This is a genomic window from Polaromonas sp. P4_F9, from assembly GCF_056401235.1.
Genome location: NZ_JBFUJT010000045.1, coordinates 1 through 41480, shown reverse-complemented (window position 1 = coordinate 41480; position 41480 = coordinate 1). Strand labels below are relative to the sequence as shown.

Sequence of the window (41480 nt, the reverse complement as noted above, 5' to 3'; positions counted from 1 at the left end):
GGGTGAAAACAGCGCCAATCAAGGCGCGCGACGACGCCCAGACCGGGCGTCTGGGCTAGGAGCGCAACGCAGAGTGGCGCTGTTTTCACCCCATTCCCTTCGGGTTGCGATCAAAAAGGCCCTGCGCGGCGTTGCAAAGCCTTGGCGGGGTCTACCCCGCCTGCGTTTTGCGCCTTGCTCATGGCCTTTTTGACTCGCAACGCATCTTGCATAAATAGCGTTCACAGGCCCTAGTCCGGCGAGTCCCCTCCCGCCAGCGGCAGCGGCAGCGGGACGGTGGCGGTCATGGGGCGGCGGACGCTCAGTGCTGCTCGGACGCCTCAAAACCGGCCGCGGCCAGCGCCGCCAGCACCTGCGCGATGTGCTCGCGCCCGCGTGTCTGGATCACCAGTTCAATCTCCACGTTCTGGACCGACAGCGTGGTGAAGGCGCGCTGGTGGTGTACCTCGTCGATGTTGGCGCCCGCGTCGGCCACGGTCGCGGTGATCCTGGCCAGCGAGCCCGGCACATCCCGCACACTGGCCTTGATGCGGGCCAGCCGTCCGGCACGCACCATGCCGCGCTCGATGATGGCCGCCAGCAGCAGCGGGTCGATATTGCCGCCGCACAGCACCAGCCCGACCTTCTTGCCGGCAAAACGCGCCGGGTATTTGAGCAGCGCCGCCAGCCCGGCTGCGCCCGCACCCTCGACCAGGGTTTTTTCAATTTCCAGCAGCATCACCATGGCCTGCTCGATATCCCCTTCATCGACCAGCACCAGGTCGTCCACCAGCTTTGCAATGATGGCCTGCGGGATCACCCCGGGCGTGCCCACGGCGATGCCCTCGGCAATGGTGCTGGTGCCCTGCGGGTGTCGCGTGCCCTTGACGGCGTTGACCATGGCCGGGAAGCGCGAGGTCTGCACCCCCACGATTTCAATCTCGGGCTTCAGGGCCTTGGCGGCGGTGGCCATGCCCGCGATCAGCCCGCCGCCGCCCACGGCGACGACCAGCGTGTCCAGGCTGGGGACGGCGTGCAGCATTTCCAGCCCGACGGTACCCTGACCCGCCACGATGGCTTCGTCGTCATAGGGGTGCACAAAGACCAGGCCCTCGCGCTCGGCCAGCATCAGCGCATGGGCGCGCGACTCCTCGAGCGTGTCGCCATGCAGCACCACCTCCGCGCCAAAGCCGCGGGTGCGCTCGGTCTTCACGCCCGGGGTAAAGCGCGGCATCACGATGACGGCGCGCAGGCCCAGGCGCTGGGCATGATAAGCCACACCCTGAGCATGGTTGCCGGCGCTCATGGCGATCACGCCGCGGCGCCGTTCGTCGCCTGAGAGTTGCGCAAGTTTGTTGCACGCGCCACGCTCCTTGAAAGAGGCCGTGTACTGCAGGTTTTCAAACTTCAGGTAGATCTGCGCGCCGGTCAGCTGCGACAGCGTCTTCGACTCGACGCAGGGGGTGTCCAGCAAATGGCCCTGCAGGCGCTGGGCGGCTTGTTCAATATCGATCAGACTGAGCATGAAAGTTCTCCTGGGCAGATTGTGTGCCCTGAACGTGTTATTTTCTGCTGCATGTGTGGCACATTTCACATGACGGTCTTCAAGTAGCGTCTTCCATGATGCTTCAAGCTGCGTTATGGTGTGTATTTAGGGCAGGGTTTGCGTCAAAGGTTTTTGCAAACTGGAGGTTTGTCCATGAGCAAGCGTTCCGCGAGTGAGCAGCAGTGGCTGTTGTCTCCCGGCCTGAAAGAAGCGCCGGTGCTCGATCTCATGTGCTCGCACTTTGTGCTGACCCTGGCCGCCCGCCAGGGCGCCAAGTTCAATGTACGGCGCGACCTCAACAGCCTGCTGTCCTTGTCGGGGCGCCACCTGGTCTGGCCGCTGCCGGCGATGCAGCGCCTGCGTGAATTTCTGGGGCGCCGCTGCAAGGACAACGAACTGTGGCGCGGCCACGAAACCCTGAGCGACGCCGAGTTCATGGCGCGCCACGGCGCCTGGCGCGGTCCGTATGAAGAGGGCACGCTGTTCTTCTACCTGGATGAACACGCCAAGGACCAGCCCAAGGATTTGCTGTCCGTGCTGGCCGCCACCGGCGAGTGGCTGACGCACGCGCTGAAAAAGCAGTCCACGCTGGTCGAGAAAAACATCGATGCGCTGGCCAACCTGCTGCAGCTCAACCGGGCCGAGCGCGCGCTGCTGCTGTATGGCACGCTGGCACGCTACCAGCGCGACCTGCGCTCGCTGCTGGTCGAGTTCAAGGTCAGCAACGCGCCCGAGGCCTATGCCGCCATCGCCGACGTGGCCGGCGTCAAGGCACCCGAGGTGGCCGAGGCGCTACGCGCCGGCTCGCGGCTGGAGCGCATCGGCATGGTCGAAAACCTGATTTCCGAACACAACATCACGGACCTGGCCGACTTGATGAAGGTCAGCGAAAAGCTGCCGCCCGTGCTGATGCGCGAATACCGCGATCAGAACGAGTTGATGGCGGTCTTCACCCGGCCCGCTGCACGCAGCAGCCTCGGTCTCGCGGACTTTGCCTTTGTGCAGGACGACGCCCAGGTGCTGGTGTCCCTGCTGCGCAATGCGGTCGCCGCCCGGGAGCAGGGCGTCAATGTGCTGCTCTACGGACCGCCCGGCACCGGCAAGACCGAACTGGCCAAGGTGGTGGCGCATGCTGCCGGGCTGGACCTGTTTGAAGTCGAATATGCCGACCGCGACGGCAACTCGCTGAGCGGGCGCGACCGCTACCGGTCGCTGCAAATCGCCCAGGTGTTCCTGAAGGGCAGCACGCATTCCGCCCTGCTGTTCGACGAGGTGGAGGACGTGTTCCCGCCGATTTCCAGCGAAGCCGCGCAGTTCATGGCGCGCTCCGAACAGTTGGCGCCCGCCAGTGCCGCCAACGGCTCGGTCAGCGGCAAGGCCTGGGTCAACCAGATCCTGGAGTCCAACACCGTGCCCACGCTCTGGGTGACCAACCGCATCGAGCAGATCGACCCGGCCTTCCGCCGCCGCTTTGCCTACCACCTCGAGCTTCGCTCGCCGCCGCCCGGTGCGCGCGAGGGTGTGGTGCGCAAGACGCTGGAAGGCGTGCAGGTCAGCGAGGCGTTTGTGCAGAAACTCACCGCGCGCAAGGGCCTGACGCCGGCGCAGATACGCACGGCAGTGCGGTTTGCCCAGCTGGCCAGCGCGCCACCGGACAAGATGGATGCCCAGGCCGATGCCGAGGGGCTGAAAGCCCTTCTGGCGGGCGGCCGGCCCGCCCTGATGGAGTCGCTGATCGAGCGGCAACTCAAGAACGCCGATGTCGCACTGGGCAATCCGGCGGAAGCGGCGGGCCGTCGCAGCGTGACGACTTACGACCTGGCGATGCTGCATGTCGAGTCCCGTTTTGAGGTGCCGCGCATCGTCGAGGCGCTGAAAAGCCGGGGCCACGGCTGCCTGTGCTTTTACGGCGCGCCCGGAACCGGCAAAACCGCGCTGGCCGAACACATCGCCAAAACGCTGGACCAGCCGCTCATCATCAAGCAGGCCAGCGATTTGATGAGCAAGTACGTGGGCGAGACCGAGCAGAACATGGCGGCCATGTTTCGCGAGGCCGAGGCCGAGAAGGCCGTGCTGCTGCTCGATGAGGCCGACAGCTTTCTGCAGGACAGGCGCGGCGCCCAGCGCACCTACGAGGTGACCGAGGTCAATGAAATGCTGCAGGGCATGGAGCGCTATGCCGGCATCTTCATCTGCACCACCAACCTGATGGACAGCCTGGACCAGGCCGCCTTGCGGCGCTTTACCTTCAAGATCAAGTTCATGCCGCTGACGCGCGAGCAGCGCGAAAAGATGTTCGTGGTCGAAGCGCTGGCCGGCGATGCCGCGTTGCTCACCGCCGCCTTGCAGGAGAGGCTGGGCAAGCTGTCACAGCTGTGCCCTGGTGACTTTGCGGCCGTCAAACGCCAGATTGACATCCTGGGCGCCGTGTTCGGCCCTGACGAATTCATGAGCCAGCTCGAAGCCGAGCACCGTATCAAGCCCGAAGTGCGGGAGTCGCGCAACATGGGCTTTTTGCACTGATCAGCATTTCAGAATTTGACGAGCCGGATGGTTTTGCGTGAGCCATGGTCCATGCCCGTGACGGCCTGCACCATGTGCGCCAGGCAGCTGTCCGCTTCCGGCTGTGCCGCGCTGGCCCGGCCGCCCAGATGCCCGACGGCAATGTGAAACTGCAGGGGTTCCGCATCGGGCAGCTGGTTCGAATGCCGCAGGCCGCTGGCGAGGATTTTGGTGGCCATGCCATTGGCGGCTTCCGCGCTGGTGGGCCCCTCCATCAGCAGGGCAAACTGGGCGTCCCCGATGCGCGCCACCGTGTCGCTCGAGCGGGCTGCCGCACCGATGCGCGCCGCCGCCATTACGACGGCACGATCCGCTGTCTCCTGGCCGTGGGTTTTCTGGAGACTGGCCAGGTTGGACAGGTTGACCAGCAGCATCCCGAAGGGCAGCTGGTGACGCTCGGCGGTGCTCAAGGCGTGTCGCAGCTTGGCCAGAAACACCCGTGCCGAGTGAAGGCCCGTGAGCGCGTCGTGGCTGTCGAGCCCTGAGGCGCGGGCCGTGAGGTTGCGGCGTTGCGAAACCCGGCGGTGCAGTCCATAAAACAGGATGGGCACTTCAATGGCAGAGCCCAGCAGCAGGGCGTAATCGCTCAGGAAGCTGGAGGGGATCACGCTCAGGTTGCGCAGCAGCGGGAAGGCGGCGGACAGCAGCACGGGCAGGAAGCCGGCGGCCACCCAGCGCGTGTGATAGTCGCCGGCGACCAGCGCCACCCCGACGACAGTGAAGAGCACAGCCATGCTCAGGCCGATCAGGCTGTTCATCACCAGGTAGCTCGTTGGTGTGGGTGCTACCGCGTCAACCAGGCCCCCCAGCGGGAGCAGGATCATCAGCGCCAGCATGGCCAGGTCCAGGGTGCGGGTAAAACGCCGGGGCAGGGTCACCGTTCGCACAAACCACATGGCACTGGCGGCCGCAGAGGGCAACAGCAGCACGGTGGCCATGCTGGAGTTGGACCATTCCGGCCACCAGTACAGCCCGGCCACGCCGGTGAAGGAGGCCTGCGATGCCGCAAACGTTGCGATGTACAGGGCGTAGGTGCCAAAACCCGCATCCCGGTAAGTCAGCGCATTGGCCAGCGCCAGCGTGATCACCAGCGCGGCCAGGCCAAAATAAATGCCCAGCACCAGGTGTTCCGCCTGGCTGGCGTTGATGAGCTGCACGTCGCTCACAATGCGCGGCAGCGCCGAATAGGGCACGCGGGGATGGCGTATCTGCACGTAGTAACGCACGGGCTTGCCGGCCTCGGGGCTCAGGCTGAAGATGGGATAACGCCCCGGCTGCGCCCACTGGCTCATCGCCCGGGTGTCACCGGCCTGTTGCGTGACCCATTGGCCTGCCGCATCACGGTAGTAGAGGCTGACGTCGTCCACGCCGGGCAGTGGCACGGTGAGCCGCCAATGCGCATCCGGCTTCTGGCTGGCGGCATCAAAACGCAACCACAGCGAGCCGTTTTCGATCAGGTGGCGTTGACCGTGCACCACCGGCGCAAACGGCAGGCCAGGCTGGTTGTCGAGTTGTTCGACCGTGAACCGGCCGTTGGTGTCGAGCAGGAACTCCAGCGATGGATCGAGGTTGACGGGACGGGTGTCAGCGTGCAGCACCAGAACAGGCGCTGGCGTCGGCGCTGCCTGGGCATGCGCCGCCTGCATGGCCGTGGCGACCAGCAAGGCAAGCAGCAAGGCAGGCAGTAAGGCAGGCAGATAGAGCCAGGCGAGCATTCCGCGCGTTGCTGTGCGACTGGATCTGTGGCGCATGCGGCCTGTTTTCATTGGACTCATTTTTTGTTGGAGGGCTAAAGGCTATCGGCCGGCCGGCCGGCTTGCCTGTCTGCAGCGGCATGCCGGATGCCGGAGCGCCTTGCTCACGGCGACGTGCAGACCCGCAGTACCTCGGCGCCATAAGCCTCCAGCTTCTTCGCGCCGATGCCGCTGATTCCTTCCAGGTCGCGCAGGCTCTGCGGTGCCCGCTCGGCAATGGCGCGCAGTGTGGCGTCGTGAAAAATCACAAACGCCGGCAAGTTGTGTTCGCGCGCCACCTCGGCGCGCCAGGCCTTGAGGCTGGCCAGCCGCTCCAGCGCGCCGGCATTGAGCGCGGCTTCGGCCAGACCCTTGACGGAGGTCTTGGTCACGCGCTTGCGGCGGTCGGTTTTGCCGCCCAGGGCCTGCTCGCGCAGCACCACGCTGACTTCGCCCTTGAGCACCTGCCGCGCATCGGGCAGCAGTTGCAGGGTGCTGAAGGCTTCCGTGTCCACGCGGACCATGTTTTTCGCGATCAGCTGGCGCAGCACGCTGCGCCACTGCGCCTCGGCCAGATCGGTGCCAATGCCGAAGGTGCTGAGCTTGTCGTGGCCGTATTGGGCCACCTTCTCGGTGGCCTTGCCGCGCAGGATGTCCATGATGTGGCCGGCGCCAAAACTGATGCCGCTGGCCTGCTGCACGCGGTAGATGCAGCTGAGCATCTTGCGGGCGGCCTCGGTGGCGTCCCATACGGCCGGCGGGCTGAGACAGTTGTCGCAGTTGCCGCAAGGCCGGCTTTCCTCGTCAAAGTAATGCAGCAGGCTGACGCGGCGGCAGCGCGTGTCTTCGGCCAGGCTCAACAGTGCATCGAGCTTGCCGCGCATCACCTGCTTGAACTCTTCGCTGGCGGCCTCGCTGGTGTCTATCATGCGGCGCTGGTTCACCACATCCTGCAGGCCGTAGACCATCCAGGCGTTGGCGGGCAGTCCATCACGGCCGGCCCGGCCCGTTTCCTGGTAGTAGCCCTCGATGTTTTTCGGCATGTCCAGGTGCGCGACAAAGCGCACGTCGGGCTTGTCAATGCCCATGCCGAAGGCAATCGTCGCCACCATGACGATGCCGTCCTCACGCAGGAAGCGGTCTTGCCGCTGCTGGCGCAGCGAGGCGTCCAGCCCGGCGTGGTAGGCCAGCGCCTTCAGGCCGGCATCCTGCAGGGTTTCGGCGATTTCCTCCACGCGCTTGCGGGACTGGCAATACACAATGCCGGCCTCGCCCTCATGCTCGGACTCGATGAAGCGCAGCAGCTGGCGCGTCGGGTCGGCTTTTTCAACGATGGTGTAGCGGATGTTGGGCCGGTCAAAGCTGCTGACAAACTCGCGCGCATCTTCGAGTTTGAGCCGCTCTATCATGTCCTGCCGCGTCAGGGCGTCGGCGGTGGCCGTGAGCGCGATGCGCGGCACATCGGGAAAGGTCTCGTGCAGCAGGCTCAGGGAGCGGTATTCGGGCCGGAAATCATGGCCCCACTGGCTCACGCAATGCGCCTCGTCAATCGCAAACAGGCTGAGCAGGCCGCGCTCGTGCAGCGAGGCCAGCAGGCCCTTCATGCGCGGCGTGTTGATACGTTCGGGCGCCGCATACAGCAGCGTCAGTTCGTTGCGCAGCAGCTGTTTTTCAAGCTGGCTGCTTTCTTCAAAGCTTTGCGTTGAATTCAAAAACGCGGCGGACACGCCGGCTTCGTGCAGCGCGCCGACCTGGTCGTGCATCAGCGCAATCAGCGGCGAAATCACCACCGTCACGCCATGGCCGGCGTTTTGCCGCACGATGGCCGGGATCTGGTAACACAGCGACTTGCCGCCGCCGGTCGGCATCAGCACCAGCGCGTCGCCGCCTTGCACCACGTGGTCCACGATGGCTTCCTGCGGGCCGCGGAAATCGGAGTAGCCAAAGACCTGACCCAGAACGTCCAACGGGGTCGGCCGCGATGAAGACCGGGATGAAGAAACAGGCAATGAAGACAAGAGGATGTTCAGGAGGCTGGGTTGCTATAAAAGTGATAGCCAATGGTTCAGATGAAGCCAAGGCTGGCGGCTGATTTGATGCCAAATGCAGCTACATCTGCTCCCAGGGCAGGCCGTCAAAGCGCCAGCCCGAGAGTGTTGATCGGCGAAACTGCTCGTCAAGCTCCCCTTCAAAGCCATGCACCACATGCTGCACGTCGGAAAATCCGGCGGCCTCCAGCGCCTTGCCGGCATCCAGCGTGCGCTTGCCGGAGCGGCAGATCAGCAACACCGGCTGGTTTTTGCCGGAGGCCTCGCGAACCACAGCTTCGGCAAATCTCTGCGGATCAGGCTGCAGGTCGGGGTATTCATACCACGGCACATGGACCACACCGGGCGGGCGGCCGACATACAGCGACTCGATTTCCATGCGCACGTCCACGAACAGGGTGTCGGGGTGCGCCTGCAGCCAGGTCCAGGCTTCTTTGGGTTGGAGGTTTTTCATGTGCGGTGAGCCAATGCCCGCTATTGTCGTCTAAGGCCCCCACGCTTTTCACTTCGTGTAATGCGCGAGGCCTTGCAGGCCGCGGCTCGCGGGACGCTTCGCCTCTGTCGCCTGTCCAATCCTGCTCAAGCAGGATTGGAGCCGCAGGCTCCAGCCCCTCGGGGGGCGCTGCGCCTGCGGCCCGGCGAAGCCGGTTCCGCGGCCCCTGCTGGTGGAATAGAGCCCCCACGCTCCCCACTGCATGTGGTTCGCTGCCCCCCGAGGGGGCGCTGCGCCTGCGGTCTGGCGAAGCCAGTCCCGCGGCCCCGGCTGGTGCAGAGCTCTTGCGAAGGGTAGGGCGGCTCTGGCGGAAAACAGGGACGCTATTCAGGAGCCTGCTGAAAAAACCGCCGCACCTTAAAATCGGGGCATGAAGCCAATCATCTACACCCGCGGACAGCAACTGCCAGCCATCCTGGAACAACGCATAGCCATCCTCGACGGCGCGATGGGCACCATGATCCAGCGCTTCAAGTTGAACGAAGCCCAGTACCGCGGCGAGCGCTTCAAGGATTTTCACAAAGACGTCAAGGGCAACAACGAACTGCTCAGCCTGACCCGTCCCGACGTGATCCGCGACATCCATGAAGGCTACCTCGCCGCCGGCGCCGACATGATAGAGACCAACACCTTTGGCGCCACCACGGTAGCCCAGGCCGACTACGACATGGCGGACCTGGCCGTGGAGATGAACTACGAGTCGGCCCGCATCGCGCGTGCCGCCTGCGACAAGTTTTCCACGCCCGACAAACCGCGGTTCGTGGTGGGCGCCCTGGGCCCGACACCCAAAACCGCCAGCATCAGCCCCGATGTGAACGATCCGGGTGCGCGCAACACCAGCTTTGAAGAACTGCGCAAGGCTTATTACGAGCAGACCGAAGCGCTGGTCAAGGGCGGCAGCGATGTGCTGCTGGTCGAAACCATATTTGACACACTCAACGCCAAGGCGGCGCTGTTTGCGATAGACGAGTATTTCGACAATTCCGGCGAGTGCCTGCCCCTCATCATCAGCGGCACCGTCACGGACGCGTCGGGCCGCATCCTGAGCGGCCAGACCGTGACCGCCTTCTGGCACAGCGTGCGCCATGCCCGGCCGCTGGCGATTGGTCTGAATTGCGCGCTGGGCGCCACGCTGATGCGCCCCTATATCCAGGAGCTGGCACGCGTGGCCGGCGACACCTTCATCAGCTGTTACCCCAATGCCGGCTTGCCCAACCCCATGAGCGACACCGGCTTCGACGAAACGCCCGATGTGACCTCGCGCCTGCTGCGCGAGTTTGCCGACGAGGGGCTGGTCAACATCGTGGGCGGCTGCTGCGGTACCACGCCCGAGCATATCCAGGCCATTGCGAATGCGGTGGCGCCCCTGCCTTCACGGGCAGTCGCTTCCCGCTTCTTCTACCCCGAGGCGGCTTAGGCGGGCTTGGATCGCGGGCTGGCGGGCTCCGCGCTTTTTGCTTTTGTTCGCGTGAGGCGTCAGTCCGGGTGTCAGTCGTCCGGCAGCAGGTGATCGATTTCCTGCTGCATGGCCTGCGTGAGCTGGCTGTATTTCTTGAGTTTTTCGGTGGCGTCGCGCAGCCGCTCGGCAATCCGCAGCGACACCGCAAACATCAGCTTGGCCGCTGTGCGGGGCTCATCAATACTGAGTGTTTCGAGGGCGGCGCGTGACAAAATCGCACACCGCACGTCGGTGCTGGCCGTGCAGGACGCCAGCCGGGCCCGGCCATCGACCAGCCCCATCTCGCCAACCAGGCTGCCCGGCCCCAGCACCGACACGGTGACGGGCGTGCGGCGGCTGACCATGATGCTCTCCACGGTGACCTCGCCCTCGAGCACCAGCAGCATGTAGTCGGTTTCGCTTTTGTCCCCTTCGGCGATGAAGGTGGTGCCTGCGGCAATTTTTTGCGGAGCCATGTAGCTCACCACGGTGAGCGCCTCTTCGGGCGTGAGCTGCATCAGTGCCGTTGGCGCAATCAGCAGGCTGGCCGCCAGTTCGGCCGTGCTGGAGCCTTCAACCGCACGCATGCGTTCTTCTGGCCGCATCAGCTCGGGTGGACCGGTCGCCGCCTTTTTCTTGTCGCCAAACAGGGTTTCAAACATGGATTTTGCGGATTTATTGTGAGGCATGGCGCCGGCTGCTGCCTGCCCTTAAAATAATGGTAACCCAAGGAGCGTTGCAGCGAAGCATTCATTCGTCAGGCTTGGGTTACCGGCGCCTCCCCCGAGGCGCCGCAGCAACGACGCTCACCTTGAGCCCAAAAGGTGAGTGCATGTCCGAAATTCAAGATCCCATCGCTGTTCCTCCCATGAAACTGTCCGGCCTGGAGCCTGTGGCTATCGGGGAGGGCACGCTCTTTGTCAACATCGGCGAGCGTACCAATGTCACCGGCTCCAAGGCCTTTGCCCGCATGATTTTGAATGGCGAGTACGAGCAGGCCCTGGTCGTGGCGCGCCAGCAAGTGGAAAACGGTGCGCAAATCATCGACATCAACATGGACGAGGCCATGCTGGACAGCCAGGCCGCCATGGTGCGCTTTTTGAACCTGATCGCCAGCGAACCCGACATTGCCCGCGTGCCCATCATGATCGACAGCTCCAAGTGGAGCGTGATCGAGGCCGGCCTGCGCTGCATCCAGGGCAAGGGCATCGTCAACTCGATTTCCATGAAGGAGGGGCTGGAGCCCTTCAAGCACCAGGCCAAGCTGCTCAAGCGCTACGGCGCGGCGGCCGTGGTGATGGCATTTGACGAGCAGGGCCAGGCTGACACCTACCAGCGCAAGATCGAGATCTGCGAGCGTGCCTACCGCGTGCTGGTCGATGAGGTCGGTTTTCCGCCCGAAGACATCATCTTTGACCCCAATATCTTTGCCATTGCCACCGGCATTGAAGAGCACAACAACTACGCGGTCGATTTCATCAATGCCACACGCTGGATCAAGGCCAACCTGCCGGGCGCCAAGGTGTCGGGTGGCGTGTCCAACGTGAGTTTCAGCTTCCGCGGCAACGACCCGGTGCGTGAAGCCATTCACACGGTGTTTTTGTACCACGCGATCCAGGCCGGCATGGACATGGGCATCGTCAACGCCGGCATGGTGGGCGTCTATGACGACCTGGAGCCGACGCTGCGCGAGCGCGTCGAGGACGTGGTCCTCAACCGCCAGCCGGTTTACAAGCCGGGTGAGCCTGAACTCACACCCAGTGAGCGCCTCATCGAAGTCGCGGAAAGCGCCAAAAGCGGCGCCAGGGACGACAGCAAGAAAAACGAGTGGCGCGCGCTGCCGGTGCGCGAGCGCCTGTCGCACGCGCTGGTGCTGGGCATGAACGAGTTCATCACCGAAGACACCGAGGAAATGTGGCAGGCCATCAAGGCCGAAGGCGGCCGGCCGCTGCATGTGATCGAAGGCCCGCTGATGGACGGCATGAACGTGGTGGGTGACCTGTTCGGCCAGGGCAAGATGTTCCTGCCGCAGGTGGTCAAAAGCGCCCGGGTGATGAAGCAGGCGGTGGCGCATCTGCTGCCTTACATCGAAGCCGAAAAATTGCTGCTGGAAGCCGCCGGTGGCGACGTGAAGACCAAGGGCAAGATCATCATCGCCACCGTCAAGGGCGACGTGCACGACATCGGCAAGAACATCGTGACCGTGGTCCTTCAGTGCAATAACTTCGAAGTGGTCAACATGGGCGTGATGGTGCCCTGCCACGAGATCCTGGCGCGCGCCAAGGTCGAGGGTGCCGACATCGTGGGCCTGTCCGGCCTGATCACGCCCAGCCTGGAAGAGATGCAGTACGTAGCAAGCGAGATGCAGAAGGACGACCATTTCCGCATCAAGAAAATCCCGCTGCTGATAGGCGGCGCCACCACCAGCCGGGTGCACACGGCGGTGAAGATTTCCCCCCATTACGAAGGCCCGGTGGTCTATGTGCCCGATGCCTCGCGCAGCGTGAGCGTGGCGCAAAGCCTGCTGTCCGACCAGGCCACCAAATACATTGATGAGTTGAGGGCGGACTACGACAAGGTGCGCACCCAGCACGCCAACAAGAAGCAGACACCGATGTGGCCGCTGGCCAAGGCCCGCGCCAACAAAACGCCCATCGACTGGGCGAACTGCACGCCGCCCGTGCCCAAGTTCATCGGCCGGCGCGTCTTCAAAAACTTCGACCTGGCCGAGCTTGCGCAGTTCATCGACTGGGGCCCGTTTTTCCAGACGTGGGACCTGGCGGGCCCGTTCCCAGCCATCCTGAAGGACGAGGTGGTCGGTACCGAGGCGGTGCGGGTGTATGCCGACGCGCAACGCATGCTCAAGCGCCTGATCGAGGGCCGCTGGCTCACCGCCAGCGGGGTGATTGGCCTGTATCCTGCCAACAGCGTGGGCGACGACATCGAGATTTACACCGATGAGTCGCGCAGCGAGGTGGCCATGACCTGGTACGGCCTGCGCCAGCAGGCGGAGAAAACCGCGGTGGACGGCGTGATGCGGCCCAGCCGCTGCCTGGCCGACTTTGTCGCACCCAAGGTGCTCGCGCCTGATGTGATGGCCGCTCGCGCAGCTGCTGTCCCGGATTCGGGCCGGAAAGACGCTCGAATTGCCGACTACATCGGGCTCTTTGCCGTCACCGCCGGCCTGGGCGCCGAGAAGAAGGAGAAATACTTTCTTGACGACCATGATGACTATTCGTCCATCATGCTCAAGGCGCTGGCTGACCGGCTGGCAGAAGCATTTGCCGAGGCCATGCACCAGCGCGTGCGCAAGGATTTGTGGGGCTATGTGCCGGCCGAGTCGCTGGGCGCAGAAGCGCTGATCGCCGAAAAATACCAGGGCATCCGCCCGGCACCCGGCTACCCGGCCTGCCCGGACCACAGCGTCAAAGGCGATATGTTTGCGTTGCTCAAGGCGGGCGAGGTGGGCATGGCCCTCACCGAGAGCCTGGCCATGACGCCGGCGGCCAGCGTCAGCGGCTTTTACCTGAGCCATCCCGAAAGCACGTATTTCAACGTGGGCAAGATCGGTGACGACCAGCTGCAGGATCTGGCCCGGCGGCGCGGTGCAAAAGCGGAAGAATTGCAACGCTTGCTGGCGCCCAATTTGTGAGGCGGCAGGGCCGGCCAGGACGACACGAGGGCGGCCGGCTCCCGGCTGCGCTCCTACCGTCCTGTTTACCGTGTGTTTACCGCCGCATTGCCTGTATTTACAAAAAAACACGTGTCGTTGGCGCGGTCTGTGTACCTTTAGGCTGTCTCGGACGTTCATGAGTGAACGGCGAAGGGCACCAGCTTGCGTTCATGCAGCTTGCTGCCGTCCCGGGATCTGTTTAACAAAAGAAGGGATACCCCATGAACACCTCCGTCGATAACCTCCAGCCCGGCCAGCAACCGGCCTCGTCTGGCAGCAAGCCCTTGTGGGCCGCGATCGGCATACTCGGTGTGGCGGTGCTCGGCATGGGGGCCACCATGCTGTACAACCAGCGTGCCCAGCCCCCTGCTGCCAGTGTGGCGGCCGTGACGACACCCCAGGCCCCCGCCGCGCCGCAACTGGCCGGGCCTGCTGCTTCCGCCAATGCAGCCGACGACCTGATTGAAAAGCCGGCGGCTGCACCCGCCAAGCCTGCCGCTGCGCCCGCACCGGCCAAAAAAGTGGTCAAACCCCAACCCAAACCGGCTCCGGCACCGAGCTACTCGGGCGTTTCTCCCGCGCCGTCTGCCGCGCCGGCCCCCGTCATGGCGGCGGCACCAGCGGTGTGCGCGGTGTGTGGTTCCGTTGAATCGGTCACGCCGGTGGTACGTTCCGCCAAGCCGGCCGGCCCCGGCGTGGGCGCCGTGGCTGGTGGGGTGCTGGGTGCCGTGCTGGGCAACCAGGTGGGCCATGGCGGCGGACGGACTGCCGCCACCATCCTGGGCGCGGTCGGCGGCGGCTTTGCCGGCAATGCGATAGAAGGCCAGGTACGCAAGGAAACTGTCTACCAGGTCGGCGTGCACATGGAAGACGGGTCGCGCCGCACCGTGGAAGTGGCGCACGCGCCCGCAGTTGGCAGCCGTGTGACCGTGGAAGGCGCAACCCTGCGCACCAGCGATGGCGCAACCTACGGCCCTAAGCCGCCACCGGCGCCGGTGGCCGCGCAGCCTGCACCTGCACCGGAATACCAGGGGCGTTGATCAAGCCCGACAGGCTCCTGAACAGCATGACGGCGAGATCGGTGGCAATCCTGGCCATCTGACAGACCTGCAAGCCATCCCCCGCGTCAGGCGAAAGCTGCCATCAGCTTTCGCCTGGCGCTTTTTTTTGTCCCTGGACGGCGTCAGACATCGGGCACATCAGTCCGGCCAGGCTGTTGACAAGGCTAATTTTTAGCAGTATTACCCTCAAAAATAGCTTGAGTTTTTGGCGGGTTGCGCCTGGATTGAGCCAGGCGCAACCTGAGTCCGATTGGAGAGCGCTTTTTTCCGGCTGCCCGATCTCTTCTCTTGTATGTTCGGTATCGAACATATAAAGTCGAATAGGCGGCTTGTATGTGCGCTATCGAACATACAACATGGGGTCTGGCTGCATATAGTCCAAGGCGCTACCAAAAACCTCTGCCAGAGGTAGTTTTCGAAGTCAGACCCCGCCCCGGAGTTTTGTGATGGCCATTTCCCCCGACCCCAAAAAAAACCAGCTGCTCGCCGCCCTGCCAGACGCCGAGTGGAAGCGCTGGCTGCCGCAACTGGAAGTTGTCGAAATGCCGCTGGGCCAGGTGCTGTACGAGTCGGGTGGCACATTGAGCCACGTGTATTTTCCAACGACAGCCATCGTCTCTTTGCTGTATGTGATGGAAAACGGCGCCTCGGCCGAGATTGCCGTCGTGGGCAACGAGGGCGTCGTTGGCATTTCGCTGTTCATGGGCGGCGAGTCCACGCCCAGTCGTGCGGTGGTGCAAAGCGCTGGCCAGGGTTTTCGGCTGAAGGCGCAGTTGATGAAAGACGAGTTTAAAAAAACGCCGGTGCTGCACCTGATGCTGCGCTATACCCAGGCGCTGATCACGCAGATGGCGCAAACCGCGGTGTGCAACCGCCACCATTCGCTGGACCAGCAGCTGTGCCGCTGGCTGCTGCTGAGCCTGGACCGCCTGCAGGGCAACGAGTTGGTGATGACACAGGAGTTGATCGCCAACATGCTCGGCGTGCGCCGCGAAGGTGTGACGGAGGGCGCGCTCAAGCTGCAAAAGGCCGGGCTGATCAGCTATGCGCGCGGCCGCATCTCGGTGCTGGACCGCCAGGGGCTGGAAAATCGCACCTGCGAGTGCTATGCGGTGGTCAAGAAGGAATACGACCGGTTGCTGCCACGGCAGTTTGCGAGCTAAGGCAAGCCCTGAGCCGGGAGCAGCAGGGCCCTGCTCAACAGCCGCCTCAGGTCGGGCCACACACTGGCATCATCGCGCCGTGTGTGCGCTGGCATACAGTGGCGCGGCGGTGCGTGGCGCATACTCGGTACATCGACCTACACTGCATCTCGCAGCAGCGCGCCATGCTCGCCCCCGACACCTGAGAGGGCCGGCAGCACACCGGAGAGCCATTTTGGCCACCGTCCAGAACCATCTGATAGAGCGGCTTCCCCGCAAGGACCGCCTGCGGCTGCTGGCCATTTGCGAGCCCGTCCAGCTGGCGTTGTCCGAAGTGCTGTGCGAGCCCGGCACGCCAACGCGCCATGTCTACTTTCCCACCGAGGGCTTTATTTCGCTGGTGGCGCTGCTTGACGGCAGCCCCGGCGTGGAAGTGGGCATGGTGGGCCGCGAGGGCATGCTGGGCGCGCAGGTGGCCCTGGGCGTGGTCACCTCGCCCTTGCATGCGCTGGTGCAAGGCCCGGGTGCGGCCTGGCGCATAGGAACCGGCGCCTTCCGCACAGAGCTTGCAGGCAGTGCGGCACTGCAGCGCGGCCTCAATCACTACCTCTATGTGCTCATGGCCCAGCAGGCCGCATCGGCTGCGTGCCTGCGCTTTCACCTGATCGGCCCGCGCCTGGCGCGCTGGCTGCTGATGACCCAGGACCGTGCCCACTCCGACAGCTTTCATGTCACGCAAGCATTTCTCGCCTACATGCTCGGTGTGCGCCGCGTCGGCGTCACGGCGGCTGCCGGTGCTTTGCAGCGCAGCGGCCTCATCGAATACCACCGCGGCGACTTCAGGGTGCTGGACCGCAGCGGGCTCGAAGCCGCGGCATGTGGCTGTTATGCCGCTGGCCGGCAGTCCTATGCCGAACTGCTGGACGGCCCATCCCCGTCGCGCCGTAGGCCTTCAGGCCTTCAGGCCTGGTCCGGGGACGCTCGGCGGATCTCTGAAAGGGCGGTCGCTATTGCGGGAGGGGGCGAGCACCCGGGTTTGCCTGTTCCCGGTTTTGTTCGTTAGCGCACCGACGCACGGCTCGCGACTTGCTATAAGAAACCAGTGCGATATTGCCAGCCGTGTACCTGGTCGAGGCACCTGACCGCTGTTGCAGCGTGATGAATCAACCTAACTTAGTCCGAGGTGTGCCATGATCCACGCAAAACCTGATTGGGCGCCCGGGGCCGCGAACCTGGCGTACCTGGCGTCGACCATGCCGATTTCCGGGGGGGCCGGGCCAGACCCAAGGAGTCACCACGCCGGAGCTGCCGCCGCGATCAACATCCCTTTCGCCTGTGCCAGGGGCCATGACACTGACACAGTCGACGGTGTTGCCTTGCTTGCGGCAAGCGCATTGCTGCCCGGGCAGTCGCGCGAGATTGCGAACGATGACTGGGACGCCATGTTCCGCGCCGTCGAATCAAGGCTGAGGCAAACGGTAGGCGAGCGGCTTGCCGTCATGCCCGAGTTGCAGCCGCATCACGCAGCGGGTCGGGTTCAGGCCATAGTGCTGGAATGTGTGGAGGCGCTGGAGCAATTACACACGGCGCTGATGCGGGAACGCGATCGCTGCGGCCAGCTGGAACGGGAGCTGGCCCTCCTGAATGGCTCAGCGGCCCGGCCGCTTCCCTGAGCCGCAGCCTGTTCCGGGCGATCCGGTCACGCACTGAAATCACGGGAATCGCTGAGCCATGGGTACATCGATTGAGCAGGTGACGCAGGCGCCGGATGAAAAAAACGCCGGTCTCGCTGGCGATCGCGATTTCGCAGCGGTGCGTGCAGGGTGTCAGGCCTCAGGTGGGGCGGTGCGCGAGAGCGATCTCGCCGGCTGGCTGGAGAAGCGCCAGCTTGGAAATGCTGTGAGCCTGGCAAAGCTGATCATCTCGGGCAATATTTTTGGTTTTGAATGGCAGGGCAACTTCTGGATTCCGATGTTCCAGTTTGACTTTCGCGACCTGTCGATCAGGCAGGCGCCCCGGAAGGTGCGCGCCGAACTGGGGGGCGCGTTTGACTGCTTGGCGCTTGCCGTCTGGTTTGTCCAGCCTTGCGTCTGGTTGAACGGCCAAAGCCCCCTCGCCCTGCTGGAAGCGGACCTGCCGGCCGTCCTGGAAGCAGCGCGCAGCGAGCGCCTTGTTGCAACGGGTTGGAAGGGAAAGCCCGGTGCTTCGTTTGCCACGGCACTCCGGGGGCGGAGCCATCACGCACCTGCAGCCTCAGCGGAGGCTGCGGGTCCTGGCACTGGTGAATGACGCCCCGGCGCCACCCGGCCAGTAGTCTGCTGGCGTCGCGCGGCGCAGACCCGATCGCCCCCCCTCGCGCCAGGTTCAATGAGCGGCCTTGAGCGCGCGGCGGTACTGCACCGCCTCGGCTACATGCGTGACCTGCACCGTGGCCGCACCCGCCAGGTCCGCAATCGTTCTTGCCACCTTCAGGCACCGATGAATGCTGCGACCTGACCAGCCCAGCCGCGTGGCGGCGGTGTTCAGGAATTTCGCCGCCGCGTCATCGAGCTGGCATTGCGCATCAATTGCCTGGCCTTCCAGGGCCTGGTTGGTGCTGCCCTGCCGGGTGATGGCCCGCTCGCGGGCCTGGACCACCCGGCCCCGGATTGAGACGGTGCCCTCGCCGGGCGGCGTGTTCACCAGTTCATCGGCGGCCAGTGCACCGACTTCCACATGCAGGTCGATCCGGTCCAGCAGGGGGCCGCTGAGCTTGCCCTGGTAACGGGACACCTGGTCGGGCGAGCAGCGGCAGGCGCGCAGGCTGGAGCCGAGGTAGCCGCAGGGGCAGGGGTTCATGGCGGCGACCAGCTGAAAGCGCGCCGGAAACTCGGCGCGCTGTGCCGCCCGGGAAATCGTGATGGTGCCGGACTCCAGCGGTTCACGCAGCGCTTCCAGTGCGGCGCGCGGGAATTCAGGCATTACCTTCAACATACTGTACCGTACCTTTATTTACGCTCCAGCTCTCGTAACGTGGAGCCTTTTACAGCACCCGAAATTGATGTCCCACTTTAAGTTAGTTGAATTTACGCCTTCAGAGCGTTTCCGCACTAAGGAATTGCTCGAGCAACAAGCAGCTCAGCTTTTGCATTCCACGGGATTTGCCAAGGAAGTGAGTGACAGTTCAAATCTGAAGCTCTATTTTGAATCGCGGCTATTTTTTATCTTGAGTGATGGCTGCCCTGTGAAAGAAGCGTGCCTATTCCTAGCAAAGGTATCCCTACATAGTCGAAGTATCTGGGGTGATACAGGACAAACCTATGCCAAAAGCCTACTTCCTTGGCTCAAGTATTTGGCTGAACAGGGCTTGGAGGGCTTGGACCCCAAAGGAGCGACTGAAGAGGACTTCGCCGCCTATCGGCTTGAAATTGTCCGAGCTAAGAAATGGGCCTCAAGCACCGTCCATCTTCGGATACAGGTAGTTGGTTACTTCCATGCTTGGGGGCAGTCCACCGGCCGACTTAGAAGCTCGCTAGGTGCGTATTTCCTTGATCGTCTCGCGGGAAAAACTCCTGACCACCGCCGACCTTTGTCCCCAATTGTGAATCACGAGGAACCGAGGTACATCGGCATTGACGACTGGTTGAAAATTCGCACGCGGGCCAATCAGCCTTGGCGATTATTGTTTTCTTGGGCTATTTGCACCGGATTGCGACGAGCGGAGATTTGCAATCTTCGCCTTAAGGATCTGTCGTTTCTTCTTGAAAACATCAAAGCCAACGACGTGACGGCAAGAGTGAGAGTTACAAGAAAAGGGGGCAAATCCAAATGGGTTCACGTTCCGATACCTCTAATTCGCGAGTCCGCTTGGTGGGTTAAATGGGACCGTCCGGGGGGAAGTAACGGAGAGGAAAACGACTTCCTATTTTTGAATACCAATGGTGCCCCTATTGCACGAAATTACTTATCCCGCGCGTTTCGGGCGGTGGCAAACAGCGTTGGGTCACAAGCGACTCTTCATCATTTAAGGCACGCCTTCGCAATGATGGTACTGGACTGGTTACCTGAACTTGTTGATGATGGCGCCCCGTTGAACCCGATGAAGGTGTTGCAAGACCTGCTGGGCCATGCAGAACAGTCGACTAGCGAGATTTACATTCGCGCAAAGCGTGGCTTTTCAGCTGCAGCAGTACAGCATTTGGGGGAAACACTAATACCAGAGGAGTGGACCCCATGAGTGGCGGATTGAAAGTCGACCGCGTTTTCACGGTGTTGGATGCTCATGGCGACGTTCAATTGGAGCTAAGATTTCATGAGCTTCCAGTGGGAAAGCTGCTCCAAGAATCTTTCTACAGCGCATTCAAAGCACAATTTGGCCATCTCGAACCTTCAACGCTCAAGACGAACTTCTCCAGAGTAAAAGTCTTCTGCACATACCTGAAGGAGGCGCACCCGGAAGGTCTCGTAAATAAGCTCTCACCGGACGAGTTGCATGCTTTTGTCACTTGGCTTGCTAAAAGCGAACGGAAAAACACGACAAGCCAGCCCACACTCAATCTTGTCCGTATGTTGCTCGCATACGCAGCGCGAAACAATACTGGGGGCGTTCCAAGCGGTATCGATCTAACCGTGGTCGGATTCCGTTACGAGAAACAAGCGGCAGGCAAGGCCGTATCGTCTGAGACCAAAGTCAAGATCCTTGAGGCTTGCCGTCTAGATATTGAAGCGGCAGAGGGCAGGCTCAGGAAGGGGCGCGAGGCCATATCGGAAGCATTTAAAGGCAACCCGAGTGATTTGGGTGAAATACTTCGAGCACTCATTGACATTGGGCATGGTCGTTATGTCAATAAGGAAGAAATCCGCAAAGCTGCGCCAAAAATGTTCAATAAGGTGAAGCTTCTTGGAGCTCGTAACCTCTATTCGCATCTCTTTTTATCTCAAGAGCACATATTTCCGTTTTACTTGGCAATTCTTGCCGAAACGGGAGGCAATCGGGACGCAATACATCAGGTTAAGCGTGATTGCTTCATTCCTCATCCGACGAAACCAGACTTTGTTTTGTTCGTGTGGCAGAAAACGCGAGGGCATTCCGAGCAGTTCGCAGGATACTCGCTCAAGCGGGAGTGGTCTGCGGCAGGTCTCGTTAAAAAGCTGAAAGACCTCAATGAAAACCTCATTGCTCAGGCAAAGTTAAAAGATCAAGACAGTTTATTTATTGGGATGTCGACTCACGGGGTAGCGCGTCCATGCGCACAACATCTGCATCATATGCTCGATGCCTTTATTGAACGACACGGTCTGCCCAGGTTCACCTTTCGTGAACTCCGTCCAACTATTGCAGAAGAAGAATATTTGAAAAATGGAGATATTGAAGATGCGAGGCAGCGCTTAGGTCACAAACGCAGTAAAACGACGCAGGGTTATTTGAGTTCCTCCCTGATCAAGCGCCATCATGAAAGCAAGATTGTTAAATTTTCTGGAATGCTCGTTGCGAACGCCCGAGCGTTGACCCGAGAAAGTGACCTTGCACCAGTCTCTAAAGCTCAGCATGCGCCGACATTGTTCGGGTTCAACTGCAGAGATCCGTATTCGGGTTTAGCTCCAGGCAGTCAAAAGGGGCGAGCATGCGACAAATTCTATGGCTGCAGCACGTGCCCCGGATCGATAGTCGTACTCGATGACCCCAAACTCGTAGCAAAGCTTATTTGCACAGCTGCACACCTCCGCTGTGAGCAAAAGAGAGCAGTCGCAGATGGTTGGGGCATACGCTTCGAGAACCTGTACGCGCCAACTTTAAGAATTCTTGAAGTAGACATTCTGCCCCTCCTTACGACGGAGATGATCKCTGCTGCTCAAGGATTAATAGTTCCGCCCTTGCCTCGTTTGGAATAAAGCATGCTCGACAAGCTGTATACGCATCGTACGCCTTTGCACTGGACGTTCGTCGGGCATCCCCAGGGAAGAAATGTTAAACCATTGTCCTGGGACGACTTCATCAAAGAAGATATCGGTTCCCGAAGCCAACGAAATAGCCTAAGGTCGCAGGCGCAGGACTTTTGCGATGCATGGGCATTAGATTGCATGAAGAAATCGGGCAAGACGCCAAGTTCTCTTTCGGTCTGGCAATTTTTCTATCGAGTCAGAAGACTCGCCCGCTGGATGTCTGGTGAGGGGTTGTGGTCCTTTTCCAAGCTTGAGCCCAAAAGCATTGAAGAATTCATGACTCATCTAGTGAGTAAGGACGGGGCGAGGATAGCTGGCGAGTCGAGTCTGAAGGGCTACGTCGCCCTTTTGCGTGAACTGTGGACATGCCGACGAGGTGTGCCTAAATCCATCCGCTTTGACCCTGCTGACCTAGTTGCCTCTGTCGCAAAGAGGATGGTATTGAAAGAATCAACGGGCTGGCTTCCAATAGAGGAAAAAGAAGCTCTGGAGTTATTGCAGGACTCGATTGAATGGATTGAAAATGTAAGCCCTGATGTCGCCGTCTTGATTGACTTGCTGTACAGCCGAAGAGGTGAGGTGCTCGCAAAAAACAAAAAAGACCGAACCCATATTCTTCGAGGAATATATGAAGATTTGGCCGCCACAGAAAATTTCAAACGAGTGCAAAACGTCTTGGGCGATCAATGCTCCAACAACGCAGAACTGGTCGCGACCGCTTATAGACTCACACTAGGCGCCGGTCTTCATATGATATTTGGCTTGGTCGGCATGAGAAGTGGTGAAGTGGAATGTCTCACGCGCCAATGTGGCCAAGAAGAAGGGTCGAGCCATGAAAAGCAATATCGTATTTCCTCCATTGAATCAAAACGACATCGCAATCGAAGTTGGGTGACAACGGAATTTGCTAAACCTGGGATCGAAGCTTTGCAGGCAATGTTTCCTTGGGTCACAGGCCCGGAGGAGCGACTTTTACACGTGTGTTCCGGCAATTTCCCAGTTCCCTTACTTAACCGGAAGACGCGTCCTATTAGCCATAGCGCGATAAGCGCGCGGCTAAAACAATTTGCTTCGAGCCCACACCGAGGAAGAGTAGTGAGTGCTCCAGTTCATGCCCATAGATGGCGCCATAGTTTTGCTCGATTTGTCATGAACAGAGATAAGTCTGCGTTAGGCGCACTTGCCGAGCATTTCGGTCACGTATGGCTTTGGGTCACCGACGGTGTTTACAGTTCAGGCCGGGACAAGGGAATGCTCGCGATGCTGCGGCAAAGCCAACTAGAGCAGATGCGCGCGGGGTTCGCAAAGCTCCTGTCCGCCCCCATCATTGCCGGAAAGGGCTCCGCTCAGTTTGAGAACATGCGTCGGGAAGTTCAACAGCGCAGTTTTCAAGGGAAGCTAACCATGGAGGCCATGATTGAGGTGCACATCAAGCGAGGAAGTTTGAAACTCGCGCCTTGCAGTTGGGGCTACTGTGTCTATGAGCAGGCGCTATCTGCTTGCAAGGGAACGGATGCTCGTCCGAACGAGGTGACGCGAAATCCTTCCCTGTGTGCTGACTGCTCAAATTTTGTAGTTACACCGGAACACCGAACGTTTTGGGAAGACCGTTGCCGCAAGGACGCTGAATTCCTGGTTCACCCAGACCTGCCGGAACAATCTCGAGCATATGCGCAGTCGCGGATGGTTGTGTCCGAAGAGATTTTGCGTAAGCTGCTCAAAAATGGTTAAGCCAAAAAAATTACCGGGCTCGGTACGCTTGGAACAAGCTTGGAAGCTCTGGCAATCTGAAAATCCAGGAAAGGCACCGAACATTACTGCAATTGCGAGCCTTGCGGGTATCTTGAGGCCGAATATCTATGCGCCCCGCCACAGCGAAGTGCTTAAGAAAATTCAGGCATCGAGACCAGAGAGAAGGCCAAAGGCTGCTGATAAGAACCGCAAGGTCACCAGTTCGGACCTCACTAAAGTGGCCGAGCTTGAACGGGACGTTGCCTTGTACATGTGGATGGAAAAGGAAGGCGCACCCAAGCGATCTGGGACCAGGGCGAATGTCCGCCCGCCTGCTGCCGCGGTCATATTGCAGAAGATCGAGGGCGCGTCAAAACTTCAGACTGCGGCTGGGAGGTTTTTGAAGAAGGCAGTTCTTTCATACCTGGGTACCGGAACGGTAAGTTTGGCTGGGTTCGATTCCCTTGATGTGGAACGCCGTGCCTTATTTCTGCAGTTTCTAGAGCTGCGCTCCCGTCCCGATAGCCCGACGATGGAAGCGTATGAGTATCTAAGCCAGAAATTAACGTCCTAACTGGATGCGCCTGGGAACCCAACCAACGCCTCGCGCAGCCACTTAGTGGAGCCCATGGTAGGGTCGCCCTTGGCGGGTGACCTCAAGAAGCTGCGCTTGCAGCACGAGAGCCAGTTTATCAACCAGGAATTTATCGAATCCCTGTCTAAATCGCTGCTGGATGACCTTCTAGAGTGGGCGAACGAGGGCATATTTCGCCCCCTTAATGGCGAGCTGACTGTAGACATACCGCTCGGTGTACCCAACGCCAGGATCATCCAGCGACGCGAACCTGAAGTTCACTCCATCTGAGACTACCCCATAAATGCTCAACTTGGCTGTTCTTGCTCAACCCTTCGAAGGGTTGAGCAATCGCCCACCGATCTTTTGCTCTTGGCAACGACTGTGCAGTTGTGACATCTCCTATCGCCTTTGAAGCAGCTGAGCAAACTCCATTAGCAATCGTTGATCAGCGGCAGTTAACTCCTCCATGATTGTCGCAAGCCTGCGAGCCTGATCGTTCGGCAGCGTGCTTGTTGCTGCCAGCAGGTCGCTCATACCGACATCAAGTGCGTCTGCAATGACCCATAGGCGCTCAAGCGAAGGCATGGAAATGCCGCGTTCAAACCGGGAAACGGTTTCTGCATCGACCTCAACCAAGCCGGCAAGATCGTCTTGCGTCAGCTTGCCTAGCTTGCGCCGCTCCGCAATAGCGGCGCCCAATCTCCGCCGAAAGTCTTCAGGAAATTCCCTTTTCTTACGTTGCACATCACATCCTTTGATACGGATCAAAGTGTTGACAATCGACGTAATATGTAGAATGATCCAATTTGTTGTCAGTCAACAAATTAGATCTATAGCGTGTATTTGAAAGCGCTCAAACCGAACCGCCCGAGGAAGGTATCTGCAATTAGCTGCGCGGAAATCCGCAGGTCAGCTCACGACATTCCGCCACCGTCGTGGTGGTTCTGCTGATGGCGCACATCAGCCAATTCACCGAAGGTGTGGCGTGAAATGACTTGTTCTCTCAGATCTACACCTGGAGTCTGCCGACTTTGAACCGAATCCCGAAACGGTCGCGATCGCTGGCATAGATGTGTTGGCCGGTGACATTGTTTGGGCGTCGAAGGCATCGTTTGGGCACGCCAAACCTTCCCGGACAAGCCGGTTATCTATGTAGCCGGAAACCATGAATTTCTAACATGTTCGTTACCTACGAAGAACACAAAGCACCATTTTTCGACCTTTTTGGGGATGGCCTAACGCGTTGGAAGGCAACGGAACTTGCTCTCCAGCGGTCGTGGTTTCTTGTATCGATCAGTCAATCTGACTCCATAGACGACAACGATTCCTTCCGAGTCAGCCGAACGATGTTGGTTTCCAACATCGCGGACGTCGAAGGATTGGCTCAAATGGAGATGGCGAACCAACTACAGCTTGACTCGGTATTCATCGTGACCCCTGGTCATGTAAACGGCACCAACCAATGGAGGATGGAGCCCTTGCGGAATGTATGGAGGGCCGAGGAGCCGTCGGAACCAGGTCAGATGGCCGAAATCTACGAGACCGCAGAGGGAGTGACGTATGTGGACTCAATGCTAGCCACTCCGGCCAAGCGATTTGGAAAAAAAGTCCTCCATCGCACTTTTCCTTTGCAGCAATAGCCCTGCATCGCCGTATTTGGATCTCTATGCAACCCTTGATTCATGGGTACTTGCACAGAGCTCACTCACCCATCCTCAATTCCCTGCAAATACCCTCATGAAAAAATCACTCAAAAGCAGTTTTGCCGTTGCACTACTGGCTGCAGCTTCGTTTTCTGCCGCAGCCCAGGAGCTGTATGTCTCCAATGGCAACGAACATCGCGCGTCAGCAGCTGCCGTTGCGGGTATTTCGCAAGCGGCGACCATGACGGCCGGCGGCTACCAAATTTGGCTGCCTGGCGAGGGTTGGACGCTCCTGTCTACGACGCCGTCCAAAGGTTTACTGAATAAGGACAACCCGAGCATTGGTGAGTATTTTGTGAGTCGAGCCAACTTTGTGCGCATTGAGCAAGGCATGGTGCGTGACGTTCAAAGCGCGCGGGTTTCCCACGCCGAGAACAAAAAGCACACTTCCTGGACGAATCCAACCCCATGCGGTGGGGGAGCTGGCGCGCAGGACATCTACGGCGTCGTGCTGAGTGCTGAACAGCCGATGTTCACCCGCGGCACCAATTGCGCGTTTGTCTCCGTAAACAAATACCAGTCTGGAGCGACGCCCGACATCACGCAGCCGCAAAATGCGGCGCCGCTGCCGAAGCAAGCCATTCGTGTGGGCGTTCTCCGAGACGGCATGTACTCGAAGAAGCTTGACGTGACCTTTGACATTTTTCCGGACTCCGAAGGCTTCACAGGTGGCTGGAGCAAAGCGGATATTGCCGCCGATCCCGCCAAGAGCCAGTTCATTGCACACCTGCAAAATTGGGTGAAGACCCTTCAGGCTGCGGTCGACCAGGCGTATGAGGGCAAGCCTGATGCTTATAAAGGAATGGTGAGCTGGCGTGTCGGGTCCATGCTTCCAAGGCAGTGACCAAGAGTCATCCTAATGACTCGCCTCACGGCTCAGAATCAAGATAGGACGGCTAAGGGCTGCAATGGTGGCGAGCGTGGACGACGCAAGGCGCAGCTTTCTATCCAGCGACCACAGGAAATAGAACAGATAGCAATGAGCCCAAAACCTCTTATTGCCCTGGATGGTGACGGAGTTCTGCTGGATTACAACCTGGCCTACGCCAAGGCCTGGGAGAGAGCGACTGGCAGGTATCCCGCGGAACGAGACCTCCAGGCCTACTGGGCAATAGACCGGTGGGATGTCGAAAGGCTTGGCGGCGAGAACCTTGAGCAATTCCGGGCTTGCTTCGATGTTGATTTCTGGAGCACGATTCCTCCTTTGGCCTCTGCTGTCGAGGCCTGCCACCGCTTGCACGAGCAGGGCTACGACCTGGTTTGCGTGACGGCGTTGTCAGAAGATCTTGCGGACGCTCGACTCCGGAATCTACGCAAGCACGATTTCCCGATTGAGCAAGTGTTTGCTACCGCACATTCCCCAGGAGGCCGCAGTCCGAAGGCTGACGTACTGGACCAGCTTAAGCCAGTTGCCTTTGTAGATGACTACCTCCCCTACATGCTTGGTGTGGGCGGGAGCATTCACAAGGCGCTGGTTCTACGGGAGCCCAAAGGTAGCCCGAACATCGGACCGCACTTAAGTGCTGTGGATTCCACTCATGCCGACTTATCGGATTTCGTCCAGTGGTGGCTAAACAGGCACTAAAGCAAGTCGACACGCCTGCATGCGAACGCGGGAATCCAAGGTGGCAGCGCCTCAAGTGCCAGGCGCACGCTGGCGGTCAAACTCCACTGCAAAGGCTATGACCTGGTGCATATCGCGGCCCAACTGGGGCACATGAGCGTCAGCACCACCAAGCGGCTTGTTTCGCAAGATCGGGGGCGGTTACCTGACATTGTGGCGAGAGTCATCTAATTGAGTGGGTTGCAACAGGTTGCTTGAATACGTTTAATGAAACCCTTTTAAAGGAGTGCCGCTATGGCTGTCGCCATGAAACTTTCTGATGACCTGGTGGAAGACGCAAAGATCGTTGCGGCGGCTGAGCATCGTTCTGTTCCCAAGCAGATCGAATACTGGGCGCGTATCGGTAAGGCTGTTCTGGACAACCCAGATATCCCCTTGCGGATGATCCAGGACACGATGTTGTCCCTTGAGGAGGCTAAAGCTGGCCAGGTCTCGGCCTACCAGTTCGGGTAGGTCATGGCGTTGAGGGCGCTATCGACTGCCTCATTCGACCGGCTTGCAAAAAAACTGCATGCAAAGGACAAGAAAATGCTCGATGCTGCGGTGCTGGAAGTTGCAAAGAATCCATTCATTTGCGAAGAAAAGCGCGGAGGTCTGGCGGGGGTGTTTGTTCACAAGTTCAAGCTCAACAACCAGGAGACATTGCTTGCCTACAAGTTGCAGCCCGACAAGAAGAAACCCGTCGAGTCTATCTTGCTGTCGGTTGGCCCGCATGAGAACTTTTACGCCCCATTGAAGCGAGCGAAGTAGATGACGACACAGCAAGACTCTTTGCGAGAGCCCGTCGTTCCCCCCTGAGGATTACGCCAAATATCTTTCTCTCTCCCACACCAAAGATTGATGGAACGGCCATCAACACAGGTTCTGTGCAGAAAACGCAGGGCCTGTTTCAGGGCCGATTTTGGTTAAAAACAACGCCATTGCGCGCCGGATGGTTTCCGAGATATACACGGCACCATTCTCGAAACAAGTTTGAAATAAGTGCTTGCGCATAGTGTTTTATTTCACTCAAAATTAAGCTGATGATCAGTGGTTTGATCAACACCCTAGCAGGCAGCAGTCGCCTTGGAACCCGATGACTTCATTCTTTTTGCGGCGACCCTCACGGCCAGTTCAAGCACATTCTCAGCGCTGCGGACGAGCTGAATGCATCAGCAGTCACCAGTAAAGACTACATGACTCTTTTTCTTGACTTCGATGGTGTGTTCCATCCCGATCCCTGCGCCGAGGAAGTCAGGTTTTGCCGGCGCAACCTGGTCCAAAACTTCTTGCGCGAATTCCCGCAGGTGGACATCGTCCTGTCCACCACCTGGCGCCTTCGGGATTTCGCCGAGCGCATCGTGGGGGTTACGCCAAACCACAAGGATCTGGACCGCAGCCAAGCACTGGCGCTACGCACACCTCTAAGCCTTCCGTACAGATCGGCGCACCCTGCGACCTTGGAAATGAAGCTGTGAAAACCCCTGGCGACATCGTTCTGTTCTGCGGCGACCCGCACGGACAGTTCGACCACATCCTGCGGGCGGCGGGTGAGCTGCGCGCATCAGCCGTCATATTGCTGGGGGACATGGAGCCGGTGCGTCCGAGGTGGCATCGATTGCCGACAAGCTCTGGTACATTCACGGCAATCACGACACCGACAGCGAGCGCAACTGGAACCACCTCTGGGACAGCAAGCTGGCAGACAGAAACCTCGACGGCCGGGTGGCGGCTTTGCCCAATGGCATCCGCATCGCCGGCCTGGGTGGCGTATTCCGGGAAAGCGTCTGGTATCCCAGCCTGCCTACGCCGCCAAATTTCCGCAATCGCCAAGAGCATGTCCGGGCGACGCCCAGGCAGGATCGGTGGCAGGGCGGCGTTCAGCGCAAACACTGGTCAACCATTTATCCGGACGAGCTTGATCGTTTGTCCTTGATGCGGGCAGACATCCTCATCACACACGAAGCGCCGGGTTATCACAACAACGGCTTTGAAATCCTGGACACCCTGGCACAGAGCATGGGTGTCAAAGTGACAGTTCACGGGCACCACCACGATAACCTGGACAGCTCCGATCGATGGGGCCAGCAGGGCTTCAAGAGTTTTGGCGTCGGCTTGCGAGGCATCATAGCCATCGACGCGGGCGGAAACGCCAACGTGATCGTCCCCGGCGAATTGGACGCGCAGCGGGACTTCCGGCAAAAGTACCTGGATGTATTCAAGGACGCGCCGTAATGAAACCTGTTCTTTTTCTCGACTTCGATGGCGTGCTGCACCCAGAGACCGCCTTAATTAAGGACGCCCTTTTGCGACTGCCGCTTGTCGAAGAAATCCTGAGGGAGTTCCCTGCAGTCGAAATAGTCATTTCGTCAGCCTGGCGCCTGGACTGGGCGGAGGAAGCGGAGGCTGTTGCGAATCTTCGACGCCACTTCTCACCAGACATCGCCCAGCGGGTCGTGGGCGTCACACCCTTCCTGGGCCGCCGCCAGGAAAAAGATCTTGCCCCACTGCCTAACCTGCGCGAGGTTGAGTGCCTGAACTGGCTCAAATCGAACCGGCCAGCCTGGACGCCCTGGCTGGCTCTGGATGATCGAGATTGGTGGTTCTCTCCCGGTTGCCCCAACCTCATGAAGGTGGACGGCGGTGTTGGATTCATGCCCTCCCATGAGAATGTGTTCCGCCAGCACCTGACCCGTATAACGACAGAGCCAAAGAACACCAGTAAAGACTATATGACTCTCTTTCTTGACTTCGATGGCGTGCTCCATCCCGATCCCTGCGCCGAGGAAGTCAGGTTTTGCCGGCGCAACCTGGTCCAGAACATCCTGCGCGAATTCCCGCAGGTGGACATCGTGCTTTCCACCACTTGGCGTCTTCGGGACCCGCTGGACACCTCAGGCACCATCCTGAAACGTCATTTCTCGGGCGATATCGCCGAGCGCATCGTGGGGGTCACGCCAAACCACAAGGATCTGAACCGCAGCCAAGCACCGGACGGCATGGATCTCTACCCGCGGGAATGGGAGTGCATCGCCTGGCTTCGTGCCAACCGACCTTATAGCCAGCACTGGCTCGCCCTGGACGACAAGGCGTATCTGTTTCGTCCTTTCAACAAGGACCTGATGGTCACCAATGCAGCGACGGGGTTTGTCAGCGCGGACGAAAGCCGGTTGCGCCAGCTGCTGCGCGAGCGCGTCCAGTGAAAATCCTGCTCCTGTCCGACCTGCACATCGAGTTCGCTCCCTTTGTGCCGGATCCTGCGGCCGTCGAAGCGGCTGATGTTGTCATCCTGGCGGGCGATATCAGCACCGGCACCCAGGGGATCCCATGGGCGCGCAAGACCTTTCCAGGCAAGCGCATCATCTACGTCGCCGGCAACCATGAGTTCTACGGGCACCACTGGACGAAGCTGCTGCCCGAGCTCCGCGACTTGGCTGCCGGCTATGGGATCCACTTTCTGGAAAACGACAGCATCACGATTGGCGGAATACGGTTCCTGGGAACCACGCTTTGGACCGACTTCATGCTTTTCGGAGAGGGCAAGAAGCCCGCGGCAATTCGTGATGCCACGAATTTTATGAATGACTTCAGGGTGATTAAGGCTGACTCCATGCGCCATCCAGAGCGCAGAAGGTCCAAGCTGAGTTCTGAACACACGATCCAACGTCACCAGGAGAGCCTGGCCTGGCTGACGGCGGAGCTGGCCAGCGGCGATCCAGACTCAACGGTGGTAATCACCCATCACTACCCGAGCAAGCGATCGACGGCGCCTAAGTGGTCAAACGACCTAGTGTCGGCTATTTTTGGATCCGCCCTGCCAAAAGCGATTTTGCTGGGCGCCAAGCTTTGGAGCCATGGCCACACGCATGAGTCCTTCAATTACCGCATCGGCGACTCCAAACGCTCGGTCCGGATTGTCTGCAACCCCAGAGGGTATCCCTTGGGGTGGCACGCGACCGAGTTTGAAAACGCAAGCTTTCAGCCAGGCCTGTTGATCGATATCGAGAATCAAGGAAAGGAGTTTCCATGACCATGCCAAACGAACGAGCGCGCGCGCTGCGCTGGGCGGGCGAGTTCATCCAGGATCTCGCAGCCTCGGGCGAGCTTTCAGAAGAACGCAAGCGCGAAGCCCAAGCGATCCTGCGCCATTACCCAAGCGCAGCGGAGATCAGAAGCCAATCCGCTGCCACGAAACAGGACTTTGCCGGTCCTTGGTTAGCTGCAGAGCAGGATTTCAATGATTTCAGTTCGAATTTAAATAGCCTCATTGATAAATGCCGCGCTATGAGTGTGGATAGTCACGCCCTTGCCGACGCCACTCAGCGCAAGCAGGCTGTCAACGTGCAAATCGCCCTTCTTGAACTTGGGCACGATGTAACCGTGGCTGTGGCTGCGGCCGTCTGGAGACACCATTCCAACTCATTGGCGGCTGGTTGGATGTCTGGGGCAGAAACTGTTGCTTCAGCGAAAAGAACGCTAATTGCATACTGCGCACGGAATCCTACGGATTGAGATCATTAAATGAGTTTCACGTCAACGCCGGACACCCGCGCCGAAAACGACGAACTGCTGCTGAGCCTGGCCAGCTCAGGCGCCCTTGCGGCCGCCGGGCTGGACATGGGATTGATTGACGCAGTGCCCTGTCCACCCTCGTCCGCTGGCGATGTCGCAAACGCGGGTACCGGTTCACCGCTCAGAATCTTGATTGGGCGGCTGAGGACAGCGAAGGTGGAGAGCGTGGATGACGTGCGGTCGCAGCTTGTTCGCCTCAGTCAGGCATTGAATGCGATCGGTCAAATGTCTCAGGAAGAAATTGCGACAGCCGTCGAACAGCTTCAACCAGCCGTCAGCAATCAGAACCACTGCCGCTTTGCGCAGGAATACGGCGTTCTCACAGTGCAAGAGATGGCCGACCTAATGAAATGTACGCCGGAGGTAGTTCGTGAGCGAGAAGTTGCGGGCGATCTCTTCGCCGCCCGGGCGCCAGGCCGAGCCGGTGGCCGGCGCTACCCCGCGTTTCAACTCGATGAACGCCTGGACATGTCGCTGCTTAAGCAAACCATCCAGGAATACCGAGACGCTGACGTCAATTCGACCCTGCTCTGGGTTTTCTTGCGGAGCCCGCAAAAGATATACGCCGGCCTGATCACCATTGAAATGCTGCTGGGCGGTATGCCACCTCAATATGACATGCTGACGCCCGAAGAAAGATCTGAGATCTTTCTCGATGTGGTGGCCGAAGAGCTTTCGCGCGTGCGATGAGCATTTCCTGTTCATGAGCGACTTGATACTCTTCCTCGACATCGATGGTGTGCTACATCCGTGGAGGCGCGAGCCTGAGCTCCTGTACCGTTCGGTGCCGATCTTCGAAGCGGCACTTCGTGCGCACCCCAAAATTGATATTGTGATCTCGAGCGACCGACGGATTCACGAATCTCTTGACGACCTGCGAAAACCGTTCTCGCCAGATATCAGATCTCGAATCATTGATGTCAATCCATTTGCTGATGACTTCACCGAGCTCGAGGAAGGCAGGTTCCCCGCAGACTTTCTCAAGCATCCTCGGCAGTTGGAATGCTTGACCTGGCTGGCAAACCACCGCCCCGGAGGTCGCACCTCGTGGGTCGCCATAGACGATACCTTCGATCATTTTCATCCTTTGCAAACCAATATATATTGGGTGGAAGGTACAACGGGCTTGGAGATGACGGAGCTCGACCAATTGCGTGAATTCTTGGCAGAAAAATATTGACCGTGATCTTCACCGCGCTAATGTGGTGCTTGGCATATCACATACGCGCATCATGACTCAAAGGTGCTTCCCCAGGGAATTTGCGCGCGCAATGTGTATATGGAATATCACATACGCGCGTTAAGTTGCCGGACCCGCTGGTCGCGTGTTCCACGCGGTGTATGGAATATCACATATGCGCATCCCAACTGAGATGTGCTTTTCCAGGATCGCTGGTCGCTTTTCCGTGGAGCGTTGTTTAGTGGCTCAGGTTCACCCAACCGTCGACAGCCGGAACCACGGCCGCCTTGTGCACGAATACTGCGTGTTCACAGCCCAGGAGATGGCTGATCACCTGAAGTGTGCCCAGAAGGCGATTTACGATTGCGAGGTTGCCGATGATCTCTTTGTCCTCCTGGCGCCAGACCGAGTCAATGGCCGGCGCTGGGCGAGGCTGTCGACACTGGCGCTTCTACAGACGGGACTTGCTCATTTGTAATCGCTCTCATAGGCCACAGTGCGGCCTCCCACCGCGATTTTTCGACTCATTCGGCGGGTACCAGTGTTTGCTACGAATTGCCCCGGAATCTGCGTTGTCCGCCCGGAGTTGTACTGAACCGCAGCCTTGCTCGCGCTGACGTTCGTCCCCAATTTTTTCAGCGCTTCAACTGCAAGCGTCTCCAGGCTGCCGGCAGGAATGGTTGCGCCAGTCACCGAACTCTTGCGTGTTTTCGCATATACACCGGTCCCGATGCGCACGAGAACACCCCTCTTTTGAAGCGATTTCAGCGCTTCGCTGACCTGCGTGGGACTGCCGAGATTGGCAAGTTCCACCCTCAAAACGACGTTTCCATGCCGCTGCTTGACAGAGCGCAGCATGCGTTCCTCGAGCTTCATAGCGCAGACTCCTTAACTTCGTATCTTAAAAGTATATCCACCTATCTGTGTTTTCCACATATTTCTGTTTTTATTCAATGGCTTATGACATCAGAACTTGCTGGGTATCCGGCAACCTCTGCGCCGCAGCTCGATGTAGGCATGGCTAAAGTTTTCTATGGGGTGATGGAATCGTCCAGTGGACCGTAGGTACTTTGTTGGTCGGCGATGTCGTCATAGGCCGGATGGAACCCGTCCCCTGCCATGTCGGCCTCTATGAGGCCAGAGCCATGCCCGCAACTGCAAAAGAGGCCCAAATTGCGGCACACTTTGGGCATAGTGTGAAATTCTTGACCATTAATCCGAGAAGTTTCCAAAGGCATTGCCAATGCCTCTGGAAAACGAGTTTTTATACCGCTTCGTTCGGCGTCGAAAATTCACCAGCCCCACTTACCTAGCATCTTGGAAAACAATTGAAAACCATATGAAAATATTACTCGTTACTGCCTTGTGTCTTCTATCCGCGTGCGCAGACACTTCACCGATTCAACCTACCAGCCGAGGAGCTTCCGGATTCGCCGGGGCAGTCTATTCAGGTGAAACCGTTACTGTAAGTGCAGGCGCTCCGGGCATAGAGGAATACAGAGTATTTCACCAAGCAGCAACCGGCTTCGTTTCTGTGCAATCAGTCCGCGAAGATGCAGAACTACGCGCAACCACATTCTGCCAGCGCAAGAACAAAGTGTTTCAGCCGCTTCGTGAAATAACGTCAAAGCCTCCTCACATTCTTGGAAACTTCCCAAGAATAGAAATCATTTTCGGCTGCATCGAAAATACAACAATTGCAGCTCCTGCTCCAAGTGGGGACGCAAGGTTCACTAGGCTCATTGAATTGAAAAAATTGCTGGATAGTGGTGTACTGACACAGCAAGAGTTCGAGCTGGAAAAGGCAAAGGTGCTCAGTCAACCATGATTCAAGCAGTATGTGTCAAACACGACGCCACCCAGCCAATCAACCGGACTTGCCTTCGGCAAGCCGGTTATCGGCGGCGTTGAGGCTGTAAAAAAACTCCTGGCACGACGTTTGCAATACATCCGGCCAAGGAGATCGCAACCATGGCCCGCTACAAGTCCCAAGGCCACAACAGCCTGCTGTTACCGGTGGTCTTGTCTGAGCAAATCATCCCCGGCAGCTTTGCCTTTGCGCTGCACTATCTGGTCGCTCACGAACTCGACCTCAGCGCACTGGACGCCCAGTTCAAGAACGATGAAGTTGGAGCCAGTGCCTATCCAACCCTCGCAATCAGCATGAGCGACCGTCGCACATCCATTACGGGTGGCAACCAAGACTCCGCCACGTTCCCCGTGCGGCAACCGGTCAGTTTGAGATCTGCAGTTGCGGAGGGAAAAACTTCGCCTCTTGACAGAGAGAAGCCATATCAACGGTTGACATGAGAGGCCCTCGTTCACAGCGATGCAGGCGATAGCGAAAGATCAAACTTTCCCCTCGCGGGATGCACAGCCCATTGCAAAGACTACGAGCGATCTCTCGGTCGTTGCTATTCTGGACTCGTATTGCGACTTTGTAGCCTGCACGGTCACATCGTCAATTGCATTGAAAAGGGTAGATGCGTCAGCTTGTGATTTAGCAGCCTCTCTCTCAAACTCAGCACCTCTAACTTTCCCGCTGATAACACGTGAAAAGAGATCACCAGTCGTTCGGAAATGCTTTTCAATGTCAGGGTTCTTAGTGGTCACATCGGCCAACATCCAATGACCGCAAGCGTTAATTTTTAACGCCCATATTTGATCTTTCCCCCCACGGCTTTTCTCAATAATCTCGGTAACTTTTTTTCCGAGAGCGATTGCCGCCATCCCGACGACTGCAGCCTGTTGCTTGGGTGGAATCTCTTTAACCCAGGCCGAAGTGACAACCCAAGTTTCTGAATTTTTCTTTGGTGGAGTCTGCGCTCCTGCAAAATGAGAAAACCCAAGAACAAGAATAAAGGTGAGTAGATTTCGCATATAAAGAACTGCTAGGTTGATTAGAGTGTATTTGTTCGAGGAAACTGATTTAGACCATAGCCCCATGTCGGCAGTCCGTCTGCAGCCGACCACCGCCAATATCTTGATGGACAGGATTGCAGGCGTTTGCGAGTATTGGCGGCCGGCAGCGTTATCGTTGCACACTTCACGAACACTATTGGGGCGGCAAGATAAAGCGGACTTGATTGGGCTTCCCTGATGGCATCAACTCAAAGTGATGCGGGAACTTCTTAAAGAGCTTCGGCGAGGTCGCGCTCTTTGCCAGCAACTTTTCGTCGTGCAGCACCTTGGCCACATCGCCTAATCGTTGCCACTGGCCCGCCTTCAAATTGGGCACTGCCGCTAAGATTTTTGGAACTGTGACTGCATTGGTTGCCATGCCTGTGGTTTTCTTGGCAATATTTTTTGCTGGCGCCTTTTTTACCGCTGCGGGTTCTGGCTTGGTCTTCTTTTCTGTAGGACTTTTCACAACTGTTTCTATGGGAGTCGCACGGACAGGCGCTGCTGCAACTGGTACGACTTGTGCAACTTCCGTCCCTGCCGGGCGATTAGATTGATCGCAGCCAACATAGATGACCTGATCGTACGCTCGCATAGCATCCTGTGCCATTTTGCCTCGCTCACTTACGCAAACGACTTTGATGCCTCGCTCCCTCAGCCGTATGACCAACGGGACAAAATCGAGATCTCCCGAACCCATAACGACCAGCTTTGGTCTGGGGGCGAGGCACGCCAGCTCCATCGCATCCACTGCCAGAGACATATCAGTTGTGTTTTTTGGGAGGGGCAGATTGACGAATGGTCGAATGGCCCAAGCACGCAGCGTATCGGCCAGACCTTTCAAATTTTCAGCACTGCCGTATGCGCGGCGAATGGCTATGGGGCCCTCAGTCCGCTCAAGCGTTTGGAGGGCCTCATCAATCCATGCTGGCGCTGAAAAGTTATCGGCATCAATCAGGAATGCAATCATTGTTGTTTCTCCCTTTCACAGACTTTAGCCGATGCATATTGTGTCTCGCTCCGGATTGCCCATCACCTTGCCAGTTACCTGTGCCGAATTTGTAGAGCTCTCCAGTGCCGCACTGGTTTGGTGGTTATTTGCTATGCGGTGATCGAATCGTCCGGTGGCCCGTAGGTGCTTTGCTGGTCGGCGATGTCGTCATAGGCCGGATGGAACCCATCACCGGCCATGTCGGCCTTTAGCTTCGCCTGTCGGGCATGCAACTTCGCGGTGTTTACTACGGCCGGCGCGCCAGGTAGCTTGCACAGCCAGCGAGCGGTGTGGGTCTCGGTTTTTGACTTCGCCGTCTGCCGACTGGCCACAACGACTTGGCCCTCAAGCACCATGCTGTGGCTGTTCATCAGGATGCGGTCGACATAGAGGAGCGGGGGCAGCAATTCATTGCGCGTGCCTGGCTCATAGAGACGCGCTTCGCGCGAGGTGTCCCAGGGCGAATTCGGGAATCGCTTAGCAATGATCAGATCGCCGCGGCGGCCGCGATTCAGGGCGCTGACTGTATCAGCGTCGGGGCCAGGCGGTCCAAGGTCGTAAACGTCATAAATCACTGGTTAAATATACAGTGCTTCAGACTAAAATAAACCTCCTCCCTGGGTATTGATCTGGGTATTTCGCGCTGCGCCAGGCAGAGGGATGTTCTTGGCCAAGTCGACGGCGCCATGCCTGAAAATCTCCAGCGGCGGCACCTGGATCAGGGCTTCAGCCTGCTCAATGGTGCCGTTGAGCCATTCGTCCCAGCGGTCCCGCTCAATGGGCACCACGGCCCGCTTGTCCTGCTTGTCTGCTGGCAGCACCTCTTTGGTGGCCTTGTCCACTTCGGGTTTGTGCATTAGCGCGAGCAGCGGGTGGGCGTCGCAGTTTTGCGTGATCAAGGTAGCTCTGAACGATGTCCCCGGTTTCCGGCTCTATCCACTCCGCATAAAGCCCGGCCAGGGCCCACAGCTCGCCGTCGGCGCGTTGGAACTGCCACGCGATGCTCTTGGCGCTCTCTGGCGGGTAGTAGGGCTCCTGAAAGCTCTCAGCCGGGATCAAGCAGCGCTGGCCGGCCAGCCACGGCCCCTTGAAGGTCTTGGCGACAGCCAGGCCCTCCCGCCGTGCGTTGTTGGTGCTCAGCCGCACGCCATTGGGCGCAGCAGGTACGCGGGTCTTGCAGCCCGGCGGGATCATGCCCCACTGGCCGACTGTGATATCGCCATTGCCGCGCATGTAGGGCCCTGGCTTAAGCGGCGCGACATAGGTGCCCCACAAGCCCTTCATGTTGGGTTTGCCCAGGCGCTCATAGGAAGGCGGCACGTAGAGGTTGCACATGGCGTAACTGTAGGCGCTGTGGGGTCAGCCTACCGGGCTGGTATTTTCGTCTTCACCAGCTGCAAGTGGGCCTGTTTTCTTGTCCTTGAACATCCTGAGCAATTCCTTGATGCCGGCATCATAAGCGGTGTCACCGCCACCAAAAACTGCCCGTCAAATCCAATGTCGGCTATGGAGCGTGCCGAGCACCCGCATTGCAGCGGAAGCCGGCATTGGCCAGTGTCGGCTTTCTGGATACCCAGCAAAAAATCGTGTTTTTCCAAGCAACTAACGTCGATCACATTTCCATTTGCTCGACCAACGCCCATAATCGGACCACCGCCACTCAGGAAGCGCATCATGACTCAAGACATCATCGACCGCTTGACTATCCGGGACCTGATCGAGAACTGGGCTGTTTGGCGAGACGCCGGCGATTGGAAACGTTTTGCGACGGTCTGGCACGACGACGGCATCATGATGGCAACCTGGTTCCAGGGGCCTGCCAAGGAGTTCATCCGGGTCACACAGGAAGGATGGGCTAAGGGTGTCAGCATCCTCCACTTCCTGGGCGGCACCTCCATCGACTTGTCCGGCAACCGGGCCGTCGTGCAGACCAAAATGACCATCTCGCAACGCGGTGATGTGCAAGGCGTGTTGTGCGATGTCGTGTGCACCGGTCGCTTTCACGACTTCGTGGAGAAACGCAACGGTCGGTGGGGCATGGTTCTGCGCCAGCCGATCTACGAGAAGGACCGCGTGGACCCGGTCGACCCGGGCGCCAGGCTCGAAATTGACCAGGCGAAGTTGGCCGAGTTTCCAAAAGGCTACCGGCACTTGGCCTATATCCAGACGCAGATTGGCTACACCGTCAAGCGCGACATGCCGCAGCTGACGGGCCCGGAAGTGGAGCAGCTCTACGCGCGTGGCAAGACCTGGCTGGCGGGCGGACCGCTTTGAGAATCAATTTCGTGACTGCTTCTGGTCGGGTACGGGTGCAGCAATCATCGAAATCGGCGCCACATTGCCGACACCCAACCTGCCGATGTCAACGTCCGGTATGGAGCGAGAATTTCGGATAGCCCTATGTTGGCATCCAGTCTGAACTCGACTTCCGTTATGCAGCGGAGGATGCCGGTCGTCAGTGTCGGCTTACCAGCACCTCAATTGACTTCCAGTCAACGGTCATTCATGACCGGCTCTTGCCGACCCATTGCAGAGAGTCAGAACAGCGTTAAGCTGCCGCTCAGTGGGATGAAACTTCGCCGCGCACAGCCCAGAACGAGGTGGTCAGGGCACGCGGACCATCTGCCATGCCGCACAGATACGCCGCTCGAACGTGACGCTCCAATTCCCCGCGTTTTGAGTTCCCGAGATTTGTCACATAGCTTCCAGTCTTGCCCTGTCCCGTGAGGAACGTGGACCAATAGTCCTCGAACGACTGGTACTCAAAGATCGCGCTGAGTTGCTCTTCAACGATGTCGTGGAAGCCCACGGTGGCGAACAATCTCGCCAGGCCGCCCGGCCATCCCAACGGCTTGGAGACCATCTCGTCGCGCATGGCCGCCCCCTCCGGATCGAGCACCGCGGCAGCGTCCCAAACCAGACTGAACGGTGTCCAACCGCTGCGGAAGTTGTTGACCACCACCGCGACAACACCCCCTGGCTGGGTGACTCTGCGCATCTCGCGCAAACCCTGTACCGAGTCGGGCAACACATCCAGGGCGAGCATCGAGAGCGCGCGCTCGAACACCCCCTCCTGATATGGAAGATCAAGAGCATCGCCAACGAGAAAAGTGATCGCAGGGTCTGCGGTGACGCGCCGCGCGAATTCCACATACGGCGCCGAGAGGTCGATGCCAGTCGCTACTGCGGTCGCCGCCGCTATTGCGCGCGTCAAATGCCCGGTCCCGCAACCGACGTCAAGCGCTCGCTCACTCGCCGAGACACCGGCGAACCGCACAAATGCAGGAGCAAGACGCTGACTGCCTCGGCCAACATAGCCTTCATAGGCCTCCGGGTCGGTCGCCACAAACGTTGCCATGTCAGCCCTCCTCGCAGATCGAATGCAGGTCATTTTACGCCGCTTCGCGCCCGCGGGGACAGGTGAAGGTCTGCTTTCGTTTGCTCGCGCGAAGGTCGGCTCATGGCCGGTTGCGGGTGCAGCAATCGTCGAAATCGGCGCCACACTGCTGACGGACAACCTGTAGCCTTCAGTGACCGACTTGGAACAAGTAGTTGGAATACCTACTTACTACAACCCCCAATTCTCGGAGGTAGGCGAGTTCTGAGCCCACGCAGCCTTACCCCAAGCAATTGGCAATGCTGTGTTGCGCACGCAGCCAGCAAAAGAGTTTGATATTGGCCGTGCACCTTGCGGAAGATTGGTGTGGACCATGCCCGCTCCTCCTCCAGTCATATCAGTCACTTGTGCTGCTGCCGCAATGCATTCACCGGCAAATTATTGCTTGCTGCAACGTGCGGCTGGTGTAGGAGGCCGTATGACGCAGCGCGCGACGACGTACGTTGCTCGGGACACTGCGATGTGAATACACCAAGAGTTGCCGGCACAGCGGCGCCCCAACGAAATCACGCCAATATTCCCGGTCAATTCTGCTGAATATTCACTATCTCTCTCTCTGTGCCCGGCCTACCGTGTTAGGTATCGCATCCGGGCTGGCAATGGAATTGCCTTGGTGCACACCGATAAGCGCAGCGTGCCGTTGGAGTTGATTAGCAACTACTACCAAAGGAGTATTTAGCCATGACAGACCTGAACATCGAATTCAAGCTTGATCGGATCCACTGCCACGACGAAGGTGACGGCCCAGGCAATGCCGAACCTTATTTGTGGACGGTTTTTTTCAAAGTGGATGGCGACACCCTCGTCGTCAACTCTGACGGGCCCGCGGCGCCCTTCCTGCAAGGCGCGCCGACGGTTGTTGGAACCCCCGGCAACCACGGCAATTTGGGCACCACCGATGTGGACGAAGGCGACGATGTGGCCGTGCCGGCCATCATCGGGGAGTATCGGACGATCATGAAGCCCATCCCGCTCACAACGCCGTTTCTCGGCTTGTCGGAAGTGGGCGGCATGATCGGCTGCATTGTGGTGCTGATGGAGGAAGACAACACCTCCAACTCCGCCATCGCGCTGGGTCACGAAGCGCTGGACAGAACGGTGCGGGACAAATTGGCGGAGGTACTGGGCACGCTCAGCATCAGCAAGACCGAGCCGACCGAAGAGGATATTGCCGCCCTTACCAGTCAGATTGGCGACGCCGTGGAAAGCGCCATGTGGAAAGCGCCAT

General features: G+C 59.1%; 44 protein-coding genes, 1 pseudogene and 1 riboswitch. Of the genes and pseudogenes, 30 read left to right on the top strand and 15 right to left on the bottom strand.

The features are described 5' to 3' along the window. Positions 1–301: 301 nt before the first annotated feature. Positions 302–1504: a threonine ammonia-lyase gene (locus AC1DUB_RS25970; RefSeq protein WP_477720250.1), complete on the bottom strand. Its 1203-nt coding sequence runs from the start codon at positions 1502–1504 to the stop codon at positions 302–304. 174 nt (positions 1505–1678) lie between these two features. Between AC1DUB_RS25970 and AC1DUB_RS25965 the strand changes: the two genes are divergently transcribed. Continuing rightward, positions 1679–4048 carry an ATP-binding protein gene (locus tag AC1DUB_RS25965; RefSeq protein WP_477732014.1) on the top strand — a complete coding sequence of 790 codons (2370 nt, stop codon included), beginning with the start codon at positions 1679–1681 and terminating at the stop codon, positions 4046–4048. A gap of 8 nt (positions 4049–4056) precedes the next feature. On the opposite strand, the gene AC1DUB_RS25960 is transcribed toward AC1DUB_RS25965, so the two are convergent. The 3 genes from AC1DUB_RS25960 to AC1DUB_RS25950 all read right to left on the bottom strand — a co-directional run bounded on the left by AC1DUB_RS25960 (position 4057) and on the right by AC1DUB_RS25950 (position 8322). Further along, positions 4057–5802: a sensor domain-containing diguanylate cyclase gene (locus tag AC1DUB_RS25960; protein WP_477732013.1), complete on the bottom strand. Its 1746-nt coding sequence runs from the start codon at positions 5800–5802 to the stop codon at positions 4057–4059. Positions 5803–5945: 143 nt separating this feature from the next. After that, positions 5946–7838, bottom strand: a complete 1893-nt coding sequence (recQ, locus tag AC1DUB_RS25955) for a DNA helicase RecQ (protein ID WP_477732012.1) — start codon at positions 7836–7838, stop codon at positions 5946–5948. A 91-nt stretch (positions 7839–7929) separates the two neighbouring features. Further along, positions 7930–8322, bottom strand: a complete 393-nt coding sequence (locus tag AC1DUB_RS25950; RefSeq protein WP_477732011.1) for a rhodanese-like domain-containing protein — start codon at positions 8320–8322, stop codon at positions 7930–7932. A gap of 409 nt (positions 8323–8731) precedes the next feature. On the opposite strand from AC1DUB_RS25950, the gene AC1DUB_RS25945 reads away from it, so the two are divergent. Next, a complete protein-coding gene (locus AC1DUB_RS25945) occupies positions 8732–9778 on the top strand; it encodes a homocysteine S-methyltransferase family protein (RefSeq protein WP_477732010.1) in 1047 nt (348 codons plus the stop codon). A gap of 71 nt (positions 9779–9849) precedes the next feature. Here the strand turns inward: AC1DUB_RS25945 and AC1DUB_RS25940 are convergent, their stop codons facing one another. Next, positions 9850–10488 (bottom strand): cyclic nucleotide-binding domain-containing protein, encoded by a 639-nt coding sequence (locus tag AC1DUB_RS25940; RefSeq protein WP_477732009.1) that lies wholly within the window; start codon positions 10486–10488, stop codon positions 9850–9852. 33 nt (positions 10489–10521) lie between these two features. Then, positions 10522–10614, top strand: a riboswitch (S-adenosyl-L-homocysteine riboswitch). A gap of 17 nt (positions 10615–10631) precedes the next feature. Between AC1DUB_RS25940 and metH the strand changes: the two genes are divergently transcribed. Beyond that, positions 10632–13451: a methionine synthase gene (gene metH / locus AC1DUB_RS25935; RefSeq protein WP_477732008.1), complete on the top strand. Its 2820-nt coding sequence runs from the start codon at positions 10632–10634 to the stop codon at positions 13449–13451. A gap of 242 nt (positions 13452–13693) precedes the next feature. Continuing rightward, a complete protein-coding gene (locus AC1DUB_RS25930) occupies positions 13694–14512 on the top strand; it encodes a glycine zipper 2TM domain-containing protein (protein WP_477732007.1) in 819 nt (272 codons plus the stop codon). A 103-nt stretch (positions 14513–14615) separates the two neighbouring features. Here AC1DUB_RS25930 and AC1DUB_RS25925 read toward each other — a convergent pair whose 3' ends face one another. Continuing rightward, on the bottom strand, positions 14616–14843 hold the full coding sequence (locus tag AC1DUB_RS25925) for a hypothetical protein (protein WP_477732006.1): 228 nt from the start codon (positions 14841–14843) through the stop codon (positions 14616–14618). Positions 14844–14979: 136 nt separating this feature from the next. Here AC1DUB_RS25925 and AC1DUB_RS25920 point away from each other — a divergent pair, with 136 nt between their 5' ends. From AC1DUB_RS25920 to AC1DUB_RS25905, 4 genes are all read left to right on the top strand, one after another. Continuing rightward, positions 14980–15696 carry a Crp/Fnr family transcriptional regulator gene (locus AC1DUB_RS25920; protein WP_477732005.1) on the top strand — a complete coding sequence of 239 codons (717 nt, stop codon included), beginning with the start codon at positions 14980–14982 and terminating at the stop codon, positions 15694–15696. Between the two features lie 214 nt (positions 15697–15910). After that, positions 15911–16738, top strand: a complete 828-nt coding sequence (locus AC1DUB_RS25915) for a Crp/Fnr family transcriptional regulator (RefSeq protein WP_477732004.1) — start codon at positions 15911–15913, stop codon at positions 16736–16738. A gap of 127 nt (positions 16739–16865) precedes the next feature. After that, complete coding sequence (locus tag AC1DUB_RS25910; RefSeq protein ID WP_477732003.1) at positions 16866–17348, top strand: basic helix-loop-helix domain-containing protein; 483 nt, start codon at positions 16866–16868, stop codon at positions 17346–17348. 58 nt (positions 17349–17406) lie between these two features. After that, positions 17407–17964, top strand: a complete 558-nt coding sequence (locus AC1DUB_RS25905; RefSeq protein ID WP_477732002.1) for a hypothetical protein — start codon at positions 17407–17409, stop codon at positions 17962–17964. Between the two features lie 75 nt (positions 17965–18039). Here AC1DUB_RS25905 and AC1DUB_RS25900 read toward each other — a convergent pair. Further along, a pseudogene (locus AC1DUB_RS25900) lies at positions 18040–18645 on the bottom strand (ATP-binding protein); the annotation flags it as partial. Positions 18646–18715: 70 nt separating this feature from the next. Between AC1DUB_RS25900 and AC1DUB_RS25895 the strand changes: the two are divergent. The 5 genes from AC1DUB_RS25895 to AC1DUB_RS25875 all read left to right on the top strand — a co-directional run bounded on the left by AC1DUB_RS25895 (position 18716) and on the right by AC1DUB_RS25875 (position 24193). Beyond that, entirely contained in the window at positions 18716–19891 is a 1176-nt protein-coding gene (locus tag AC1DUB_RS25895) for a tyrosine-type recombinase/integrase (RefSeq protein WP_477732001.1), read from the top strand. Beyond that, on the top strand, positions 19888–21546 hold the full coding sequence (locus AC1DUB_RS25890; protein ID WP_477732000.1) for a hypothetical protein: 1659 nt from the start codon (positions 19888–19890) through the stop codon (positions 21544–21546). Before AC1DUB_RS25895 ends, AC1DUB_RS25890 begins: the two co-directional genes overlap by 4 nt. A 3-nt stretch (positions 21547–21549) precedes the next feature. Next, positions 21550–23328, top strand: a complete 1779-nt coding sequence (locus tag AC1DUB_RS25885) for a hypothetical protein (RefSeq protein WP_477731999.1) — start codon at positions 21550–21552, stop codon at positions 23326–23328. Next, on the top strand, positions 23321–23902 hold the full coding sequence (locus tag AC1DUB_RS25880) for a hypothetical protein (RefSeq protein ID WP_477731998.1): 582 nt from the start codon (positions 23321–23323) through the stop codon (positions 23900–23902). The genes AC1DUB_RS25885 and AC1DUB_RS25880 overlap by 8 nt, the downstream gene beginning before the upstream one ends. Positions 23903–23971: 69 nt before the next feature. Further along, a complete protein-coding gene (locus AC1DUB_RS25875; RefSeq protein WP_477731997.1) occupies positions 23972–24193 on the top strand; it encodes a hypothetical protein in 222 nt (73 codons plus the stop codon). A gap of 111 nt (positions 24194–24304) precedes the next feature. On the opposite strand, the gene AC1DUB_RS25870 is transcribed toward AC1DUB_RS25875, so the two are convergent. Then, a complete protein-coding gene (locus AC1DUB_RS25870; protein ID WP_477731996.1) occupies positions 24305–24649 on the bottom strand; it encodes a helix-turn-helix domain-containing protein in 345 nt (114 codons plus the stop codon). 434 nt (positions 24650–25083) lie between these two features. On the opposite strand from AC1DUB_RS25870, the gene AC1DUB_RS25865 reads away from it, so the two are divergent. The 12 genes from AC1DUB_RS25865 (at position 25084) to AC1DUB_RS25810 (ending at position 32963) form a co-directional block, all read left to right on the top strand. Continuing rightward, positions 25084–25545, top strand: a complete 462-nt coding sequence (locus AC1DUB_RS25865; RefSeq protein WP_477731995.1) for a hypothetical protein — start codon at positions 25084–25086, stop codon at positions 25543–25545. Positions 25546–25642: 97 nt separating this feature from the next. Beyond that, positions 25643–26452, top strand: coding sequence for a hypothetical protein (locus AC1DUB_RS25860; protein WP_477731994.1), 810 nt, complete (start codon positions 25643–25645; stop codon positions 26450–26452). Positions 26453–26587: 135 nt separating this feature from the next. Continuing rightward, on the top strand, positions 26588–27193 hold the full coding sequence (locus AC1DUB_RS25855; RefSeq protein WP_477731993.1) for an HAD family hydrolase: 606 nt from the start codon (positions 26588–26590) through the stop codon (positions 27191–27193). Between the two features lie 273 nt (positions 27194–27466). Further along, positions 27467–27685: a TA system antitoxin ParD family protein gene (locus AC1DUB_RS25850; RefSeq protein ID WP_477731992.1), complete on the top strand. Its 219-nt coding sequence runs from the start codon at positions 27467–27469 to the stop codon at positions 27683–27685. A gap of 3 nt (positions 27686–27688) precedes the next feature. Continuing rightward, positions 27689–27982 (top strand): type II toxin-antitoxin system RelE/ParE family toxin, encoded by a 294-nt coding sequence (locus AC1DUB_RS25845; protein ID WP_477731991.1) that lies wholly within the window; start codon positions 27689–27691, stop codon positions 27980–27982. A 425-nt stretch (positions 27983–28407) separates the two neighbouring features. Beyond that, on the top strand, positions 28408–28689 hold the full coding sequence (locus AC1DUB_RS25840; protein WP_477731990.1) for an HAD domain-containing protein: 282 nt from the start codon (positions 28408–28410) through the stop codon (positions 28687–28689). A gap of 130 nt (positions 28690–28819) precedes the next feature. Next, positions 28820–29446, top strand: coding sequence for a metallophosphoesterase family protein (locus AC1DUB_RS25835; RefSeq protein WP_477731989.1), 627 nt, complete (start codon positions 28820–28822; stop codon positions 29444–29446). Next, positions 29446–30414, top strand: coding sequence for an HAD domain-containing protein (locus AC1DUB_RS25830; protein ID WP_477731988.1), 969 nt, complete (start codon positions 29446–29448; stop codon positions 30412–30414). The genes AC1DUB_RS25835 and AC1DUB_RS25830 overlap by 1 nt, the downstream gene beginning before the upstream one ends. After that, positions 30411–31241, top strand: a complete 831-nt coding sequence (locus AC1DUB_RS25825) for a metallophosphoesterase (RefSeq protein ID WP_477731987.1) — start codon at positions 30411–30413, stop codon at positions 31239–31241. The genes AC1DUB_RS25830 and AC1DUB_RS25825 overlap by 4 nt, the downstream gene beginning before the upstream one ends. Next, the gene (locus tag AC1DUB_RS25820) at positions 31238–31723 is read left to right on the top strand and encodes a BPSL0761 family protein (protein WP_477731986.1); all 486 of its coding nucleotides are present in this window, start codon (positions 31238–31240) and stop codon (positions 31721–31723) included. Before AC1DUB_RS25825 ends, AC1DUB_RS25820 begins: the two co-directional genes overlap by 4 nt. A 9-nt stretch (positions 31724–31732) precedes the next feature. Further along, positions 31733–32473, top strand: a complete 741-nt coding sequence (locus AC1DUB_RS25815; RefSeq protein WP_477731985.1) for a hypothetical protein — start codon at positions 31733–31735, stop codon at positions 32471–32473. 13 nt (positions 32474–32486) lie between these two features. Then, positions 32487–32963: an HAD domain-containing protein gene (locus AC1DUB_RS25810; RefSeq protein WP_477731984.1), complete on the top strand. Its 477-nt coding sequence runs from the start codon at positions 32487–32489 to the stop codon at positions 32961–32963. 468 nt (positions 32964–33431) lie between these two features. On the opposite strand, the gene AC1DUB_RS25805 is transcribed toward AC1DUB_RS25810, so the two are convergent. After that, positions 33432–33839, bottom strand: coding sequence for a DUF6088 family protein (locus AC1DUB_RS25805; RefSeq protein ID WP_477731983.1), 408 nt, complete (start codon positions 33837–33839; stop codon positions 33432–33434). A gap of 463 nt (positions 33840–34302) precedes the next feature. Between AC1DUB_RS25805 and AC1DUB_RS25800 the strand changes: the two genes are divergently transcribed. Both AC1DUB_RS25800 and AC1DUB_RS25795 read left to right on the top strand, forming a co-directional pair. Further along, the gene (locus AC1DUB_RS25800; protein WP_477731982.1) at positions 34303–34791 is read left to right on the top strand and encodes an SHOCT domain-containing protein; all 489 of its coding nucleotides are present in this window, start codon (positions 34303–34305) and stop codon (positions 34789–34791) included. 143 nt (positions 34792–34934) lie between these two features. Continuing rightward, positions 34935–35273, top strand: coding sequence for a hypothetical protein (locus tag AC1DUB_RS25795; protein ID WP_477731981.1), 339 nt, complete (start codon positions 34935–34937; stop codon positions 35271–35273). Positions 35274–35312: 39 nt separating this feature from the next. Here AC1DUB_RS25795 and AC1DUB_RS25790 read toward each other — a convergent pair whose 3' ends face one another. The 5 genes from AC1DUB_RS25790 to AC1DUB_RS25770 form a co-directional block, all read right to left on the bottom strand. Next, entirely contained in the window at positions 35313–35843 is a 531-nt protein-coding gene (locus AC1DUB_RS25790) for a hypothetical protein (RefSeq protein WP_477731980.1), read from the bottom strand. A gap of 175 nt (positions 35844–36018) precedes the next feature. Further along, positions 36019–36834, bottom strand: coding sequence for an NYN domain-containing protein (locus AC1DUB_RS25785; RefSeq protein WP_477731979.1), 816 nt, complete (start codon positions 36832–36834; stop codon positions 36019–36021). Positions 36835–36965: 131 nt separating this feature from the next. Beyond that, the gene (locus tag AC1DUB_RS25780) at positions 36966–37430 is read right to left on the bottom strand and encodes a hypothetical protein (protein ID WP_477731978.1); all 465 of its coding nucleotides are present in this window, start codon (positions 37428–37430) and stop codon (positions 36966–36968) included. A 24-nt stretch (positions 37431–37454) separates the two neighbouring features. Then, positions 37455–37643 (bottom strand): hypothetical protein, encoded by a 189-nt coding sequence (locus AC1DUB_RS25775; RefSeq protein WP_477731977.1) that lies wholly within the window; start codon positions 37641–37643, stop codon positions 37455–37457. Next, positions 37630–38190, bottom strand: coding sequence for an SOS response-associated peptidase family protein (locus AC1DUB_RS25770; RefSeq protein WP_477731976.1), 561 nt, complete (start codon positions 38188–38190; stop codon positions 37630–37632). Before AC1DUB_RS25770 ends, AC1DUB_RS25775 begins: the two co-directional genes overlap by 14 nt. A gap of 339 nt (positions 38191–38529) precedes the next feature. Here AC1DUB_RS25770 and AC1DUB_RS25765 point away from each other — a divergent pair, with 339 nt between their 5' ends. After that, entirely contained in the window at positions 38530–39129 is a 600-nt protein-coding gene (locus AC1DUB_RS25765) for a nuclear transport factor 2 family protein (protein WP_477731975.1), read from the top strand. 286 nt (positions 39130–39415) lie between these two features. Here the strand turns inward: AC1DUB_RS25765 and AC1DUB_RS25760 are convergent, their stop codons facing one another. Beyond that, positions 39416–40213: a class I SAM-dependent methyltransferase gene (locus AC1DUB_RS25760; protein WP_011483006.1), complete on the bottom strand. Its 798-nt coding sequence runs from the start codon at positions 40211–40213 to the stop codon at positions 39416–39418. Between AC1DUB_RS25760 and AC1DUB_RS25755 the strand changes: the two genes are divergently transcribed. Continuing rightward, positions 40212–40379 carry a hypothetical protein gene (locus tag AC1DUB_RS25755; protein WP_477731974.1) on the top strand — a complete coding sequence of 56 codons (168 nt, stop codon included), beginning with the start codon at positions 40212–40214 and terminating at the stop codon, positions 40377–40379. The genes AC1DUB_RS25760 and AC1DUB_RS25755 overlap by 2 nt on opposite strands. A 554-nt stretch (positions 40380–40933) precedes the next feature. After that, the coding region (locus tag AC1DUB_RS25750) for a hypothetical protein (protein ID WP_477731973.1) at positions 40934–41480 on the top strand (547 nt) is incomplete at its 3' end.

Excerpts from the sequence above, each read along its gene's own strand:
- AC1DUB_RS25800 (WP_477731982.1), top strand. The coding sequence starts at position 34,303 with ATGAAAATATTACTCGTTACTGCCTTGTGTCTTCTATCCGCGTGCGCA.
- AC1DUB_RS25925 (WP_477732006.1), bottom strand. The coding sequence starts at position 14,843 with ATGTTCGATACCGAACATACAAGAGAAGAGATCGGGCAGCCGGAAAAA.
- AC1DUB_RS25865 (WP_477731995.1), top strand. The coding sequence starts at position 25,084 with ATGTTCGTTACCTACGAAGAACACAAAGCACCATTTTTCGACCTTTTT.
- AC1DUB_RS25945 (WP_477732010.1), top strand. The coding sequence starts at position 8,732 with ATGAAGCCAATCATCTACACCCGCGGACAGCAACTGCCAGCCATCCTG.
- AC1DUB_RS25810 (WP_477731984.1), top strand. The coding sequence starts at position 32,487 with ATGAGCGACTTGATACTCTTCCTCGACATCGATGGTGTGCTACATCCG.
- metH (WP_477732008.1), top strand. The coding sequence starts at position 10,632 with ATGTCCGAAATTCAAGATCCCATCGCTGTTCCTCCCATGAAACTGTCC.
- AC1DUB_RS25910 (WP_477732003.1), top strand. The coding sequence starts at position 16,866 with ATGATCCACGCAAAACCTGATTGGGCGCCCGGGGCCGCGAACCTGGCG.
- AC1DUB_RS25920 (WP_477732005.1), top strand. The coding sequence starts at position 14,980 with ATGGCCATTTCCCCCGACCCCAAAAAAAACCAGCTGCTCGCCGCCCTG.
- AC1DUB_RS25845 (WP_477731991.1), top strand. The coding sequence starts at position 27,689 with ATGGCGTTGAGGGCGCTATCGACTGCCTCATTCGACCGGCTTGCAAAA.
- AC1DUB_RS25850 (WP_477731992.1), top strand. The coding sequence starts at position 27,467 with ATGGCTGTCGCCATGAAACTTTCTGATGACCTGGTGGAAGACGCAAAG.
- AC1DUB_RS25950 (WP_477732011.1), bottom strand. The coding sequence starts at position 8,322 with ATGAAAAACCTCCAACCCAAAGAAGCCTGGACCTGGCTGCAGGCGCAC.
- AC1DUB_RS25795 (WP_477731981.1), top strand. The coding sequence starts at position 34,935 with ATGGCCCGCTACAAGTCCCAAGGCCACAACAGCCTGCTGTTACCGGTG.
- AC1DUB_RS25855 (WP_477731993.1), top strand. The coding sequence starts at position 26,588 with ATGAGCCCAAAACCTCTTATTGCCCTGGATGGTGACGGAGTTCTGCTG.
- AC1DUB_RS25790 (WP_477731980.1), bottom strand. The coding sequence starts at position 35,843 with ATGCGAAATCTACTCACCTTTATTCTTGTTCTTGGGTTTTCTCATTTT.
- AC1DUB_RS25760 (WP_011483006.1), bottom strand. The coding sequence starts at position 40,213 with ATGGCAACGTTTGTGGCGACCGACCCGGAGGCCTATGAAGGCTATGTT.
- AC1DUB_RS25960 (WP_477732013.1), bottom strand. The coding sequence starts at position 5,802 with ATGCTCGCCTGGCTCTATCTGCCTGCCTTACTGCCTGCCTTGCTGCTT.
- AC1DUB_RS25770 (WP_477731976.1), bottom strand. The coding sequence starts at position 38,190 with ATGTGCAACCTCTACGTGCCGCCTTCCTATGAGCGCCTGGGCAAACCC.
- AC1DUB_RS25895 (WP_477732001.1), top strand. The coding sequence starts at position 18,716 with ATGTCCCACTTTAAGTTAGTTGAATTTACGCCTTCAGAGCGTTTCCGC.
- AC1DUB_RS25755 (WP_477731974.1), top strand. The coding sequence starts at position 40,212 with ATGTCAGCCCTCCTCGCAGATCGAATGCAGGTCATTTTACGCCGCTTC.
- AC1DUB_RS25815 (WP_477731985.1), top strand. The coding sequence starts at position 31,733 with ATGAGTTTCACGTCAACGCCGGACACCCGCGCCGAAAACGACGAACTG.
- AC1DUB_RS25830 (WP_477731988.1), top strand. The coding sequence starts at position 29,446 with ATGAAACCTGTTCTTTTTCTCGACTTCGATGGCGTGCTGCACCCAGAG.
- AC1DUB_RS25940 (WP_477732009.1), bottom strand. The coding sequence starts at position 10,488 with ATGCCTCACAATAAATCCGCAAAATCCATGTTTGAAACCCTGTTTGGC.
- AC1DUB_RS25805 (WP_477731983.1), bottom strand. The coding sequence starts at position 33,839 with ATGAAGCTCGAGGAACGCATGCTGCGCTCTGTCAAGCAGCGGCATGGA.
- AC1DUB_RS25880 (WP_477731998.1), top strand. The coding sequence starts at position 23,321 with ATGGTTAAGCCAAAAAAATTACCGGGCTCGGTACGCTTGGAACAAGCT.
- AC1DUB_RS25930 (WP_477732007.1), top strand. The coding sequence starts at position 13,694 with ATGAACACCTCCGTCGATAACCTCCAGCCCGGCCAGCAACCGGCCTCG.
- AC1DUB_RS25905 (WP_477732002.1), top strand. The coding sequence starts at position 17,407 with ATGGGTACATCGATTGAGCAGGTGACGCAGGCGCCGGATGAAAAAAAC.
- AC1DUB_RS25840 (WP_477731990.1), top strand. The coding sequence starts at position 28,408 with ATGACTCTTTTTCTTGACTTCGATGGTGTGTTCCATCCCGATCCCTGC.
- AC1DUB_RS25765 (WP_477731975.1), top strand. The coding sequence starts at position 38,530 with ATGACTCAAGACATCATCGACCGCTTGACTATCCGGGACCTGATCGAG.
- AC1DUB_RS25885 (WP_477731999.1), top strand. The coding sequence starts at position 21,550 with ATGCTCGACAAGCTGTATACGCATCGTACGCCTTTGCACTGGACGTTC.
- AC1DUB_RS25820 (WP_477731986.1), top strand. The coding sequence starts at position 31,238 with ATGACCATGCCAAACGAACGAGCGCGCGCGCTGCGCTGGGCGGGCGAG.
- AC1DUB_RS25965 (WP_477732014.1), top strand. The coding sequence starts at position 1,679 with ATGAGCAAGCGTTCCGCGAGTGAGCAGCAGTGGCTGTTGTCTCCCGGC.
- AC1DUB_RS25970 (WP_477720250.1), bottom strand. The coding sequence starts at position 1,504 with ATGCTCAGTCTGATCGATATTGAACAAGCCGCCCAGCGCCTGCAGGGC.
- AC1DUB_RS25860 (WP_477731994.1), top strand. The coding sequence starts at position 25,643 with ATGAAAAAATCACTCAAAAGCAGTTTTGCCGTTGCACTACTGGCTGCA.
- AC1DUB_RS25785 (WP_477731979.1), bottom strand. The coding sequence starts at position 36,834 with ATGATTGCATTCCTGATTGATGCCGATAACTTTTCAGCGCCAGCATGG.